The organism is Bacillus mycoides (assembly GCF_001757995.1).
Classification (GTDB): domain Bacteria; phylum Bacillota; class Bacilli; order Bacillales; family Bacillaceae_G; genus Bacillus_A; species Bacillus_A mycoides_B.
In genome coordinates this window covers 288357-345401 of record NZ_LXLV01000062.1, presented here as the reverse complement: position 1 = coordinate 345401, position 57045 = coordinate 288357, and the positions used below count along the sequence as shown (strand labels likewise).

The window sequence follows — 57045 nt, the reverse complement described above, 5'->3', positions numbered from 1 at the left end:
TAAGGAAGGCGGAAAAGGAGCTCATATTGAATATATAAGTCCAGCAGATAACCGCGGTGCAGGTTCTTGGGTAGGGAATAAGCTAGACAAATATCCAGATGGTACGCGTGTGAAATTTGAAGTGAAATAGTAAATAGCATACATTTCATAGTGGAGGAGAGGGATAGTTATGGAATTAACAATTTCATATTCGCAATTAATGATAATGAATTATGATGGTCAGCAGCCTTATGTAGATTGGACTCCTGAAGATTTTGAAAGAGGCTATGCTGAGGTGGATGGAGCTATTATTTTTGAAGCAATCTCTGACTATACTTGTGAAGTGGAAGTTACTTGCGGAAATCATATTGAGAAAGAAGAAGTGGTTAGAACGATATCAGTTCCTTTCACAGTGAAGAATGAAGAAGTATATATAACAAGTATTCTTTCTAATAAATTGCATATTCCTATTCCGAACGGGGAATATGTGATAGTCTTGCAGGCAACTCCTCTTGAAGAGCCAACAGACGATGAATTATATAAAGTACAATACGACTTCTATTTTGAGAGTGTAGAATAAAAAAACGTGTTATCCTTTTTGAAGGATAACACGTTTTTTTTATTATGCGTTTGTTTTTAGGAGAGAACGAGCGTCTTTTGCTGCCTGAACCATGTGCTCTAAAGCAGGGATAACTTCCTCAGTTCTTCGTGTTTTTAAACCACAGTCTGGATTAATCCAGAAATATTTAGGATCACATACTTGTAAAGATTGTTCCACGATTGTGAACATTTCATCTTTACTTGGGACACGTGGGCTATGAATATCATATACACCTAGACCAATTCCTTTTTCATATGTTGTATGTTTTAATGTATTAATAAATTCTCCATGACTTCTTGATGTTTCGATAGAAATAACATCTGCATCTAACGCACGAATTGCATCTACAATATCTTCGAAGTTACTGTAACACATATGAGTATGAATTTGTGTTTCATTTTCTACAGAAGATGTTGCTAAAAGGAATGATTGAACTGCCCATGTAATGTAAGCATCCCAATCTTTTTCTTTTAACGGCATACCTTCACGAAGTGCAGGTTCATCGACTTGGATTACTCTAATTCCGGAAGATTCAAGTAATTCAATTTCATGACGAAGTGCTAATGCAATTTGATATGAAACTTCTTTTCTTGAAATATCATTTCGAACGAATGACCAATTTAAAATAGTGACAGGTCCAGTTAGCATACCTTTTACTACTTTCTCTGTTAAGCTTTGTGCATATACAGTTTCTTTAATAGTCATTCCACTTATAAAGGCAACATCACCATAAATAACAGGTGGTTTTACGCAACGAGAACCGTATGATTGTACCCATCCGTTTTTAGTAAAGGAGAAACCAGCAAGTCTTTCTCCAAAATATTCCACCATGTCAGTTCTTTCGAATTCACCATGTACTAGTACATCAAGACCAATATCTTCTTGGTAACGAATCCACTTTGCAGTTTCTTTTTCAATGAACTGGTTATATTGTTCATTTGTAATATCGCCGTTACGCCACTGTTTACGTGTTTGACGAACTTCAGATGTTTGCGGGAAGCTACCGATAGTTGTTGTTGGTAACAACGGTAATTGTAAAGCTACTTGCTGTAGTTCATATCGTTTTTCAAATGGAAGAGGACGTGAGAAATCATCTTCTTTAAGTGATGTACGTGCCACTTTTACATCTTCACGATTACGTGCAGCTGATGAGCGGATTGCATGATGTGCATTACGATATGTTGTCAAATCGCTACTGATGCTTTCTACACCTTTAGTAAGAGCAGAATGGATAAGGACTAGTTCTTCTAATTTTTGATTAGCAAATGCAAGTGCATCAAATAATTCACTTGCTAAGTGCGTTTCTTCCGTTTTATCAATTGGAGTATGCAATAAGCTACAAGAAGGTTGAACAATTAAACCTTTTGCTGTGATTTGATTTTGTAATGTTGTAAATAAAGAAAGTACATCATCAAGATCAGCTCTCCAAATGTTACGGCCATCTATACAACCGATGGCTAAAATTTTATCAGCCGGGAATCCATATTTTGAAATAGCATTTACATTACCTTCTTTGCCATGAACAAAGTCTAATCCAATACCAGAAACAGGGAATGTAATAATTTCTTCATAGTTCTCTTCTACACTATCAAAATATGTTTGTAGAAGAAGATTAGCATTCGGAACTTCTTTATGAATAGCTTCGTAAAGTTCTTTCGCTTGATTAATTTCATCTTTTGTTAAAGATGCGAAGATTGGTTCGTCAACTTGAATAATTTGTGCTCCAGCTGCGTGTAATTCAGAGAATAATTGTACATAAGGTGCAACTAGCTCTTTTAAAATAGTGGCAAATTGCTCTTCGTTATAACCTTTTGCTAGTTTTAGGAATGTATAAGGTCCTAAAATAACTGGTTTTCCATCAACGCCTAACTCTTTTTTCGCTTCTTCATATAAACGAAGAGGACGATTGTCTTTTAAAGAGATTTGTAATCCTTCTTCATATTCAGGAACAATGTAATGATAGTTTGTGTTAAACCATTTTGTCATTTCAGAAGCAACGTGATCTTTAGAGCCGCGTGCCATTGCAAAATATACATCAAGGTAAGAGGTAAACTCTGAAAAACGTGACGGGATGAATCCTAACATGTAGGCCGTATCCAGAACGTGGTCATAATATGTAAAATCGCCAACTGGAATTAATTCAATGCCTTTTTCTTGCTGTACTTTGACGTGTTGAAGGCGAATTTCTTTCATTGTCGTTAAAAATTGTTCTTCATCAATTTTATTGGACCAAAAAGCTTCCAATGTTTTTTTCCACTCTCGTTGTAGTCCGATACGTGGATAACCTAAGTTACTTGTTTGAATTGCCATTTTAAATTCCTCCCTAATTGAAAGTAAGCATTTCCGTTTACTCGGAAATACCTATAACAAAAAGCATAAAGGCATAGAAAAATAAGCCTTCCTTTTTGTTCTTAACACCTCATCATCATCCGTGAGTCTATCAGTGTTGTTAAAATAGGCAGGTCTCCTGACTTATGCTTCATATAATTTCTTTCACCTTCCCGTTTTCACAGTGGCACCAAAAAGAAATCTCAGCATTTACAGTGGCGGGACCGTGTTGGAGTTTCACCAAACTTCCCTTTGAAACACGAAGTGAAATGTTCGTGTACCTATTTTCCTTTTGAAAGGAATTTAACAAGAGATATGATATTGAAACAAATTCTAACACAATTTTCGGAATTTTGTCCACTGTTTTAAAATAAGAAAATTCTAAAGTTTTTTATTTCTTTTTATTCAGAAAATTAAGAGTTTTTAATAGGTATTTATTATTAAAATGAGGGTGTTTTGAGTTGCGAGGAATAATTATAGTATTAAGTTTTTCTAAAAGAGGAGGCACCTCTTTTAGAAAAACTTAATCATTATCTACACCTATTTCTGAAAGACGACCTGCAGTTGCATCTTGTAAGAGTGTGTTTAGCCAACGTAACTCAACATTAATATGCTCAATGACGCTTTGTAGAATATACAGTTGAGCACGGGGAACTAGTTGTTTGTTATGATTGTATATCGTTTGCATTGTATGTAAGTATTGAACAGTATCATCTCTCTTTTTTTCCAAAATAGGAACTAGTGCTTGTTCGTCGCTAAAGTGAGCGAAAGAGAGCGCAGAATAAATAGGTTTATATATTTGGTTTTTCGCTTCAAATTGTTTTAATAATAAAGTGTGGAAAAGGGCTTTGCCTTCTTCAGTTATATGGAAGATTGTCTTATCTGGTCTATTTGTGTCTCGAACAATATTTGTAACACAAATCGCACCTTGTTTTTCTAATTGCTCGAAGGCATAGTATAGCGATCCCTTGGCATATTTAATATAACAATCCATTTGTCTTTCTTTCATTATGTGCTGCACTTCATATGGATGTTTATCTCCTTCAAGTAACAAGCCGAGAATGACTAATTTCATGCTCATGCTGTCTCAACTCCTGTATATAGAAACTTTATATATATTATAAACGGTATATCCTCTTTCATAAAGGGATATACCGTTTCGTTTTTCTATATTAGCTTACTTGTTTTTGTTTTTGCTTCGTTTTTGGTCCTGTTAAAAGACGTTCATTTCCCATAAGTAAAATACAAATTATACTTAGCGTAGCTGGGATAAGTGCCCAGAAAAATGTATTAGCAATAGATGTTGCAAGAGCCTCCTTAATTCCAATTAGTACTTCAGGAGGTAGCTTTTCAGTAGCATTTGGTGATAATAAAAAGCTTGTATCGCCACCTTTAGGAGCCATTTTTGCTAGTTCAGGAGGGAAGACTGCTTTTAATTTATCAGTGAAAACATGATTTTGAATCGTACCGAAAATCGTGACGCCAAGGGTCATTCCGAGTGAACGGAAGAATGAGTTCGTTGATGTAGCAGAACCGCGATCTCTCATTTCTAGTTTGTGAATAGATGCCATACTTAAAACTGAGAAGGAGAATCCAACTCCAAGTCCAGCAAGCACCATAAACATTGTTACGAGTGTACGAGGTGTTTCCATAGTTAAAGTACTTAGTAAATAAATACCAAGAACGAAGAAAACTCCAGATACTATCATGATGTTACGATAACTTGTTCGTGAAGCTAATTGTCCACCAGTTTGACTTCCAATTACAGATCCTACCATCATAGGTGTCAAAATTAATCCAGCATTTGAGGCTGAACCACCGAGAACACCTTGAACGAAGATTGGAATATAAACTGTACAGATGATAAAAGCTGCGCCATAGAAAAAGGCAACACCTTGGCTAGCTGCAAATAAAGGTTTTTTAAATAAATGGAAAGAAATAATAGGCTCGGTTGCGTTTCTTTCTACAAAGAAGAAAATAATAAGCAGAATAACAACAGTTGAAAATAAACCAATAATCACATTAGAGTCCCATGCATATTCTTTACCACCAAGTTCTAAAGCAAACATTAAGCAAACGATACTAATGACAAGCGTAATAGCACCAGCCCAGTCAATTTTTTGTTTTCGATATTCTAGAGACTCGTTGTAGTATTTAGTAATGAAGAAGAAGGAAATAAGTCCTAATGGAATATTAATATAGAAGACCCAGTGCCAACTTATATAATCTGTAATGTAAGCACCTAATAAAGGTCCGAAAACACTAGATGTTCCGAAAACAGCACCAAATAGTCCTGTCATTTTCCCACGCTTTTCAGGCGGGAATATATCATACATAATTGTAAATGCGATAGGCATAAGAGCGCCGCCACCAATTCCTTGAATGGCTCTATAAATGCTTAGTTGTTCAATACTTGATGCTGTCCCGCAAAGTGCAGAACCAAATAAGAAGAGAATTAATCCGCCAATATAAAAGCGTTTCCGTCCGTACATATCAGACAGCTTACCGAAAATAGGCATTCCGGCCATTGTTGCTACCATGTAGGCAGATGTGACCCAAACGAATTTGTCGAACCCTCCTAAGTCTCCGACAATCGTTGCCATCGCAGTTGCGACGATTGTGTTATCCATTGCTGCCATTAGAATACCAAGTAGTAAACCAGCAACAACAAATTTTGTTTTACTTGAATCGTTTTTTGATAGTTGTACTTCCAAAAGTAGCCCTCCTTTAATAAAAACTAAACTAACTTAAGTTTTTAGATGTAGTGAATAAAAACCTTTGTGTACAGTTTGTTTCGTTCCCTCTTTATTTATAAAAATTGATCTTACATGATATAAAGAATGGAAATCATAGATTATATTATAGTCAAATTTGACTAAAAGGTAAATGTTTTCTTAAGCCAAAGTATTTTATCCCGCTTTAACGGGCAGTAAGACTCCCACCCCAAAATTCGGCGAGTGCGAGGAAGTTAGGTGGGAGATCAACTGCCCGTAAAAGCCCGATTGGTGAAGGCTAATAATCAGTGGGGGATGGACAAAACCCACACTGATTAAAGTTTCACTTTATTATATTGACCAAAAGAGAGAGTAAGAATTTATTTTGTTATGTAGTCAAGGAAGGAAATTGTAAAAAAAAATTTAATAAAGAATAACCTGTGTCAACATATTAAAAATGGTTTTTTCTTTATATTGTCGAATAGGATAAAAGGAAAAGAAAAATTTAATATGGTTTGTAACAAGCTAAATATTTTTTCTAAGTGTAGTTTATTGCATCGAGAGGCAGAATACAGTTGTATAGATGATATATCTGGAATGAGGTGAATATATTGTGAAAATATGGAAACGAATTTCGGATCAAGGAAGGTATTCTATACCGTTACAGCCGGTTTTGTGGATTGATGGTTCTAAAAAGGACACGGAAGCATCCAATGTAGCAGTTACATTGCAAATCCGTAGTATGTATAAAGAAAAATTTTCATATGAGATGATCTATGATGTTAATGACATACTAATTATTCGACTTGAAGTTGAAAATAAAGGCGTTGAAATGATTTCGCGAGTAGTTGTAAGTCATATGATTCGTGATTATTTCACGTATATCCCAAACTCTTTAAAAGCAGATAAGGGAATCAGTGAGTTTTTATTTCAGCTTGTAAGGTGGCGAATCGATAATTTATCGCCGAGTGAAAAGGTAGAATTAATTTGTCAAATAAAAGCAAATAAAGATAAAGCTCCTCCCAATTCATTATTTCAGGCTACATATACATTTCAATATAAAGGAGTATCATATGGACCGCTACAAACAAATGAAGTGGTTGTCAGAAAATGATAAGAAGGAACCTGTGTGAAAGGTTCCTTCTTTAATGAAGATTGTGTTTCTTGAGTAATTTTTTTTGTTCCACTCCCTTTTTTCCAACATAGTTATTTTTGTATCCAAAATATAGAATGAATAGAAATGAAATAATATTTACTATAGCGTCAATTTGATCGTTTGTAATGAAGTTTATTCCGAAAGAGTTAAATAGTAATTTTAATGATAACAAAAAGCCAGCTAGTAAGCGCATAATATCTAATAGATTTTCTTTTTGAGGCATATAGGTCACTCCTTTCTAAAAACGATATATAGTATATATATGAAATAAAATAGAAAAGGTATACAAGCTTAAGTAGAAATGTACATTAAATATGTACATTTTTTATTTTGTAGAAAAACATTATTGTTATAGAAACATATATTAGTATAAAAAGGGGGGAGAGTATGAAACATAAAGGGAAAATTAGTGGATTATTACTTGGGAACACAGTTGCGGTTACAGAATGGATTGCACTTCAGGATGTAATTGCTAAGTTAGATTCGCGATCATTTTTTACCGTCTTTATTATTTATATATTGCAAATGATACTAAGCTATTATTTTGGACATTGGTACGATAAAAGAGCGAATACGCGTGTGAATATTGAATTAGGAGGAATGACGAATAACGATTTTGTCGTTGATTTTTTCGGGAAGGTAGCTGCTTTATCAGAAAGAGATTCTCGTAATATTACAGTGTATATTCTTTCCGTAAAAGAATGGGATGTATTAAAGGACACAGTGCAAGAAAAAAAGTTAGATGAGCTAGTCCAAAGAGTAGAACGTACAATTGTAAAGACAGTTCGAAAAGGCGATGTAGTTACGAGGTGGGATGAAAATAAATATGTTATCGTAGCTGTTGATAATGGCTATGAAAAGTCAACAATAACAAATCGATTAATCAAAAATATTCAAAATGAAATAGCGAATGATTTATTAAGTGTCACACTATTATTTGGGGCTGCAAGTTATCCGATAGAAGGGAAAACTTTTGAAGATTTGTTTAGAAAGGCACAAAATCAATTGTATAATTATAGAAACTTGCAACGTCATGAATGAAACTTTGATTTGAAGAAGTATGATATAAAGATTTTTTTGTAACATTTTTTTGTCTTTTGTTACAAGAAAACTTTTTTTTGTAACAAAAGTCTTTAAAAATATATGAAAACAGCATATAATTGTGTGTGGATGTGTCAATGCATTTTGCACAATGTTTTCAATTTAAAAGTGTAGAGGAAAACATGCTCTACACTTTTCCTTTTTAAGAAATTAAAAGAATCTTTGTAAGAGTTGCGAGGTCACCTTTGCACTATGTAAAATGGACAAAGAGGTTATTTGATAGAAAGTGAGAAAGGGAATGATAGATGTGAGAGGTCAACAATCATCTTTTATCAGGTGAAACATTATAGTGTTTCTTGCAGTAGGTAAGATTAAGGTAAATACCTTTATGTTTTAAGACAATACATAATTTCAAGTACGAAAATTGTACAAGCAGTATAAATAATTATTGATGATCTTCGTAAAAAAGATGCGAGCGTGAAATAGATAAAGAAGTTACATGTTTTCATGGGATTTTTGGCACGGTGGTCGTTTATTGATTAGGAGGAAAAGATGTTGAAATATAATAAATTAGCAATTGTAACTGCATTATCAATGACTTTACTAGCTGGTTGTTTCGGCCCAAAACCAGAAGAGGAGCTATATGTTGCATTTGAAAATGCTGCCAAGCAAGAAAAAACAATGTTTGAAGATGCGAAAAAATTAGAGTCATTAGAGAAAGAGGGTCAAGTATTATATAATCAAATTGTCCAAGAAGGAAAAGATAATAATCAGGCTGTTAAGGATAAGCTTGATCAAGCGGTGAAAAATACAGCTGAACGAGAAAAAGTTCTTATTAAAGAAAAAGAGGCGTTAAATAAAGCGCAAGAAGAAGTGAAGTCAGCTGATAAGCATGTGAAGAAAATTGAAGATAATAAATTAAAAGACCAGGCGGATAAAGTAAAGAGTACCTATGAGAAACGACATGATTCATTCCAAAAGATGTACGATAGCTATAATAAATCTTTAAAGCAAGAAAAAGAATTATATACAATGCTACAAGATAAAGGTACAAAATTAAAAGATATTAGCGAGAAAGTAAAGGTAGTAAACCAAGCATATAAAGATATTGAGATAGAAAAAGATAAGTTTAATGAATATACGAAATCATATAATACAGAAAAAGTTGCATTCTATAAACAAGCGAATATTAAAATTAAGGAAGATAAAAAATAAAACAGTTTGGCCTAATATGGGCCAAACTGTTTTATTTTTTTGTATAGGTACGGCTATACCATGGAACTGGTTCGCTTAATTTTTTTTCTTGTTTTAATGCTTCAGGACCAATATAATCTTGAAGTGTTTTTTTTGCTATTGTTAAAGATAAGGTTGTTTTCGGATTTCGATAGGAGGATTCAAGGTGACCAAGATGCGGTAGGGTGCGAAAATCATCTTTCGTAGGAGGGATATGGAAAAAATAATCACCTAAACGTATAAGAACATCGGATTGTTGTTGACTAAAACGTGGATTTCTAGAAAAATGTAATCCTTCTTTGATAGCCTTTTTTTCAGTAATTAAGCGTTCTAAAGCAGTCTTTTTTAACCAATATAAGTACTTAGGGTTAGTTGCAGCTTTAGCATGACGATTCACAACGAAAATAGATTGAGCTAGTCTATTAATAGAATGTTGATTATGCAATTGAGATTGTGGTTGTGAAGGTTTCATATTGAATCTCCTTTCAATTTTTCCTTATTATAGCATAAATAAAATGGGTTTTTATTATATGCAAAAAGTAATTGTATATATTTTCAATATTAAAGCAATATTGTTACAAAAAACAACTATTTTGTATAATAGTGATAGAATATGTTTCAGAAATTTGATAATGAAAGAGTGAGAAGTTTGAAAGAAATATTAAAACTACAATATGCCATTATAGACATTGGTTCTAATACAATGCGCTTAGTTATTTATGAAAAACAAAGCGGGGGTTTTTATAAAGAGATTGAAAATACGAAAGTGGTCGCTAGGTTAAGAAATTATTTAGTAAATGGTGTATTAAGTGAAGAAGGAATAGAAGTATTATTACAAACATTATTTCAATTTCAAGAAAGTACACGATTCCATAAGCTGCATCATGTACTTTGTGTTGCAACGGCAACAATTAGACAGGCTGAGAATCAAGTTGAAATTAAAAAACTTGTTGAAGGGCAAACAGATTTTACTCTTAGAGTTTTATCAGAATATGAAGAAGCACGTTACGGTTATTTAGCAGTTATGAATTCCACTTCATTTTCAGAAGGAATTACAGTTGATATTGGTGGGGGGAGTACAGAAGTTACATACTTTCGAAATAGAGAAATTTTAGAATATCATAGCTTTCCTTTTGGAGCACTTTCTTTAAAGCAACAATTTATTCAAGGTGATATTCCTACTACAGAAGAGTTAGAGGAAATAAAAAATTATTTATGGTATCAATTTCGAACGCTACCATGGTTAATCGATAAAAAATTACCCCTTATCGCAATTGGGGGGAGTGCGAGGAATATGGTAAAAATCCATCAAAATTTAATTTGTTATCCTATAGCTGGATTACATTTATACAAAATGAAAGAAGAAGATATTAAACATGTAAAAGAGGGATTAAAAGAATTGTCGTTCATAGAGCTTCAAAAGATGGAGGGGTTAGCAAAAGATCGAGCAGATACAATTATTCCAGCGGTCGAAGTCTTTCATATGCTTGTTAATGTTATAGAGGCACCGGCATTTGTATTGAGTAAAAAAGGATTAAGAGAAGGTGTTTTTTATGAAGAATTAGCGAAAAATTTGGGGATTTCGTACTATCCGAACGTAGTAGAAGAAAGTTTATATTTATTATCATATGAATACGAAATGGATATGGAATTTGTAATTCAACTTATTAAACAAGGAACATTGATTTGTAAACAACTTGAAGGATCAGGACTTATTTCTATGTCGGAAAAAGACTGGGAAATATTCCATCAAGCGGCGAAAGTATTTAATATAGGGAAGTACATTGATGAAGAAGCGAGCCGCTTACATACGTTTTATTTACTAGCGAATAAAACAATTGATGGCATGATGCATAAAGATCGAGTTAGATTAGCGCTTATTGCTTCGTACAAATCAAAAATGTTATTTAAACAACATTTTGCCCCATTTGAAGGATGGTTTGATAAAAGTGAACAAAAAAAAATCCGGTTATTAGGAGCTGTTTTGCAATTTTCAGCTGCTTTAAATGTGAGACAAAGAGCGCTTGTTGAAACGATATCTATAACAGAAAGTAAAGAAGGATTAACATTTAGAATTGTATGTGAGCAATCGGCATTAGCGGAAAAAGTGCAAGCTGAAAAACAAAAAAAGCAGCTAGAAAGAGTATTGAAAACAAATATTTACTTATCATTCGAATCAAAACGTTAAGTTGTACGGATGTCTTTACAAAAAATTAACACTTTGGAATATTGTAATTTGATAAAATAAAAGCAACTAAATTATAGTGAAAAAGTTTCAAAGGGAAGTGTGAAGAGAATGGAATTGCTAAAGGGGAATTTAGTAAATTTAAATGACACAGCGTATTATAATAACCGCGAGTTGAGCTGGCTAGCTTTTAATGAACGTGTACTACAAGAAGCGCAAGATGAAAATAATCCACTTTTAGAAAGATTAAAGTTTATTAGTATTTTCAGTTCAAATTTAGATGAGTTTTTTATGGTGCGCGTAGCAGGTTTGAAAGATCAAGTAAGTGCCGGATTTAATCAGCCAGAAAATAAAGCAGGTTTAACACCGAAGAAACAGTTAAATAAGATTGCGATAAAAGCGCATGACTTAATGACTGTACAGTACGATACGTTTAAAGGTTACATATTGCCAGCGCTTGAACTAGAGGGGATTGAGCGTCTAACATTCCATGATTTGACGAAAGAGCAGAGGGAATTTATCGAAGAGTATTTTGATGAACAAATCTTTCCAGTGTTAACTCCTGTAGCTATTGATGCGTATCGTCCATTTCCTATGTTATTAAATAAAAGCTTGAATTTAGCTACTATTTTATACGATGAGAAGCAGGCAGAGGAAGAAAATCGCACGAAGTTAGGAATTGTCCAAGTGCCTTCTTTACTGGAGCGTTTCATATTTTTACCGAGTGAAGGGCAAAAACATAAATTTATTTTATTAGAAGATGTAATTAGTGGTTTTACTCATAAATTATTCACAGGATATAACGTATCACCTGTTACTCGTTTCCGTATTACACGTAATGCGGATTTAACAATCCATGAAGAAGGTGCACGCGATTTATTAAAAGTAATTGAAAAAGAATTGAAAAAGCGTAAGTGGGGAGCTGCCGTTCGTTTAGAAGTGGGTAAAGAACACATTGATGAAAGAGTGTTAGCGTTATTGTATGAGGTGTTGGAAGTAAAAGATGAAGATGTGTACATGATGGATGGACCGTTAGATTTAACATGTTTATTCTCCTTATATAAAAAATTAGCGCCTTTATATGAACATCTTGTATATCCAGCTCTTATTCCTCAACCTCCTCAAGATTTAGGTGATGAGGAAGATGTATTTGAAAAAGCGATAGAACATGATATTTTATTACACCATCCCTTTGAGTCGTTTCAGCCAGTCGTTGATTTTGTCCGTGATGCGGCAGATGATTCGAATGTACTTGCAATCAAACAAACATTATATCGTGTAAGTGGAGATTCTCCAATAATTCAGGCGCTAAAGGTAGCAGCTGAAAAAGGAAAACAAGTGACGGTATTGGTTGAGTTAAAGGCGAGGTTTGATGAAGAGAATAATGTTAATTGGGCTAAAGAATTGGAACAGGCCGGATGTCACGTTATTTACGGAGTAAGTCACTTGAAAACGCATAGTAAAATTACGTTAGTTGTAAGAAGAAGAAACGGAAAAATTGAAAGGTTTGTACATCTTGGAACCGGAAATTATAATGATGCAACAGCGAAGTTGTATACCGATTTTGGATATATTACATCGCGAAAAGACTTTGGTGTAGATGCAACAAATTTCTTTAATTATTTGAGTGGTTATACAAAAAAACCGCATTTTCATCATTTATCTGTTGCCCCGTTTGATATAAGAGAGCAGTTTATGGAGTTAATAGATGAGGAAATTCGTTACCATAGACAATATGGAAATGGATATATTATCGCTAAAATGAATTCGTTAACAGATAAACCGTTAATAAAAAAAATGTATGAAGCATCACAAGCTGGGGTGAAGGTAGAGCTCATTGTTAGAGGGACATGTTGTTTAAGGCCAGGAATTCCGAATGTAAGTGAAAATATTCGTGTAGTTAGTGTTGTTGGAAGATATTTAGAACATAGCCGTATTTATTATTTCCATCATAATGGAGATGAAAAAATATATTTATCTTCAGCTGATTTGATGACGCGAAATATGGAAAAACGAGTAGAAATATCCTTCCCAATTTTAGATATTGAAATGAAAGCGAGAATAAAGGCAATTTTACAGCTGATTTTAGCTGATAATGTGAAAACACGTGAACAAAATAAAGATGGTGACTATTATTATATAATTAATAGTAGTATAGAAGAAATTGATAGCCAAGTGAATTTATTTAAGATGGCGTATCAAAATACAGACGCTGAATAATAGAGAAAAAGTAAAAACCTCTTAATCGAAATTAAGAGGTTTTTATTTTTTCTCTACTCATATGTTCCGTAAATGGAAGAATGAGTAGAGAGAATAGTTTTTATTATAAGCGTATGATGCGTCGGTTCATTGAGAGAATAATATTTGGAAGAATCGTTGTTTTAAATTAGTAATAGTATGGTTGTTGACAAGGCCCGCCGTAACAAGGATAAGGTGCTGGTGGTGGATATGGCGGATAAAATGGTCTAGGACCGAAAGCTAATGCTCCACCGAGTAACCCTCCAGCAATTCCAGCTAGAAATGGAACACCGAAAAATGGAAAGAAGCGTGAGTCGCCTGCTGGGCCAATAGGTGCTGAACGAACTGGGATCTGTTGATAATATGGATACATGAATAAACCTCCTTTACTGGACTCATTTTTATCATATGGTGGACCAAGCGTGGATGAGCGCGTACAAGAAAGGATATGTAAGAAAATAGGCGAATTGTTACGAATGTTGTAGGATGAAGAGTGTAATTTCAGGTTTTGACATAAAGCGGAATGGGACACGTGTTCTTCCAATACCTCGATTGACATAGAGAGTCAAACCTTGAATGTTATAGAAACCTTCAGTATATTCTTTTGCAAGCGACGGGGTAATAATAGCACCTAAAAAAGGAATTTGTACTTGTCCGCCATGGCTATGACCAGAAAGTTGAAGATTGATTGGATATGTAGCGATTTGTGGCGCGATATCTGGTTCGTGAACGAGAACAATGGTATAAATATTTTGTTTTGCATGTTGTAAAGTTTCCGCTATTTTTGGTTTACCTAGTAGCATATCATCGAGCCCGAAAATAGAAATTTCACTATTATCCAGTAAACGAATTCGCTTTTCGCTATTGTGCAAAAGTTCAAATCCAGATTCGCGCATGATGTGATCATAGTATTCAGTTCCATATCCGCCATGGTCGTGGTTACCATAAATAGAAAATTTACCGAAGGGTGCCTGTATATTCTTTAAAATGGATGCAACAAAAGGAGCCTCGGTATATGTTTGGTAGTCATCAATGAGATCACCAGTAAAAAGGACAATATCTGGATTTTCAGCATTAATCTTGGAAACGATTTGAGATAAATGTTGGAGAGAGAAATAGTATCCTAGATGTAAATCGCTAAATTGAAGGATCTTCATACCATGAAACCCTTTTGGTATGAGCTGTGATTTAAGTGTGTGTTGCGTAAAAGAAAGCAAATAGGGCTCTATATATTTAGCATAATAATAGCCGATACTAGCGCTTATAAATGAATATAGACAAGTGCGTATTCCAGATTTCAAAAAATTTCTTCTTGTAATTTTCTTCATATATAGGTTACTTGAATCCCCCTTCAGTTTTTTAAAATATATTTTAAACACTAAAAAAGTAGTATAGATTACGAAAAAAATGAACGAAAAGAAACCTCTTTACGTTAAAATATCAGAAAAATTGAAAAATATAAAGATTTCTATCAAATAAAGTGATAAAATGAATGTGTATTCATTTTTTGGAGGGGATGTATGTGAAAGAGAAGGTAGTTATTATAACAGGTGGATCAAGTGGAATGGGAAAAGGGATGGCGACTCGTTTTGCAAAAGAAGGGGCACGAGTTGTTATTACAGGGCGTACAAAAGAAAAGCTAGAAGAAGCAAAGTTAGAAATTGAACAGTTTCCAGGGCAAGTATTACCTGTACAAATGGATGTACGAAATACTGATGATATTCAAAAAATGATTGAACATATTGATGAGAAGTTTGGACGAATTGATATTTTAATAAATAATGCAGCCGGAAACTTTATTTGTCCAGCAGAGGAATTGTCTGTGAATGGCTGGAATTCGGTCATTAATATTGTATTAAATGGGACGTTCTATTGCAGCCAAGCTGTCGGGAAATATTGGATTGAGAAAGGTATAAAAGGAAATATCATTAACATGGTAGCAACATATGCATGGGATGCAGGTCCAGGGGTCATTCATTCAGCTGCAGCAAAGGCTGGAGTATTAGCAATGACAAAAACGCTTGCTGTTGAGTGGGGGCGTAAATATGGGATACGAGTTAACGCTATCGCACCAGGACCAATTGAACGCACAGGTGGTGCCGATAAATTATGGATTTCAGAAGAAATGGCTAAGCGTACATTGCAAAGTGTTCCACTTGGTAGAATGGGTACACCAGAAGAAATTGCGGGTCTAGCTTATTATTTATGTTCAGATGAAGCTGCATACATAAATGGAACTTGTATGACAATGGATGGTGGTCAACATTTGCATCAATATCCATTTTAAAAGGGATGAACAAACGAATGATTTATTCACTTCTTTGTGGTAAAATATGACGAAATTGTGACACTTAAAAGAAATGTGTTTACAAGAGGGGATATATACGTTATATTTAAGACCTCTTTTTTCTTCATAGTAGAATTGCTAATTCCCCTTAGCATTTTACCCCTCTAATCCCTTCAGGAAAACTGAAGGGATTTTTTATTATTTTTCCGTAAATATCGTGTTATAATTTTTGAAAAGTAAAGGGAGGGAAGCACGTTGATAGATGCATTAGATGTAATGAGTAACTTGGATAAAGTCCTTCCTTATTATCAAGCTATTTTTAGTGCTGATGAGCATACAGTAATTGGATATGAAGTTGTAGGACGTATTCAAACAGAAGAGGGTATACAAAGTTTAGCATCTTTCTTCCATGATGATTCTATTCCGAGTGAGTTTCAACTTGAAGCGGATAACATCATTGTAGAAAAAGCGTTAAATAGGTATTTAGAAACGGATCAAAAATTATTATTATTTATACATCGGAATGCTAATGTTTTAATGAATGATGAAGATGAAAGTTTACTTCAACTTTTACTGATGTATGAAGAACAAGGTTTGAACTTACAACGCATTGTTCTGGAAATAACAGAACATGAATGTAAAGAAGATATAGAACAATTTAATCATTTACTCATGTATTATCGTACATATGGTATTCAAATTTCGATTAATAAAGTCGGAACGGGTACAAGTAATTTAGAGCGTATTAGCGTGTTAGCACCGGATATTTTAAAAGTAGATTTAACAAATTTAAGGCAAACTGCACTTTTACAATCTTATCAAGATATTTTATATTCCTTATCTTTACTTGCTAGAAGAATTGGTGCGACATTGTTATATGAAGAAATTGATGCTTTTTATCAACTACAATATGCTTGGAAAAACGGTGGTAGATATTATCAAGGTAATTATTTGAAAGAATGTTTACCTGATTTTATTGAAACGAATGTTTTAAAAGAGAGACTTGGTAATGAATGTCATCAATTTATTCTGCATGAGAAGAAGAAGTTGCAAAAAATTTATAATTTAACAGAGATGTTACGTGATCGAATTGGTGATGTTCTGTCAAAACAAAAAAAGAATGAAGATATAAATGATTGGTTATTACAATTTAGCCAAAGTATATCACAATATAGTTTTCGGATATTTATTTGTAATGAAGATGGTTTCCAACAATCTGGTAATATTATGAAAAAAGATGGTGAATGGATCATTATGCCAGAGTATTATATGAAGAACTGGAGCTGGCGCCCGTATTTTCTAGAAAATATAATGAAAATGCGTTTTGAGAATAAGGCAAGACTTTCAGATTTATATGCTGATATTGAAACTGGTGAAATGGTACGAACATTTTCATTCCCGATTGATGATGAAAACTTTTTATTTATAGATTTATCGTACGAATATTTATATGAAGAAGATGTTTTATTTTAATGCACGAAGAGATTCGTGCATTTTGTTTGTTTTTATCATAAATTGGTAATAGTGAAAATGATGATGAAAATGCTGTCTATCATTGTAAAGATTTTACGAACGAAATCATCCCTTTCTTTGCATAATCATTGTTACAATGAATACTACAAAGACAAGCTCTTTTAAAAGGAAGGTGAAAAAATGAAGAAATATGGAATATGGTTTGTTCTATTTATATGTGTTGCCTTTCTAGTTGGCTATAGTGTCACAACTGTTTTAGGAAAAGAAGAAGTGAAAGTGGATCGGAAAGAAGTGTTTACAACGATACAAAAAGGTTATGAGACGCAATTTTCAATTCGCGGGAAGCAAATACCTATGAATAAGATGATAGAGACGTTATCACCATATTTTACAAATAATTTCCTTCAAGTTTTTACAGATGAAAATAGTAGAAATGAAAAACAAAGTGGTGAATATTTACTTCCAGCAAAAGAAGCTCCGTTTTCCTTTAATTCAGAAACAAAAATGTCTTATGATGAAGAACATAAAAATTTATATGTCTACGAGCAAGCAAAGAGTGGACAATATCAAATTGTGACATTGCAAAAGGATAATGGAAAATGGAAATTAGCAGGGTATCATGAAAGTCAGGAACTGTTGACTGAAATAAAAAGGTTACAACAATTATGAAAATAGGAATAGGTGTCGCCTATTCCTATTCTATACCGAGTAGCTGTTGTAATTTTTCAATTTGAAAACCTGCGACAACTTCTCCGTCAATTACAACTGTTGGAGTTGAATAGGATTCATAGTCAGATAAAAGACGATTGCGTGCAGCAGCGTCTTTTTTTACGTCAAATTCTTCGTATACAACGTTATTATGTTTTAAAAATTCTTTTACAATGGTACAAGGCGGACAATCAGGTTGTGTATAAACCTCAATTTTTTTCATTGTAATTCCTCCCTTTTTCTGTGTTTTATTATATTCTGCCAGTATAAAAAGCGCAATAAAGAAGTAAAAAGATGCTCTTTCATCTTTTTACTTCTTATTTCGACAAATTTTAGTTGAGTTTCTGGCCAAGAACCTTTATCCTAGATTGTGGAACGTTTTTTCTGTTATGACGGATAGAATGAGTATAGCTGTAAAACCTATTGGTAGGAAGATCAGAGAAAGGAGAGATTTCATGTCTCTACTCCAAGGAATTTTAACTCGACTTGTTAGTCTACAAGAACAAGCTGAAAGCGGTGAAGTAGCACAACGCTATTTTGAAGTGAACGGTGAGCGCAAATGTAGCGTGAAATTTTTCGATAAAAGTGAAATGTATGAGTTAGAAGTGTATCAACCAGGTGAAAAACCTCAAGTGTATCAATTCGATAACATCGATATGGTTGCAATTGAGATTTACGATATCATTTCTTGATACATATAAAAAAGGTACCGCCAAATGGTGGTACCTTTTTTAGTTATATTAATTAATGGGCTATACAGGTAGTAGAAGTTTCAATTTAAGTCGCGATTAAATAAAAGGGTTTTTATAAATGTATATGTATAGGAATTTTTCATTTTTCCTACAATGATAGTAAATATTAATAGGAGGTGCAAAGGATGGAACGCTTACCGATTGTTATTTGTCCTAATTGTCACAGTCATGCTGAAATTAATCATGTATTAACTGCCCAGTCTAATCAAAATGTAATTTATACATGTAAGTTTTGTAATTATGTAATTCGAAATATTGAAACGAATAAAGGGTAGTAAGTTATAATTTTTGTTTTTGTCCCATACAATGAGAATACGAAAAGTCTGTCTAATTGAAAGGACGTGACTATGTGGACGGTGAGCATACATTTTATAATGTTTCAGAGAGACATTTGAATTTTGATATGGTATTTAACCGCATTTGTAATTTCATTGAAAAGGATCCACGAAATTTATATCGATTATCCATTGGGACAGACTCACAAGCGCATCAAAAGGATACGAGGTTTATTACAGCGATACATATTCATCGGGTTGGCAAAGGAGCATGGGGATGTTTGCATCATAAATCAGTGAAAAATAAGCCAGCAACGTTGCGAGAGAAAATATATTTAGAAACACAGTTTAGTCAAGAAATCGCCTATCTATTTACTCCCAATCATATACAAACAATATGGGATTTATTGCACCCATACGCTCAAGAGGGAGCAGGATTCATAATGGAAATTCATTTAGATATCGGGAATGATGGTTTAACAAAAGAATTTATTTTAGATATGACGATGAAAATTCAAGCAATGGGATTAACAGCAAAAATTAAACCAGATGCTTATGCGGCATTTAGTTATGCGAACAGATATACGAAATAATGTGAAATGATGTCTATATATTTGCAGTCGTTAAGTGTTTTTAACAAAAACTGAATATTACATCTATTAAATAAGTTGAAAATTTTATATAATGAGAGTGATGATACGAGTGCAAGGAGAGGAGCATATGGAAAAGGAATTTGTTTTAACAAGAGAAGAAGAAAATTTATTGTTGGATATTCTGTTTCAGCAAAATTACGCGAGCGAAATTTTAGCGGTGGAGCTTACAGACATTGAGAATGGTTTAAAACAGACAGATGTGACGCAATATAAAAAAATCACAAGATTATTTTACCGATTAAAAAATAAAGGGTATTAAGTGCTACCGGAATGGTAGTCTTTTTTTTATGTTATATGCTAAAATAGCTGTGTATCTTTATTTTTATTAGAAGAATGTTAGGACAAAATAATAATATGAAAACGCTATCATAAAATGTGAATAGGATTGGAGAATATAAGCAGGGGAAATGGGGGATGTAACATGATTAGTATTCCGAAAGATGAGTTTCAACAAATTCTTGTGAAGGATTTAATGATTTCATCAGAAAAAGTAGCACATGTCCAAATAGGGAATGGTTTAGAACATGCTTTACTCGTTCTTGTGAAATCTGGATATTCGGCGATTCCTGTTTTAGACCCTATGTATAAATTACATGGGTTAATTAGTACTGCTATGATTTTAGATGGTATTTTAGGATTAGAGCGCATTGAGTTTGAAAGACTTGATAATATGAAAGTGGAACAAGTGATGAAGGAAGAGATTCCAGTTCTTATGTTAGAAGATTCTTTTGCAAAAGCTTTAGAAATGACAATTGATCATCCTTTTATTTGCGCTGTCAATGAAGAAGGTTACTTCGAGGGTATTTTAACACGTCGGGCTATTTTAAAATTGTTGAATAAAAAAGTGAGACAGCATAATCGATAACGTAGGGGAAGTGACTTCACAGAAAAGGCGAAGTCACTTTTTTTCGTGCATATCAGTTGTGTATGTATTATATTTAAAAAGATATAAAACATAAGAAAAGTTTGAACTAACAAACCGCTCTAATGTATAAAAGTATTCAATTAAATTAAGGATGAAATGCTTATTAAAATTAGGTGTATGGAAGCTAAGGAAAGAGGGAGAAAGTTGCAAATTGATGATTTTCAAATGATGGTTGTGTTAGCTCAGGAATCAAATATGAGAAAAGCGGCGGAACGTTTATTTGTTTCCCAACCTGCGCTTAGTCAACGATTACAATCTATGGAGAAACAATGGGGAATGAAATTTTTTATTCGTTCACAAAAAGGATTGACAATTACACCTGAAGGGGAAAAAGTTGCAAATTATGCAAAAGAAATGTTACAACGGGAAGAGAATATTAAAAGTGAACTGGCTCTTTTTAGAACGGAAACATACGGTACGTTAAAAATAGCTGTTGCATCAGTCATTGGCCAATATTGGCTTCCACCTGTTTTGAAAAAATTTGTGCATAAGTATCCTTCTGTGAAGATATCTCTGTTTACTGGCTGGAGTAGTGAAGTGCAAAAGCAATTTTATGAAGGAGACGTTCATGTCGCCATATTAAGAGGAACACAAGAATATAAAGGTCAGAAGCAACAATTATTTGAAGATGAATTATACTTAGTTGATAAAGAAATAAAAGATATTTCGATGTTAAAAGAGACAAATAGACCATTTATTCAATTTAAAAGTGATTCGACTTACTATGGACAAATACAAAATTGGTGGTATGGGTTATTTTCAAATCCACCTAAGCGAACGATTGTAGTTGACCAAATTGAAACGTGCAAACAGCTTGTTTTAAATGGAATAGGTTATGCTCTTTTACCTTCGACTGTTTTAAAAGAAGTGCAGGAAAACATGTATAAAACACCTGTTCAATTAACGAGAGAAACATGGTTATTGACGAGTGACTCGGCAAGACAGTTGAAACAAGTGCAAGCATTTTTAGAAATTATAGAAGAAATTCAAATGGAAAAATAAGATTATTGTCTTGCTACTCGCTCTATCGTTTGGTAGAGTAACATTATAAATGGATTTAGGAGGCAACAAGAATGAAAATGATGGACGCTAACGAAATTATTTCGTTTATTCAAAACAGTGAAAAGAAAACTCCTGTAAAGGTATACATAAAAGGGGATTTAAAAGAAGTAACATTCCCTGAAACAGTACAAGCATTTGTAAATAAAAAATCTGGTGTATTATTCGGAGAATGGTCTGAAATTAAGACAATTCTTGATGAAAATAATAAGCACATTGTTGACTATGTAGTTGAGAATGACCGTCGTAATTCTGCAATTCCAATGCTTGATTTAAAAGGTATTAAAGCTCGTATTGAGCCAGGCGCGATTATTCGTGACCATGTAGAAATTGGTGACAACGCTGTTATCATGATGAATGCAACAATTAACATCGGTGCTGTAATTGGTGAAGGTACTATGATCGACATGAACGCAGTGCTTGGTGGACGTGCAACGGTTGGTAAAAACTGTCACGTAGGTGCAGGTGCTGTACTTGCAGGTGTTATTGAGCCACCTTCTGCAAAACCAGTTATCGTTGAAGATGATGTTGTAATTGGTGCAAATGTAGTTGTTCTAGAAGGCGTTACAGTAGGTAAAGGTGCAGTTGTAGCAGCAGGAGCTGTTGTAACAGAAGATGTGCCTCCATATACAGTTGTTGCGGGAACTCCGGCACGTGTAATTAAAGAAATTGATGAGAAGACAAAAGCAAAAACTGAAATTAAACAAGAGCTTCGTCAATTAAACCCAGAGAAATAAAAAACAAAAAGCGTAAGAGCATGAATATGCTCTTACGCTTTTTATAGATAGAGGTGCAAAAATGACAGTAAGCAAATTTGTCCAAGTTCGTAGAGATTTACATAAAATTCCGGAAATCGGATTTAAAGAGTGGAAAACACAACAGTATATTTTAGATTATATAAGAACGCTTCCTAACGAATATTTGGAAGTGAGAACATGGAAAACAGGTGTAATTGTTAAAGTAAATGGAAAAAATCCAGAAAAAATAATAGGTTATCGTGCAGATATAGACGGTCTACCTATTACAGAGGAAACTGGATATGAATTCTCTTCTGTCCATGAAGGAATGATGCATGCATGTGGACATGATTTGCATGCAACAATCGGTTTGGGCCTTCTAACAGCGGCTGTAAGCGAAAGAATAGATGATGATCTTGTGTTTATATTCCAACCAGCTGAAGAAGGTCCAGGTGGTGCACTTCCTATGTTAGAAAGCGATGAGTTAAAAGAATGGAAGCCTAATATGATTCTTGGACTTCATATTGCGCCTGAATACTCTGTGGGAACAATTGCTACAAAAGAAGGTTTATTATTTGCGAATACATCAGAGTTATACGTTGATTTAAAAGGAAAAGGTGGACATGCTGCATATCCGCATACAGCAAATGATATGATTGTTGCAGCGAGTCATCTCGTTACACAACTTCAATCAGTTATTAGTCGTAATGTGAATCCTCTTGACAGTGCGGTAATTACAATTGGGAAAATTACAGGTGGTACAGTTCAAAACATTATCGCAGAAAAGTCTCGTTTAGAAGGAACAATTCGAACGCTATCAGTGGAATCAATGAAACGTGTTAAAAGTCGAATTGAGGCAATTGTTGCGGGAATAGAAGCTTCCTTTCAATGTGAAGCTGTTATTGACTACGGAGCGATGTATCATCAAGTGTATAACCATGAAGAGTTAACGAGAGAGTTTATGCAATTTACACGTGAACAAACGAATATGGGCGTAATTACATGTACGGAGGCAATGACAGGTGAAGACTTCGGGTATATGCTTCGAGAGATACCTGGATTTATGTTTTGGCTTGGAGTAAATTCAGAATATGGTTTACATCATGCGAAATTAAAACCAGACGAAGAGGTTATTGAGAAAGCGATTGTATTTTTAAATCAATATGTGAAGTGGAAGGGAAATAGAAAGTGAACTTACTCGCTAATTGTGCAACAGTTTAGAGTGGGGATTTTTTAGTTCCGAGACGAAAAAATCTTTTGTATTTGTTAGTGTTAGACATCTTCATACAAATGAGCAGGGGTTTTTAGCCACTGCTCATTATTAATTAGTACTAATAGGTACGATAATTATTTAACTACCTTATACATGTTTACTTTTAGTATGAAGAGTGTGTAAAATCAATGTGATACATAGAAAAAAGGGTGGGGAATTACGTGCAAATTAGCAGTGCGATTTTATGTTTCGTCTTATATGCATATGTTATTATTGCGGCGGTTTATTTTGGGATAAGTTTTTACGCCTATCGTTTAGCGAATAATAGTGAATATGAAGAAACATACAAATGGGTGAAAAGATATTTGTCACCTGTACTAGAAATTATGAATGGATTTGTTCTTTTTTTATTTATTGGATTAATTGCTTTCTCAACGAGTCTAGTAGGGAATAAGACTACATTATTTGTACTAGGTATCATTATTTTTATGCTATTAGGAATTCGGATTGGTAATACGGTGTTTTGGAACGAAAGAAAAATAGATGGTTGGACAGGGATGTTTATTCCATGTATGTTAGCTGCAATTGTGACGAATATAGAACATGAATATTATCAATTACATTTTTGGCTTATCATTGTGTTAACAATCCTCTCCGTTTTGTATATAAGTACTGTCGTGCTAACATACATCGCAAATGAAAAAGGAGATGCAAAAGGTGCGCGCTTCTTTAGAGGGCGTGCATTATTATGGAGTGTGCCGACGATGGCAGTTATAGGAATTATTGCGATATTAGTAAATGGATATCAATTTACTAATTGGCAATTGTTTTTAGAAACTTGGTGGATCTTCATTGTTTCGCTTATAGCTTTTTTAGGCGCAACACATTATTTATTCCATCAACATCATTACATATTGGCACTGTTATTCGCATTTACACAACTTTTATTTGCTTTTTTCGGACAAGAAACGCTATTGTTCGTTTTTGAAACATTTAGTTCATTTGGAAATATATTTGTATTTGGTATGTTAATTTTCGGTATCGCGTTTTATTTACAACAGTATTTTTATATGCAAAAACAAAAATAAGAAGTATATACAGGTTTTTGTAGCGAAGTTAAAGTATGTTACAATAAAAGTACATAGTACTTGATGTTATTGGAGGAATTCCTGTGGGCGAAAAAGAGAAAGAATTTGCTGTTATTGGGCTTGGCCGTTTTGGTGGAAGTATTTGCCGTGAATTAGCTCAATTAGGTATGGAAGTAATGGCAATTGACTCAGATGAGGATAAAATTAATGAGTTTGCAAATATAGCTTCGCATGCTGTAATTGCAGATTCAACAGATGAGATGGTATTAAAAAGTCTTGGTATTCGTAATTTTGATCATGTAGTCGTTGCTATTGGAGATAATTTGAATTCAAGTATTTTAACAACGTTAATTTTGAAAGAATTAGGTGTGAAAAATATTACTGTAAAAGCTCAAAATGACTATCATGAAAAAGTGTTAAGTAAAATAGGGGCAGATCATATTGTGCATCCAGAACGAGATATGGGAAAAAGGATTGCTAATAATATCGCATCAAGTAATGTGTTAGATTACCTAGAGCTTTCAGATGAGCATAGTATTGTAGAGATTATCGCAAATAAAAAAATTGATGGGCACTCTTTAATTGAATTAGATATTCGTGCGAAGTTTGGTTTGAACATTGTAGCAATTAAACGTGGGAAAGAAGTTATCGTATCTCCTCGAGCTACAGAAAACATTCAGGCGGGAGATATATTAATTGTAATTGGTCATGACGATGAAGTAGATCGTTTTAAGCATTTTTTAAGATAAGAGAAAAGGACAATGCCGAGGAGGCATTGTCCTTTTTCTTATATTTCCATAATGATTGGTAAAATCATTGGACGACGTTTCGTTTTTTCGTATAGGAATGGTGCTAATGTGTCTGTAATCTCATTTTTAATTTCAGACCATTGTGTTGTTTTTCGCTCCATTACTTTTTCTAAATGTGTTGTAATTAATGTTTGAGCATCGTTGATTAAATCGCTGCTTTCACGCATATAAACGAAACCACGCGAGATGATATCAGGTCCTGCTGCAACTTTAAATTCTTTCATATCAATGCTTACAACTACAATAACGAGTCCTTCTTCAGAAAGAATGCGACGATCACGTAATACGATATTACCGATATCTCCAATACCATTTCCATCGATATAGACAGAGCCAGATGGGATTTTCCCAGCTACGCTTGCTTCATCAGAACGTAAAGCGAGAACATCCCCGTTATCCATAATGAAACAATTTTCTTCTGGAATACCACAATCATTCGCTAATTTCATATGCATACGTTGCATACGATATTCACCATGAATTGGCATGAAATATTTCGGCTTAATAAGACGTAGCATTAACTTTTGTTCTTCTTGTCCACCGTGTCCACTCGTATGAATATTTGAGAGTTTACCATGGATTACATCAGCGCCAGCGCGGTACAACATGTTAATTGTACGACTTACACTAATTGTATTGCCTGGGATTGGTGAGGAAGAGAAAACAACTGTATCGCCAGGGATAATTTGAATTTGACGATGTGTACCATTGGCAATACGTGAAAGTGCTGCCATCGGCTCCCCTTGACTACCTGTACATAACATAACAACTTTATTAGCTGGTAGGCGGTTTAGCTGAGATGTGTCTATGAATGTATCCTTTGGACACCGGATATAACCAAGGTTTTGTCCGATTTCAATAGCTGCTTCCATACTTCGACCGAATACAGCTACTTTACGATTGTTTTCAACAGCAGCCTCAACAACTTGTTGTAAGCGATGGATATTCGATGCAAAGGTTGCGAATATGATACGACCGTCTACTTTGCGGAATATATCTTGAATACTATCACCAACGCGGCGCTCAGACATCGTAAAGTTTGGCACTTCACTGTTTGTACTATCAGATAAGAGACAAAGTACACCGTCTTTTCCGATTTCGGCCATTTTTGTTAAATCTGCTGGCTCGCCGACTGGTGTGAAATCAAATTTAAAATCACCTGTATGAACGACTTGTCCTTGAGGTGTTTTCACAACAACTCCGTATGAATCCGGAATACTGTGAGTTGTACGGAAGAAGGAAACAGATGTCTTTTTAAATTTAATAACATCATCTTCTTGAATTTCATAAAGTTTTGCTTTACGAAGTAATCCGTGCTCTTCTAATTTGTTTTTTATTAGGGCAAGTGCTAATTTTCCGCCGTAAATTGGAATGTTTACTTGACGTAATAGATAAGGAATTCCACCGATATGATCTTCGTGACCATGTGTAATGAATAACCCTTTAATTTTATCTTCGTTTCGCACAAAATAAGTGTAATCTGGTATTACATAATCGATCCCGAGGAGTTCGTCTTCTGGAAATTTAATTCCAGCGTCAATTATAATAATTTCATCTTGAAATTGAACAGCATATGTATTTTTACCGATTTCACCAAGACCACCGAGGGCAAAAACGGCAGCTTGATCATTTTTTAGGAATTTCATATGACTATACGATCTCCGCTAATATTAAATCAGCGTTTTGTTTTTCATATTCAAGATGAGCACCAGTAACAGACTGAACGAACTCGATATTATATGCGAACTTTTGTAATTTTTTACGAACATCCTTTTGAGACGTAGCCTCTAAATATAAAACTTTTGTATTTTCACGTACTGGGACCTCAGTTAATTTTTCTTGATAAAATACTTTAAAAATCATTGGGAAAACCTCTCCTTGTCTATGTTTTGCATTATCTGTTACTTATTATAAAGCAAACAGTCACGATTTTCATGTTTTTTCGAATGAGAATGAAGAAAAAGCCCGAAATGGGCACAATTTAAGCGATTGTCTTCTTACGGACTAAATCGTTTAAATAACGCTTGAGCTTTTTCTTCAGCTTCTTCAGCATGATTACTCCTTCCTTTCCTTATTTTAAACATGCATATTACTAATGATAACTCCGTCCCCGTATAAGAAAGAAGGTTTAGAAGTTGATTGTGAATCTTGTCCTTTCCAGTACAGTACTAGTTATCCTGTAGTAACGATTAGTAGCCGTTAGTTATAGGTATAGTATGAGAAAGAATAGAAAAGAAAATTCATCCGAACAAGTAGCCACAATTTTTACTAATATATATATGCACATTTCATAAATAAGGTCAGAAAGTGAACGCTTTCTTCACAGATGTTTAATATGTTATACTTTTTTTTGAAATTTGAAAAGTGATAATCAAAATAGGAATATAGAGTGCCAGAAAGGATTTTGACAAATGAATGATAAAATTGTCTTTTTTGATATTGATGGAACATTATTAGATCATGATAAAAAAATTCCGCAATCTACACGTGATGCAGTAAGAGACTTACAAGAAAAAGGTGTGCATGTAGCGATTGCGACAGGGCGTGCGCCATTTATGTTTGAAGATATTCGTGAGGAACTCAATATACATAATTATGTTAGTTTTAACGGACAGTATGTTGTATTTGAGGATGAGGTATTATTTAATAATCCATTACATCCTGATGCTCTACATAAGTTTACTCAGTTTGCAAAACAAGAAGGATATCCACTTGTATATCTTGACCATCAAGAAATGAGAGCGTCAGTGGAATATCATGATTATGTAAAAGAAGGTTTTGGAAGCTTACAATTTGAGCATCCGGCATATGAACCTGATTTTTATGAGAAACGCGATATTTATCAAACGCTTCTTTTTTGTGAAGTAAACGAAGAAGAAAAGTTTATTCATCATTATTCAGATTTTCATTTTATACGCTGGCATGCATATTCAATGGATATTATTCCTAATGGTGGTTCTAAGGCAAAAGGGATTGAGAAGTTCATTGAAAAATTAGGATTTAACCGTGAACAGGTGTATGCATTTGGGGATGGCTTAAACGATTTAGAAATGATTGAAGCAGTCGGCACAGGTATTGTGATGGGAAATGGTCATGAAGACTTGAAAAAACTTGCAAATCATGTGACAAACGATGTAAGTGAAGACGGTATATATCATGGATTAAAATGGGCTGGATTGTTATAAGTGAATATGGAACCCATTTCATATAATAAAAAGGCGGAAGGTTAACTTCCGCCTTTTTATCCCGCATTAACGGGCAGTAAGACTCCCACCTCAAAATTCGGCACATGCGAGGAAGTTAGGCGGGAAATTAACTGCCCGTAAAAGCCCGATTGGTGTGGGCTAATAATCAGAGGGGATGGACAAAACCCCCTCTGATTAAAGTTTCACTTTATTATTATCGCTCTAGAGGTTTTGAATCATCGGGAGCCACAAATGGATTGTCTTTATTAATATGGTCATAGAACATAACACCGTTTAAATGGTCGATTTCATGTTGGAATACAATTGCGGGTAAACCTTTTAATCGCAGTTTTACGTCTTCACCGTTAATCGTTGTTGCCTTTACTGTAATTCTTGTGTAACGAGGGACGTAACCAGGTACTTCACGGTCTACAGATAGACAGCCTTCACCATTTTGTAAATATGTACGTTCAACAGAATGACTAATGATTTTCGGGTTAAATAATGCGTAGCTATATAACGTACCGTTCGTATCAGTTACATGAACCGCAATCATTTTCTTTGAAATGCCGATTTGCGGAGCCGCTAATCCGATTCCGGGGCGTAAATTATATTTTTCAGCCATTTCAGGGTCCTGGCTATTTATTACAAATTCAATCATTTCTTTAAGGGTACTTGTATCTTCCTCGCTAGCGGGTAAGGAGACCTCTTCTGCGACGTCGCGCAAAATAGGATTTCCTTCACGAATTACCTTATTCATTGTAAGCATATGTAATCTCTCCTTTCTTCTTTAGTCTACCAAAGGAGATAAAAAAAGTCATCGGCAAGTAAGGAAGAGCTACTTGGAAACAAATTTTCTATAGATAAGTTATGTAATAAAAAGAAAAGACGGCAAGCCGTCTGTTTCTTTCCATAGTTGTTTCATTTTACATTAATTAGCGAATGCAAGCAGCACCAACGATAATTAAAAGGATAAACAACACAACGATTAAGGCGAAGCCGCGTCCAGATCCGCCACAAGAACCGCCATAACCGTAGGAAGGATATGAACAAGTTGTTGGATAGCAATATGAGTATCCGTACATGAGATGACCTCCTTTATCATTTCCCGCTAATACTGCGGTTACTATAATGTATGGAGGAATGATTAGAAATGTATAGGTAATTACCTATAAAAGGAAGAAGTGTTTGTATAATTTTATTGAGAAGAGAGAAAAACTAAAGAGAATTAAATCGTTTACATATTATTCTAAGAGAAAAAACAAGTTAAAAAGGGAATAATATAACAGTAGGTTATTGCTTACTAATACAGATGTGAAAAATAAAAACACGTTTGTGTAGAGGAAACCTGCATATTATTTATAAAAAAACGTATTCAAAGTAATTGACATCGTAATTAGAATAGTTGTAAACTAAAAAACGTGATCAAGATTGTATTAATATGTTTTTGAAAAAACATTAGTACAGATTGTTAGGTACACAAAATTATTCTCAACCGACAGACAAATTTGTTGGTTTACATTGTTGCGCTTTCAGTCTAGTTAATAGGTAGTGAAAGCGTTTCAGAATATGGTTCAAGAGAGGAAGAGGTGAACGGAATGGGTACTAAAACAAAAAAGACCCTATTTAATGTTGATGAGCAAATGAAAGCTATCGCAGCTCAATTTGAAACATTACAAATTTTAAATGAAAAAGGCGAAGTTGTGAATGAAGCAGCTATGCCTGAATTATCTGATGATCAATTAAAAGAATTAATGCGCCGTATGGTGTATACTCGCGTACTAGATCAACGTTCTATTTCTTTAAACCGTCAAGGACGTTTAGGTTTCTACGCACCAACTGCTGGACAAGAGGCTTCTCAATTAGCAAGTCATTTCGCACTTGAAGCAGAAGATTTCATCTTACCAGGATATCGTGATGTTCCACAATTAGTGTGGCACGGTCTACCATTATATCAAGCATTCTTATTCTCTCGTGGACATTTCATGGGTAACCAAATGCCTGAGAATGTAAATGCACTTGCTCCACAAATCATTATCGGTGCGCAAATTATCCAAACTGCTGGTGTTGCGTTAGGTATGAAACTTCGTGGTAAAAAATCTGTTGCAATTACTTACACTGGTGACGGTGGTGCTTCACAAGGTGACTTCTACGAAGGTATGAACTTTGCGGGTGCATTCAAAGCTCCAGCAATCTTCGTTGTACAAAACAACCGTTATGCAATCTCTACTCCAGTAGAAAAGCAATCTGCAGCTAAAACTGTAGCGCAAAAAGCAGTAGCAGCAGGTATTTACGGAATTCAAGTAGACGGTATGGATCCATTAGCTGTATACGCAGCAACTGCATTCGCTCGTGAGCGCGCAGTAAACGGCGAAGGTCCTACTTTAATCGAGACTTTAACATTCCGTTATGGTCCACATACAATGGCTGGCGATGACCCAACTCGTTACCGTACAAAAGATATCGAAAACGAATGGGAACAAAAAGATCCAATCGTACGCTTCCGTGCATTCTTAGAAAACAAAGGCCTATGGTCTCAAGAAGTTGAAGAGAAAGTAATCGAAGAAGCAAAAGAAGATATCAAACAAGCAATTGCTAAGGCTGACCAAGCTCCAAAACAAAAAGTTACTGATTTAATGGAAATCATGTACGAAAAAATGCCTTACAACTTAGCTGAACAATATGAAATTTACAAAGAAAAGGAGTCGAAGTAAGCCATGGCTCAAATGACAATGATTCAAGCAATCACTGATGCTTTACGCGTTGAAATGAAAAATGATCCTAACGTACTTGTGTTTGGTGAAGACGTTGGTGTAAACGGCGGAGTATTCCGTGCTACTGAAGGTTTACAAGCTGAATTCGGTGAAGATCGTGTAATGGATACTCCACTTGCAGAGTCTGGTATTGGTGGACTTGCAGTTGGACTTGCACTTGAAGGTTTCCGTCCAGTTCCAGAAATTCAATTCTTCGGTTTCATTTATGAAGTAATGGATTCAGTTTCTGGTCAATTAGCTCGTATGCGTTACCGTTCTGGTGGACGTTGGACTGCTCCAGTAACAATTCGTTCTCCATTCGGTGGTGGCGTTCATACTCCAGAACTACATGCTGATAGCTTAGAAGGATTAGTGGCTCAACAACCTGGTCTAAAAGTTGTTATTCCATCTACTCCATACGATGCAAAAGGTCTTTTAATCTCTGCGATTCGTGACAACGATCCAGTTATCTACTTAGAGCATATGAAATTGTACCGTTCATTCCGTCAAGATGTACCAGAAGGCGATTACACAATTGATTTAGGTAAAGCTGATATCAAACGTGAAGGTACAGATGTATCTGTTATCGCTTACGGTGCTATGGTTCACGCTGCATTAAAAGCTGCTGAAGAACTTGAAAAAGAAGGTATCTCTTTAGAGGTTGTTGACTTACGTACAGTTCAACCATTAGATATCGAAACAATCATCGCTTCTGTTGAAAAAACAGGTCGCGTAGTTGTAGTTCAAGAAGCTCAAAAACAAGCTGGTATTGCAGCTAACGTTGTAGCGGAAATTAACGACCGTGCAATCTTAAACTTAGAAGCTCCAGTTGTACGTGTTGCAGCTGCTGATACAGTATTCCCATTCTCTCAAGCTGAGAGCGTATGGTTACCAAACCATAAAGATATTGTTGAAGCTGTTAACAAAGTAATGAACTTCTAATTTTTAGTTTTTCATGTGCAGAAGAAATCAGCACATGCTGGTTTCTTTTGTACATATTCCATAATAATGAAATGAATCAGGGGGCTGAATTCCGTGGCATTTGAATTTAAACTACCAGATATCGGTGAAGGTATCCACGAAGGTGAAATCGTAAAATGGTTTATTAAACCAGGCGATGAAGTAAATGAAGACGATGTACTTCTTGAAGTACAAAATGATAAAGCAGTAGTAGAAATCCCTTCTCCTGTTAAAGGTAAAGTACTTGAAGTACTTGTAGAAGAAGGAACAGTTGCAATTGTAGGAGATACATTAATTAAATTTGATGCTCCTGGATACGAAAACCTTAAATTTAAAGGTGACGATCATGATGAAGCTCCAAAAGCTGAAGAAGCAGCAGTAGAAGCTCCAGCAGCGGAAGCTACTCCAGCAGCAACTGCAGAAGTAGTAAATGAGCGCGTTATCGCTATGCCATCTGTTCGTAAATATGCTCGTGAAAAAGGTGTAGATATTCATAAAGTAGCTGGTTCTGGTAAGAACGGCCGTGTTGTGAAAACTGACATCGATGCATTTGCAAATGGTGGACAAACTGTAGCAGCAACTGAGGCTCCAGCAGCAGTAGAAGCTACTCCAGCAGCAGCAGCGAAAGAAGAAGCACCAAAAGCACAACCAATCCCAGCTGGTGAATATCCAGAAACTCGTGAGAAAATGAGTGGTATCCGTAAAGCGATTGCGAAAGCAATGGTTAACTCTAAGCATACAGCTCCTCACGTAACATTAATGGATGAAATTGATGTAACTGAGCTTGTTGCTCACCGTAAGAAGTTCAAAGCTGTTGCAGCGGACAAAGGTATTAAATTAACTTACCTTCCATACGTTGTTAAAGCTTTAACATCTGCATTACGTGAATACCCAATGTTAAACACTTCTTTAGACGATGCATCTCAAGAAGTAGTTCATAAACATTACTTCAACATCGGTATCGCAGCTGATACAGACAAAGGTCTATTAGTACCAGTTGTTAAAGATACAGATCGTAAATCTATCTTTACTATCTCTAATGAGATCAATGAACTTGCTGGTAAAGCACGTGACGGTCGTTTAGCTCCAACTGAAATGAAAGGTGCTTCTTGCACAATTACAAACATTGGTTCTGCAGGTGGACAATGGTTCACTCCAGTTATCAATCACCCAGAAGTAGCAATCCTTGGTATCGGCCGTATCGCTGAGAAACCAGTTGTGAAAAACGGTGAAATCGTTGCAGCTCCAGTATTAGCATTATCTCTAAGCTTTGACCATCGTTTAATTGACGGCGCAACTGCTCAAAAAGCATTAAACCAAATTAAACGTCTATTGAATGACCCACAATTATTAGTAATGGAGGCGTAATAACAATGGTAGTAGGAGATTTCCCAATTGAATTAGATACAGTCGTTGTTGGTGCAGGTCCTGGTGGATACGTTGCGGCAATTCGTGCAGCACAATTAGGTCAAAAGGTAGCAATTATTGAAAAAGCTAACCTTGGTGGCGTATGCTTAAACGTTGGATGTATTCCTTCAAAAGCGTTAATCAATGCAGGTCATCGTTATGAGAATGCAATGCATTCTGATGACATGGGTATCACTGCAGAGAACGTAAAAGTTGACTTTACAAAAGTTCAAGAATGGAAAAACGGCGTAGTTAAGAAATTAACTGGCGGTGTTGAAGGCCTTCTTAAAGGTAACAAAGTTGAAATCATTCGCGGTGAAGCTTACTTCGTAGATGCTAACACATTACGCGTAATGACTGAAGATGCAGCACAAACTTATACGTTTAAAAATGCTGTTCTTGCAACTGGTTCTACACCAATCGAAATTCCTGGATTCAAATACTCTAAACGTGTTATCAACTCTACAGGTGCTTTAAGCTTACCTGAAATTCCTAAAAAACTTGTTGTAATCGGCGGCGGTTACATCGGTATGGAATTAGGTACTGCATATGCTAACTTCGGTACAGAAGTTACTGTAGTAGAAGCTGGCGACGAAATCTTAGCTGGTTTCGAAAAAGCTATGAGCTCTGTTGTTAAACGTGCTCTTCAAAAGAAAGGTAACGTAAATATCCATACAAAAGCTATGGCTAAAGGCGTTGAAGAAACAGAAACTGGCGTAAAAGTTAGCTTTGAAGTTAAAGGTGAAATCCAAACTGTAGAAGCAGATTACGTATTAGTAACTGTAGGTCGTCGTCCAAACACTCAAGAAATCGGTCTTGAGCAAGTTGGAGTTAAAATGACTGACCGCGGCATCATCGAAATCGATGAGCAATGTCGTACAAACGTACCAAACATCTATGCAATCGGTGATATCGTTCCTGGACCACCATTAGCTCACAAAGCTTCTTACGAAGGTAAAGTAGCTGTTGAAGTAATTAGTGGCCATGCATCAGCAATCGATTACATCGGAATTCCTGCAGTATGCTTCACTGATCCAGAATTAGCATCTGTTGGTTACACTAAGAAACAAGCTGAAGAAGCAGGAATGACAGTAGCTGTATCTAAGTTCCCATTCGCTGCAAACGGTCGTGCGTTATCATTAAACAGCACTGACGGTTTCTTACAACTTGTAACACGTAAAGAAGATGGTCTTCTTGTAGGTGCACAAGTTGCAGGTGCAGGTGCTTCTGATATTATCTCTGAGATTGGTTTAGCTATCGAAGCTGGAATGACAGCTGAAGATATCGCTCAAACAATCCATGCTCACCCAACATTAGGTGAAATCACAATGGAAGCAGCTGAAGTTGCTCTTGGAATGCCAATTCACATTGTAAAATAATTTAAGTAATGTAAATAGCCCATCTCTTATTTAAAGAGATGGGTTATTTTTATTTTCATAAAATGACTTGCAAGGTCTTTATATGTACTTGTCGAATGAATATATAATACTTTAAATGAATCGTTAGAATATATGCCGTTGTATAATATGTAATTGATTCAAACTTAATCCCATATATTAATAAAATAGAGCATGTCAAAGGAGAAGGTTCCATGAAAATATTACATGTTATATTTTATCATTTTTTATTATGGAGTGGTTTTTCCGTTGTATTAACATTATCGAATGGTGATAAGTTTCATTATAAAGTAATTCTCTTTTTCGTATTTCTTTATTTAGCATATGTAATTGCATGTTTTCTATTACACGTAAGGAAGCAGGCTTTATTACTTACATGTTCGAATTGTATACTCTTTTTAATTCTATTCTCTATTTTTTAAATTAACGTTTATAGAAATACATTGTTCTTCCATTAAATAGTTGTAACTCTCCTTCTAATTTCTTCGCTAGAAAACGGCTAAATTCATTTGCTTTTCCCTTATCACCAAATGTTGCTGTAGTAGGTAAAGAAACTTGAATGAAAGATTGTTCCTTTTCTATTCCAATCCCTACATAAATAGAATCATATCGATCGTGACTTGATTGGAGCTTTAATGTTGTTGCTGATGTATCTAATATTTCATAAGGAAAAGCTGTATTTGTATAAGAATAATTAATTTGATCACCAGTCTTGGAAGTAACGGTTTTATAATTATGAAAAAGGTGTTTTACATCCTCTATTGAAACAGATTGTTGATTGGATTTAGGTACAAGTGTGATAAAGGCGTGTTGCATACAAATTCCCCCTAGCTTAGTAGAATAATATCATTCTACATCCTACTGAATTTTTTGACAATTAAAAGGAGTATTACTTTTTTTGTTTAATATATTATTGAGTAGGAAGTGTTGTTTAGAAAGGTGGAAACTGATGTTTGAAAAATTGTATGATGAGCATGAAAGTGTGAAGGTACGATTTTTAGGATTTATGACGCATGATACACGTTATGATTTTGGAGTTATTTATACAAATATGTTTTTTGGAAAGCCGCTTATTGTTTGTATGCAAACAGGGAGATCTACTTTGCTTGGGCGAGATGATGTAGAAAATGTTCCATATATACAAGAAACTTTTAAGTTAGGATCGGAAGAGGAAGCGGAGGAGTTAGCTCAGTTTTTTAAATTTCTTGTTCCATCTACTTCTTTGCATGCGGAGTATGAAGAATAATTAACAAGAAACAGTCGTACGTATGAGATATGGCTGTTTTTTTGTGTTAATATCTCATACTAATTTAATTTTAAAATATTCAATGTGTTATACTAAAAACCTATTGACGTAAAAAGTATAACATATTACAATAAAGACAGAAAGTTAAGCGGTTACAAAAGTTTTTGGGATTATAAACTTAGGGGGAAATGAAAAATGGGAACAATCGTATGTCAAGATTGTGAAGGTACAATTGCACACTTCGAAGATGAGAAAGTAACGGTACTTTACGGGAAATGTGGATCTTGCGGATGTGAGCACACAGAACATACAAAAGCCCAATAATTGATAGGAAATGGACAGCTAAAAGTTTTTAGGACCATAAACTTAGGGGGAAATGAAAAATGGGAACAATCGTATGCCAAGTATGTGAAGGAACAATCGGACATTTTGAAGATGAGAAAACGACAGTACTTTACGGAAAATGTGGTTCAAATTGTGACTGTGCTAGTAGAGACAATGCGAAAGCTTAATCATATATAAGTAGATTATTCTTAAAACTCAGGGGGAAATGAAAATGGGAACAATCGTATGCCAAGTATGTGAAGGAACAATCGGACATTTTGAAGATGAGAAAACGACAGTACTTTACGGGAAATGTGGATCTCATTGCGAATGTGACCATAAAGAACATACAAAAGCTTAATAATTAAGAAAAAACGCCTACACATGTAGGCGTTTTTTTAATAGATTGTAGTTGTATGTCCGACTGTTGCAACGATTGCATCATCTCTAATAGGAATAAAGCCTATTGATGTTTGTGGTGTGTTAGGCGAACTGTAGTGGCTCATCATACGACTATCGATACGGGTAATAGTATCAGTCAAGAAAGCCGAAATAAATGCATAAGGGACTCGTCGTTCATTTAATGAGTAGATAATTTCTTCTTTTGTTTTTACACCTACGCCATGTCCGTAAAAAAAGAAATTTCCTAAATAGATTGTGTTTTCTCCTTGCCACTCGATCGTAGCTGGATTCACTTGTGGATTTTTAAAGTAAACAAGATCGCCTGGAACAAGATCGCCACCCGTTTTTGTTATGAGCTTTAAATCATGATCGTAGTCCCAGGTATAAAGTAAAAGGTTTGCAAATAGACGGTTGAAAGTTTTTTCCTCATACAATGATAGTAATGCTTTGTAAAAAATAATTATCATAGCGGTTGCGCATTCAGTTCCATATAGTTTTCCGTTTTTGAAAATATCTTGGATGGCAATGGAAGGGGGTATGTTTGGAAGTAGTTGAAATCCGCCAAGGGATGTTCTTTCCCAAAACTGAGGGTTGCAAAAAGATTGTTGAAATGTACGAAACTGAAATCCACTTTGAAAAAGTTCTAGCGCGGAAGTAATAATATTAACTCGTAAATTAAGATCAAAGCTGAGTTCATCAGCTGTTCGGAAGGAATAAACTTCTTGATTTCCTGCCATTATGGATAAAATTTGTTGTTTCTCAGCTGCAAATGGCTCATATTCATTTGTGATATAAGGATGTACAATAGAACGGCCTATTACAATCATAATAGTATCCCCACCTATACGTTACATTCTTAAATATCGTATGAGAAAAGGAAAAAAAGGTGAAAGAAAAGCCTATCAACTGATAGGCTTGTACTCTTTAATAACACGTAATGTTTGTAATGTCATATCTTCGGGACCTTGTACAGGTAACCCAGCTTCTAAATTTTTAAGAATATACTCTAAGTTATCTTGTGTAATAATTTCCCCCGGAGTAAAGATTGGAATCCCTGGTGGATAAACCATAACAAAATCAGCTATAATACGACCTGCTGCGTTTTCAAATGGAATGACTTCTGTTTCTGAATAAAAAGCATCTCTAGGAGAAAGTGCTAGCACAGGTATTTCAGGTATTTCTACTTGTACTTGAACACCTTTATCTGCTCTATTTCTGTATGTTGCTGCTAAATCTTGTAATGCTGTAATAAGTGTATCTGTTTCACTTTCTGTATCTCCAAATGTGATAAGACAAAGTATGTTATATAAATCAGAGAGTTCTACTTCAATGTTGTAATGTTCTCTAAGCCATACTTCAGCCTGATGGCCTGTAATACCTAAATCTTTTACAGATACAATTATCTTTGTAGGATCATAGTTAAAAGTAGCATCTGTTCCTAGCATTTCTTTTCCAGGACAATAAAGATGCTCAATAGCATTAATAGCATCACGAACATGTTCAGCTAATTGTATTGTTTGTCCTATGAGAGCTTTTCCTTCTGTGGCAAGACGTTTTCTAGCAACATCAAGGGATGCTAACAAAATGTAAGAAGTTGATGTAGTCGTAAGCATGCTAATAATGGATTGAACATGTTTTACGTTCACAAGACCCTCTTTTACATTAAGAATAGAGCTTTGGGTTAAAGACCCTCCTAATTTGTGAACACTTGTTGCTGCCATATCTGCACCCGCTTGCATGGCTGATATCGGCAGTTCATCATGAAAATGGATATGAACACCGTGAGCTTCATCAACAAGTACAGGAATATCGTAAGAATGAGCTAATTCTACAATCTTCTCTAAATCTGCAGCAAACCCAAAATATGTTGGATTTATAACAAGTAAGCCTTTCGCATCTGAGTGCTCTTCAAGAGCCTTTTTGACAGATTGAATCGTGATCCCATGTGAAATACCGAGCTTCGGATCAATCTCAGGATGCATGAAAATTGGTTTTGCACCTGAGAAAATAATAGCTGACATTACTGATTTATGCACATTCCGTGGCACGAGGATTTTATCCCCAGGACCGCACACGCTCATCACCATTGTCATAATTGCACCACTTGTACCTTGAATAGAAAAGAAAGTATGATCTGCACCGAAAGCAGCGGCTGCTAAATCCTGTGCTTCTTTAATCATACCTTTTGGATGATGTAAATCATCGAGCGGCGCAATATTAATTAAATCAATTGCTAATGCATTATGCCCAATAAATTCGCGAAATGTAGGATCCATGCCCTGTCCTTTTTTATGACCAGGAATATGGAATTGAACTGGATTTCGCTTACTGTGCTCAACTAAAGCGGTAAACAATGGTGTTTCGTATTGGGACAATCTATACACCCCTTCTTCTTCGTAATATTTATTAGAGTTTGTTTTATATGATTTCATCTCATTCTAAAAGGAAATTAAGATGACAAACTTTTAGAACTTGACTTGTTTTTCTGCCATTCGCAAAAGCCTTTTTGGGGATGGTAGTCTCACTTTATTCTCTATAAAACAAAAGCATTATATCACCAATAATTATAGATGTATAGAAAAATCTCATTTTCAAGGTGAGTATGTTTAATAGTTATATTTTAAATACCACGAAGAGGAAGACAATTCCATTGAAATGGATAAATGGTGTATAATGCAGAGTGGCTATAGTGAAGAATAAAAGGTTCTTTTAAAGGTAGCATAATGGAAAAAGAAAGAATACTGAATGAGGTGCAAAAATGGAATATCAATATCCACTTGATTACGATTGGTCAAATGAAGAAATGGTAGCAGTTGTAAAGTTTTATGAAGCGATTGAAAAGGTATACGAAAAAGGAGTTTTGAGAGAAGATTTGATGGAATTATATCGTCGTTTTAAAGAGATTGTGCCATCGAAGGCAGCGGAGAAAAAAATTGATAAAGAATTTCAAGAAGTAAGTGGATATTCTATATATCGTACGATTCAAAAAGCAAAGGAAGTAGCAGAAAAAAAGATTGTAAAAATGTAAAAATATTTTGAAAAATAAAATACGAAGTGCTATAATGTGATAACAACTAAAAACGGACAATATAAATTGTCCGTTTTCTACTATCGATTACAAAGTGCATATAAAGGAAGGAGTGGTTGCATCGTAGATTCAATCTTAGCAAGGAATTGTTCGTTGGTCATTGCTGAAAACTCCTCTGGTGATATATGAATACCGACTAATAACTCTGCTTTTTTCACAGTAGCTAAACGTTCAATCATCTTTTGTAAGTCTTCCGTTTCAAGCGTCTCATGTAATTTTACACCTGGTTTAGTATGGTCAATGGACCAAACGAAGTTATTTGGAATATTTGTTTTTAAATCATTTAAATGTTCTAAGAAGGCGTGAGCCGTCTCCACTTTTTGTGGACACTCATAGATTAAACCAAAGTATATGAAGGCATGAGTACCCCATAAACCAATTTGGAAGTGTGGTAACATTTTATATCCACGTTTATTTGTTGAAAAAGCAACCCAAGTATCGTTTGGTGGATTGACTTTGCGGCGTGCATGTTTTGCTACATGGTAGAAAAAGTTTTCATCAGTTTGTTGTGATAAATATGCTGCAAACTGTTCCCCTAAAGCGTCTAGCTTAGGATGAATATTCGTTTTAATTGCGCTCATTCGTTCTTCAAGACCATCAACAGTAAAGACTTCAAAATCAGTTGATGTGAATGTTTGTAGTGTCATGATTGTTCCTCCAACTCCTATTTTGTTTTAATTTTAGCATAGCTTGTACTATTCATAAAAAAAACAGCACAAAAAAATTTAAATAAAAAAATATAATTTTGTTGCATAGATGATTTATCCAACATAGTATAGTATAAAACAAAAAATCAGAAAATTTAATTAATTCTAGTCCGAGGGCAGACGAATATTGGGAGGAGGCAAAAAAATGAGACAGGTGATTAATGCGTTAAAGAGAACAGATGCTGAAAAGAGAATTCCGGTGCTACGTTTGGAGCTAGATTATGAATTAGCAACTTTATATGATGCGATGATGGATAACGACAAACAGAAAAAAGAAGAGTGCGTACAAAAATTAGAAGTGTTAAGACTTGAAATGATCCGTTTAGAAGCGTAATAATAGTATATGTATAAATAATTAGTTGGTGCGAACCTTATAAAGGGTTCGTTTTTTCTGTGAACAGTATAGATCGGAGTGTTTAAACATGCAAGAAGTATGGAAAGACATCGATACACACGCGAAACAGTGGATTCGAGAAGCGGGAGAACATTTAATGGCGTCACTGAAAAAAACACTTATTATAGAAACAAAGTCAAATGCAGCTGATCTAGTAACAAACATGGACCGAGAAACGGAGCAGTTTTTAATTGGGAAAATTAAAGAAACATTCCCGGCTCATAATATTTTAGGAGAAGAAGGATACGGAGATGAGGTTACCTCTTCTAATGGGGTTGTTTGGTTAATTGATCCAATTGACGGCACGATGAACTTTGTTCACCAAAAAAGGAATTTCGCAATCTCAATCGGGATTTATGAGAACGGTATCGGAAAGATTGGTCTTATTTATGATCCAGTTCATGACGAACTATATCATGCGGTAAAGGGAGAAGGGGCTTTTTGCAATGATTTAGCCATTCCCATGTTGGAAAAAGGAACGGTAGAGCATGGAATTATAGCTTTGAATGCGATATGGCTTACTGATAATCCATTGCTTAATATGGAAAAAATGATGATGCTCGTTAAGAAGGCGAGAGGTACGAGGTCATATGGTTGTGCAGCGTTAGAAATGGTATATGTTGCAACGGGAAGGTTAGATGCATATGTAACACCGCGCTTATCGCCATGGGACTTTGGCGGGGGACAGATTATTGTAGAAGAAGTTGGCGGTAAAGTGACAACGTTCTTGGGAACGCCTCTTTCTATTGTAGAGAAAAGCAGTGTGTTAGTTGCAAAACCAGGAGTATACGAAGAATTATTACCATTTGTATCACAATAATGAAAAAAAAGTAAGAGGCATAAAGAAGCTTCTTACTTTTTAATGTTATTGCGATTTACGCATTTTTCTTTTTGTTACAAAACCGTATCCAACTGTAACAAATGTGCCGATAATGCAAATAATAATGCCAATGGGACTATTTTCAGCAATCATAATTCCGATACCAATTAAGAAGATAACACCGATAATTGCTGTTAATAAAAAGCGATATTGAATGTGTTCCATTTCTTCACCCTCCAATTTCATTTTACTTTCACAAAAGTAAGAATACAACTATATTTTCATTCTTGATTTTATTTTGATTGCCATTGTATCCCCTTCGCTCTTATAATAGAGAAGGATTAAAAAGACATTAGGAGTTGGACATGTTGAAAAAACGACAAGATTTACGAAATATAGCAATTATTGCCCACGTTGACCATGGTAAAACAACACTTGTTGACCAGTTATTACGTCAAGCGGGGACGTTCCGTGCGAATGAACATATTGAAGAACGCGCAATGGACTCAAATGATCTAGAAAGAGAACGTGGTATTACAATTTTAGCGAAGAATACTGCGATTCACTATGAAGATAAAAGAATTAACATTTTAGATACACCTGGTCACGCTGACTTCGGTGGAGAAGTAGAACGTATCATGAAAATGGTTGATGGTGTTCTACTTGTTGTTGATGCATATGAAGGTTGTATGCCACAAACACGATTTGTTTTAAAGAAAGCTCTTGAGCAAAACTTAACTCCAATCGTTGTTGTAAACAAAATTGACCGTGACTTCGCTCGCCCTGATGAAGTAGTTGATGAAGTAGTTGACTTATTCATCGAACTTGGTGCAAACGAAGATCAATTAGAGTTCCCAGTTGTATTTGCATCAGCAATGAACGGAACAGCAAGCTTAGATTCAAATCCAGCAAATCAAGAAGAGAATATGAAATCATTGTTTGACACAATTATTGAACATATTCCAGCACCAGTTGATAACAGCGAAGAGCCACTTCAATTCCAAGTAGCACTTCTTGATTACAATGACTATGTTGGTCGTATTGGGGTTGGACGCGTATTCCGCGGTACAATGAAAGTAGGACAACAAGTTGCATTAATGAAAGTTGACGGAAGTGTAAAACAATTCCGTGTAACTAAATTATTTGGTTACATTGGATTAAAACGTCAAGAAATTGAAGAAGCAAAAGCTGGAGATTTAGTAGCTGTTTCAGGTATGGAAGACATTAACGTAGGTGAAACGGTATGTCCGGTCGAGCATGAAGAGGCTTTACCATTATTACGTATTGATGAGCCAACACTACAAATGACATTCCTTGTAAATAACAGCCCATTTGCAGGTCGTGAAGGTAAATTCATTACATCTCGTAAAATTGAAGAGCGTCTTCGTTCACAATTAGAAACTGATGTAAGTTTACGTGTAGATAATACAGATTCTCCTGATGCATGGATCGTATCTGGACGCGGGGAATTACATTTATCTATCTTAATTGAAAACATGCGTCGTGAAGGTTATGAACTACAAGTATCTAAGCCTGAAGTAATTATTAAAGATGTTGATGGCGTAAGAAGTGAGCCTGTAGAGCGCGTACAAATCGATGTGCCTGAAGAATACACTGGTTCTATTATGGAATCAATGGGTGCACGTAAAGGTGAAATGTTAGATATGGTGAATAACGGAAACGGTCAAGTTCGCCTTACTTTCATGGTTCCGGCACGTGGTTTAATTGGTTACACAACAGAATTCCTAACATTAACTCGTGGTTACGGTATTTTAAACCACACATTTGATTGCTACCAACCAGTACATGCTGGACAAGTGGGTGGACGTCGTCAAGGTGTTCTAGTTTCACTTGAAGCAGGAAAAGCATCACAATACGGTATTATGCAAGTTGAAGATCGCGGTGTAATCTTCGTTGAACCAGGTACAGAAGTATATGCTGGTATGATCGTTGGAGAACATACACGTGAGAATGATTTAACAGTTAACGTTGTAAAAATGAAACAACAAACTAACATTCGTTCTGCGACGAAAGATCAAACTTCAACAATGAAAAAACCACGCTTAATGACTTTAGAAGAGTCATTAGAGTACTTAAACGATGACGAGTTCTGTGAAGTAACTCCAGAATCAATTCGTCTACGTAAAAAGATTCTTGATAAGAGTGAGCGCGAAAGAGCTGCTAAGAAAAAGAAATCTGTTGAAGCATAAAATAATAGAACAGCTACCTTTATAAAAGGTAGCTGTTTTTTTGTTTTATGTTTATTTTTTTAGAATATTTACTCTTTTTTTGTAGACAGTATTTTTTTTGCGAGTTACTCTTGTATTAAGTACATAAAGAGAATTTGTTTCATGAGAAGAGGTGAAAGATAGTGTTAGAAAGAATGTCATTTTTCGCGAAGCTTTGTAAAGTTGATGAAAATCCAGAGTTAGGGATGTGGTTGCTTTATGGAACGATAATTTTATTAAGTGCACTTGTATATAATTTAGGATTTGCAAGGAAGCTATCGGTACTAAAAAATATAGTGATATATACATCTTTAGCAATTGGATGCACGGTATTAACTTTTTTTGCAGTTTTTTTACCCGTTGGAGAGGGGCTCGTTGTAGCGGCAATTGTACTTGGAATTTATAGACTGCGTTTACGTCAAGCTAAACAACAAAAAACAGGGTGAAAAAAGGAGGATCTTTCATGCGCTCAGTACAAGATGCACTATATAATTGGTTAACAATTAAAACGGTTGCGGAAGCACGTCCAGATGATAGCGCTGCACAAGAAACGTATGTATTATTTCAAAATATGATATATGAAGAGCATAAATTACGAAATGTAGAAGTTGAAAAGAACGAAGAAATGTATTTGATTACATATGAAATTGATGGAGAAATAAGGTGTGCAAGATTTCCGGTAGAAGCCATTGATTGTTTTTTGGATCAGATGAATCGTGAACCAGAAAAATACAAATAAGTCCTTATCTATATGATTAAGGACTTATTTCCGGTTTACCAATCGTCTTCTACTTTTTTATCACGATATAATCGGAAATTACCACTCGCATGGCGTTCCATAGTACGCTCTGCAATTCGTTCCGTACATTCCATGCACATATATGTATGAATAGGGCGATTACGCAGTTTTTTTGCCATAGGATTTTCGTCATCTAACATATCTTTTTTATCACAAATCATACATTTGACTCTCATTTCGTCACCTCAATACGAATTCTATCAGTATAAGTATATCATGGAAGTATAATGTTTTTGAATAATAGCGGGAAAAAATAATATTTTCGCAATTCGAAAAATAGGTTATGATAAGGATATATAAAGAATATTTGGAGGTGGAAATATGGCGAATGTAGTTGAGCCTACATTGACAGATGATTTAGTACAATCTTTGCGTAAAGAGTGTATCGTTATGATAGCAACAACAGATTTCGAAAAACAAACCCCTAACGTAAGTGCTATTTCTTGGGTATATGCAGTGAGTGAAACTAGTATTCGATTTGCGGTAGATCAACGCTCACGTATTGTGGATAATATACGGCATAGTGCAGGGGTTGTATTGACTATAATGGCGAATGAATCCGTATTTTCCATAAGTGGTGAAAGTGAAATTTTAACAGATAGAATGGAAGGGATTCCTCTAAAATTAACGGTAGTAGAAGTGAATGTGCAAGAAGTTCGTGATGTTATGTTTTATGGTGCGAAACTTGCTACTGAACCAACATATGAAAAAACATATGATCTTCGAGCTGCTAAAAAGCTTGATAATCAAGTATTAGTAGGAATGAAAGAATTATAAAGAAGATGAATAGGAACGTCGTTCATAAACTTTTATAAGTGAGTATAGTGATTTAATGTGAAAAATTATAATAAAAAGTAATATATTGAATAGAAATGAATAAAAAATAAAGAAAAGGTTTAATTTCTATGAATTTCGATTCTACCTCGTTTTTACGGTACATATAATTATAACAATGGTTCGTCCATATTTTATGGATGAAACCCTTGTTCTACAAATTTAAAAGTGGAGTCAGGGGGTAACGGGTTGGATAAAATTTATGTGTTAGATACGAATGTACTTTTGCAGGATCCTTTATCTATTTTTTCATTTGGAACAAATGAAGTAGTGATTCCAGCAGTTGTATTAGAAGAGGTTGATTCGAAAAAACGTTATATGGATGAAGTAGGACGAAATGCTCGTTATGTATCTAAGTTAATAGATAAATTTCGCGAAATAGGAAAGCTGCATGAAAGTATTCCGTTAGAAAACGGCGGTACATTTCGTATTGAATTAAATCATCGCTCATTTGTTCAACTGCAAGATATTTTTGTAGAAAAAACAAATGATAATCGAATTTTAGCGGTAGCGAAAAACCTATCTTTAGAAGAACAAGAAAAAGAGGACGGGAAGTCTGTTATTTTAGTAAGTAAAGACGTGCTCGTAAGGGTAAAAGCTGATGCAATTGGTTTGAAGGCTGAAGATTATTTAAGTGACCGAGTAATCGAAGTGGAAAATATATATTCAGGATTTTTAGAAGGATATATATCAAAAGAACAATTAGATTATTTTTATGAAAAAGGTGAACTGCCTTTATCTGAAATCGCAAATCATCCTTTTTATCCAAATCAGTTTGTTGTAATGAAAGATGCACTAGGGGGCTCTAGTTCTGCACTTGGAATTGTGGATCACTTAGGTAAGAAGGTAAAGAAACTTATTTTTCACAATGAGCAAGTGTGGGGGATACGACCGCGAAACGTGCAACAAATTATGGGATTAGAATTGTTGCTTCGCGAAGATATTCCGCTTGTAACGTTAACAGGGAAAGCTGGTACAGGAAAAACGCTACTTGCGTTAGCTTCGGGACTTATGCAAACGGAAGATTTAGGGTTATATAAAAAACTACTTGTTGCAAGACCAATTGTTCCAGTCGGAAAAGATATCGGCTATTTACCAGGAGAAAAAGAAGAAAAGTTAAGACCGTGGATGCAACCGATTTTTGATAATCTAGAGTATTTATTTAATACGAAAAAGCCAGGGGAGTTAGATGCTATTTTAGCTGGAATGGGTTCGATTGAAGTAGAAGCGCTTACCTATATACGTGGGAGAAGTATTCCAGACCAGTTTATTATTATTGACGAAGCACAAAATTTAACAAAGCATGAAGTGAAAACGATACTAACTAGGGTAGGGGAAAAGAGTAAGATTGTATTAATGGGAGATCCTCAGCAAATTGATCACCCGTATTTAGATGAATATAATAATGGCTTAACATATGTTGTAGAGAAATTTAAAGAGCAACGTATTAGTGGTCATGTAAAGTTTGTTAAAGGAGAGCGTTCTAATTTAGCACAACTAGCAGCAGATTTATTATAAAAAGGAGTGAGCCTAAGCTCACTCCTTTTTTGCCTTTTAATTATACAATTTAAATGATTGTAAATTTACGGATGTTACGAATCGGATTTTGTCTATTAGATCCATCATGGAAATATAGATGAACAGGCCCGTCTTCTCGTAATGGTTTACCTTCTTTTGAAAAACCGAGAATTGCTTTGTGGGCTGTTTCTAACGGAAGTGTAATTGAATTGTCTGTGGTTTCAATTTCGACTTGAGTAGCATCTTCTAAAATTTCAGCATTTTTAAGAAATGGATGAAGTGGTATGCCAAATGTCCCGTTAATAAGCTGTTCTTTTTTATATTTCTTTACACTTTGTTGTATTGGCGGGAAGGCAGCACCATCACGGATTTCGCGATCCCAATGCTCTGAAGTATGTTTTAAGTATGTTTCTAATTCGGATAATTCTTCTCTAGTTTCATCAAAGTAAGTTGTCAAATCTACTTTTCGATCATCAAAAATCCAAACAGTTGGATCAATAGTGATTGGAAAACGTACTTTTCCATTAATAAATAAAATTTCGCTCATTGTTGTTCCCCCATTTGTGTTATACTCCCACTTTTCAGTATAATAGTATTAGACACTGTTGTCACAAAAAATGTTTCTATTGCAATTTATTAAAACTATCGCTAATATTAATAGATAGGTGAGAGTAGGACGGAAACGGAGGGAATCAATTTGGCGTCTGAGACAGTATCAAATCATCAGGAAAAGGCACTAGCCCTTCTACAAGCGGATGCGGAGAAAATCTTAAGACTTATTAAGGTGCAAATGGACAATCTTACAATGCCGCAATGTCCATTATATGAAGAAGTGTTAGACACACAAATGTTTGGACTATCCCGCGAGGTCGATTTTGCAGTTCGCCTTGGTCTTATTGCAGAAGAACAAGGGAAAGCAATGTTAGGAGAGCTTGAACGTGAGTTATCTGCACTTCATGAAGCATTTACAAACAAACAACAATAACGGGTTCAAATAGGGGGGCTCAAACTGAAATAGTTTGGGCTTTTTATTTGTATAATAAAGCAGGAAGAACCTATATACATATGGAATACAACAATAATTAAATTGAAACAGAAAGAGGAAATGAAATGAAAAAAGTATGGAAATCGATGGATTATTCATTATTACTTCCTCTTGTTATCTTATGTGTGTTGGGAGTTATAATGGTATATAGTTCTAGTTCCATTGTTGCGATTTCGAGGCATAACTGGCCAGCAAATTACTTTTTTAAAAAACAATTAATTGCTTTAGCTATTGGAACGATAATGTTAGCGATTATCGTTGCCATTCCTTATAAGTTGTGGAGAAAGAGAATAGTTTTAATCGCAATGGGAATAGGAAGTATTGGTCTACTATCAGCAGCCTTTCTTTTCGGTAAGGACGTAAATGGTGCAAAAGGATGGATATTAGGTATACAACCAGCTGAGTTTGTGAAAATAACGGTTATTATTACGTTAGCAAACTTTTTTGCTAAGAAACAAGAGATACAAACAGCTTTTGTACAAGGGATACTTCCACCTCTAGCCGTTGTCGGTGGAGCGATGGGATTAATTTTACTTCAAAATGACTTAGGGACCGATATACTAATAGGTGGAACTGTACTGATTATGTTCTTTTGTTCAGGAGTTAATGTTAATTTAAGTATAAAGCGATTCCTCTTAACGTCTATAATATGGATTCCAGCGTTATATTTTATTGGGAACTATAAGTTAAGTCAGTACCAAAAAGCTCGCTTTTCAGTTTTTCTTGATCCATTTAACGATCCTCAGAATGATGGGTTCCAATTAATAAATTCTTTTATTGGAATTGCTTCAGGAGGGCTAAATGGTCGAGGATTAGGAAACAGTGTACAAAAATATGGCTACTTACCAGAACCGCAAACAGATTTTATTATGGCAATTATATCTGAAGAGCTTGGTTTTATAGGTATAGCTGTCATTTTGATCTGTTTACTACTCATTATTATTCGTTCATTTAGAATTGCACAAAAGTGTAAAGATCCGTTTGGAAGTTTAATAGCAATTGGAATTGCAAGTTTGTTTGGAGTTCAAACTTTTATAAATGTCGGTGGTATGTCTGGGTTAATACCGCTTACAGGGGTACCATTACCGTTTGTAAGTTATGGTGGTAGTTCTTTATTGGCTAATTTACTTGCAATGGGTATACTGTTAAATATTGCTAGTTATGTAAAACGACAAGAGAAACAACAAAACGAAATGACTAACGAAATAAAACAAGGTGGACCGCATCTTGTTGTTGTAAAATAAAAAACACATTGAGCTCTAGAGTTCAATGTGTTTTTTATTTTGTTAGGTTTTAAATGTGATATAATATTGATTCTTTTAAAATAAAAAGTATATTACATTTAAATAAATGTGATATACAATAGTCTTGTTAGAAAAGGAAGAGGTATGCTATACTATTTTTGTGAAACAAATTGATCAGAAAACTTATCATTTGTTGAAAAATAAGGTATGATGGATAAAAATAAAGTGAAGCTTTCTAAGTATAATATAATGTAGAAAGTGAAGAACTTCACGCTCTTTAGAGTGTGTATGTATTTTATCTCTAGAGTGGTAGGAAAATAGAGGGGGAAAATCATGACAAAGCTGCAACGTATTCAAAAAGTATTGGTAGCTAACCGTGGAGAGATAGCAATTCGTGTGTTCCGAGCATGTTCAGAACTTGGATTAAACACAGTTGCGATCTATTCTAAAGAGGATAGCGGTTCTTATCATCGCTATAAAGCCGATGAGTCCTATTTAGTTGGGGAAGGGAAAAAGCCAATTGATGCTTATCTAGATATTGAAGGCATTATTGAGATTGCGAAAAGTAATCATGTAGATGCAATCCACCCTGGATATGGTTTCTTGTCAGAAAATATTCAATTTGCAAAACGTTGTGAAGAAGAAGGGATTATCTTTATCGGTCCAAAAAGTAAGCATTTAGACATGTTTGGAGATAAAGTTAAAGCAAGAACACAAGCGCAGCTAGCACAAATTCCAATTATTCCTGGTAGTGATGGTCCAGTAGATTCAATAGAAGAAGTTAAAGAATTTGCTGAAAAGTATGATTACCCGATTATTATTAAAGCATCCCTTGGTGGCGGCGGTCGCGGTATGCGTATTGTACGTGCTAGTGAAGAATTAAGAGAATCGTATAATCGCGCGAAATCAGAAGCAAAAGCAGCCTTTGGTAATGATGAAGTGTACGTTGAAAAATTCGTTGAAAAACCTAAACATATAGAAGTGCAAATTTTAGCAGATGAAGAAGGTAATGTTGTGCATTTGTATGAGCGAGATTGCTCTGTACAACGACGCCATCAAAAAGTAGTTGAAATTGCACCGAGCGTGTCGCTTTCAGATGATTTGCGCCAGCGTATTTGTGATGCTGCAGTAAAGTTAACGAAAAATGTAAATTATTTAAATGCTGGAACAGTTGAATTCCTAGTGAAAGATGATGAATTTTACTTTATTGAAGTAAACCCACGTGTTCAAGTAGAACATACAATTACAGAAATGATTACAGGAGTGGATATTGTTCAATCGCAAATTTTAATAGCTGATGGACATGCATTACATAGTAAAATGGTAGGTGTTCCGAAGCAAGAGGAAGTGGTTGTGCACGGATTTGCAATCCAATCTCGTGTAACGACTGAAGACCCACTAAATAATTTCATGCCGGATACAGGAAAAATTATGGCGTACCGATCAGGCGGTGGCTTTGGTGTTCGTCTTGATACAGGTAATAGTTTCCAAGGTGCAGTTATTACACCGTACTACGATTCTTTACTTGTAAAAGTTACAACTTGGGCTCTTACTTTTGAACAAGCTGCTGCAAAAATGGAACGTAACTTAAAAGAATTCCGTATTCGTGGCATTAAAACAAATATTCCATTTCTAGAGAATGTAGTAAAACATAAAAACTTCTTATCAGGAGAATATGATACGTCGTTTATTGACGCGTCACCTGAACTGTTCTTGTTCCCGAAACGTAAAGACCGCGGAACGAAAATGTTAAATTACATTGGTACAGTAACAGTAAATGGTTTCCCGGGAGTAGGGAAAAAAGAGAAACCAATTTTCCCGGATGCTCGTATACCGAATGTACTACACTCAGAGCCAATCCAAAATGGAACGAAACAAATTTTGGATGAGCGTGGAGCGGATGGATTAGTAAAGTGGGTACAAGATCAAAAACGTGTACTTTTAACGGATACAACATTCCGTGATGGGCATCAGTCTTTACTTGCAACTCGTGTTCGTACAAAAGATTTACATCACATTGCAGAGCCGACAGCGAGAATGTTACCAAACTTATTCTCAGCGGAAATGTGGGGCGGTGCAACGTTTGATGTTGCATATCGTTTCTTGAAAGAAGACCCATGGGAACGATTACTAGATCTTCGTGAAAAAATGCCGAACGTTTTATTCCAAATGTTACTTCGTTCTTCAAACGCAGTAGGTTACAAAAACTATCCAGATAATTTAATTCAAAAATTTGTGGAATGTTCCGCGCAAGCCGGAATTGATGTGTTCCGTATTTTTGATAGCTTAAACTGGGTAGAAGGTATGAGAGTTGCGATTGATGCTGTACGAGATACTGGCAAAATTGCAGAAGCGACAATGTGTTATACAGGAGATATTCATGATCCGTTACGTAGTAAATATGATTTGAATTATTATAAAAACTTGGCGAAAGAATTAGAAGCATCAGGTGCTCATATATTAGGTATTAAAGATATGGCAGGATTATTAAAACCTAATGCGGCATACGATTTAATTTCTGCATTAAAAGAGACAGTATCGATTCCGATTCACCTGCACACACACGATACGAGCGGAAACGGTATATTAACGTATACGAAGGCAATTGAAGCGGGTGTTGATATTGTCGATGTAGCGATGAGTTCTATGGCAGGTCAAACGTCACAGCCAAGTGCGAACACACTATACTATGCGTTAGGCGGAAACGAAAGACAGCCAGATGTTAATATAGATTCATTAGAAAAACTATCTCATTATTGGGAAGATGTACGAAAATACTATGCTCCATTTGAAAGTGGTATGAACGCTCCTCATACAGAGGTATATATGCACGAAATGCCAGGCGGACAGTATAGTAATCTTCAACAACAAGCGAAAGCGGTTGGCTTAGGAGATCGCTTTGATGAAGTTAAAGTGATGTATCGCCGTGTTAATGATATGTTTGGCGATATTGTAAAAGTAACACCATCATCTAAAGTTGTGGGTGATATGGCATTATTTATGGTTCAAAATCATCTGACAGAGCAAGATATTTTAGAACGTGGACATGCTCTGGACTTCCCGGGATCTGTTGTTGAAATGTTCTCTGGAGATTTAGGACAACCATATGGTGGTTTCCCGAAAGAATTACAAAAAATTATTTTAAAAGGGAAAGAGCCATTAACAGTAAGACCGGGTGAATTGTTAGAACCAGTAGATTTCGATGCTTTAAAAGAAGAGTTATTCCACAAACTTGGACGCGAAGTAACAATTTTTGATGTAGTCGCATATGCATTGTATCCAAAAGTATTTATGGACTACGAAAAAGTTGCTGGGATTTATGGAAATGTATCTGTGCTTGATACACCGACATTCTTCTATGGTATGAGACTTGGTGAAGAAATTGATGTGGAAATCGAGCAAGGTAAAACATTGATGGTTAAACTAGTTTCCATTGGGGAGCCACAGCCAGATGGAAATCGTGTACTTTACCTGGAATTTAATGGACAACCGCGTGAAATCGTAGTGAAAGATGAAAGTGTGAAAGCAACTGTTGCACAGCGTGTGAAGGGGAATCGTGAAAATCCAAATCATATTAGCGCAACGATGCCGGGAACTGTTATTAAAGTAGTTGTAAAAGAAGGCGATGAAGTGAAAAAAGGTGATTCCATGGCAATTACAGAAGCTATGAAAATGGAAACGACGGTTCAAGCGCCATTTAATGGTAAAGTGAAAAAAGTATATGTAAATGATGGGGATGCAATTCAAACGGGAGATTTACTCATTGAATTAGATCATTAAAATAAAAAAAGAGCTGTGCGAAAGCAGCTCTTTTTTTGTGTAAATAATACCTTGCCGAATTGGCAAGGTATTAAAGTTTTACTTTATTTTGTTTGCTTAGAAGTTGATTCAGTCTCTTTTGCATTGACTGTACTTCTTGTACCTATCATAACTAAATAGCATAGTACAGCAAACAGGCAAGAAATGAAGAGTGAATGTAATAATGCCATTGCTAAACTAGCATTTGTAAGTACGACTAAAATCCCTACTATAGCTTGAAGTGTAACAAGGATAAATGAAATAATCCATCCCCAGTATACTACACGCTGCTGCTTGTAATGACGAATAGCTATAAACATTGCGTATAGTATCCAAACGAATATTAACATAGCTGCAACTCTATGCCCCATTTGGACCCACTCATGTAGTTGAGTTGGCATAGGTCTATTTTTACTGCATAAAGGGAAGTCCGGACAGGCTAAGGTAGCTCGTTCGTGACGTACTAAAGCTCCTGTGTAGACAACGATATAACTGTAAATTGTTACACCATAAATATGAAATTTCATTTTTTTGTCCATAATAAGTGAACGTGCATCAAATTTCTGATCAATTTCAAAAATAAGACACGTTAACAAGATGACAGAAGCAAATGAAATTAAGGAAATACCGAAATGAATAGCTAAAACAGCAGGCATTTGACCCCAAACAACCGCGGCTGCCCCCATTAATGCTTGTGCAACTAAAAATACGAAGGATAAAATTGCTAACGTTTTTGTTTCGCGCACATGTTTATAATATTTCCAGGACAAAATACAAAGAAGGGTAACAAGGATTCCTGCTGATCCAGATGTTAAGCGGTGACTTAGCTCAATAATAGTTTCCATTGATAAATTAGATGGAACAAATTCACCGTTACAAAGAGGCCATGATTTGCCGCATCCTTGGCCTGAACCCGTTTTTGTAACTAAAGCGCCTCCTAGTAAAACTACTAATAAATCGAGACTTGTAATGACTGCTAACCATTTAATAAAGCTTTGCAATCTCTTTCACCATCTTTCTGCTATGAAGTTATTGCGAAATATTTTCATTCCATTATGTATAGAATAAAACGTGCTACAGTCCTATGATATATAAAAAATAATAAAATAGCAAAGAAATGGAGGGCGAGGACAACGCACGTAGTATAAGGGGAAAAACGGGATTTTAAATACATATTTTAGGAGGGATTTAAGCTATTTTGAAAAGAAATGGGGAGAATACATGCTAAATATGACAAAATAGTTTATTATAGAAGATAACATCATGTTATGATAAGGATAAATTAGAATAAAGTTTTTTAATGTTCGACACAAAAAGTTCATGTTTTCTTCACAAAATGTTCGGGAAATGTGATTTAATATATTGGAGTATGGGCGTAGATTAGTAGTAGAATGGGTTAACAATATTTCTACTGTAATAATATTGCTATATAGAAGCGAAATATTTCACATGAAATATGTGCTTAGAAAGATGATAGGTTTAAGAGGGGGTTAAAGTGATGAACCATGCAACAAGTGAGCTGCATGATGAGTCAGCTGTTTCAATTGTACCGGAAACAACTCGGTTACAAGATTTATCAGCGCTCGTTAAAATGGGGATTGTAAACTCAAATACACTTACTGTATTTACAGGATTTTGGTTGGCTTTACATTTTAATGGATTGAGTGTTATGGACAATCTAGATAAGCTATTTTTCACAATCGTTGGTTCTGCATTAATTATGGCTGGGGTATGTTGTTTAAATAACTACATTGACCGAGATATCGATCCATTAATGGAAAGAACAAAAAACCGTCCAACGGTAACAGGTAAATATAAACCTGGCTTTGCACTTGCATTTGGACTTGTAATTTTACTTCTTGGCTTTGCATTTTTATTACTTACTACACCGATGGCAGTGTTAATCTCATTTATTGGTGCCTTCACATATGTTGTTTTATATACGTTATGGACGAAGAGAAAATATACGTTGAATACTGTTGTAGGTAGTATATCAGGAGCAGTTCCACCTTTAATTGGATGGGCGGCAATTGATCCGTCTTTAAATCATCCAATTGCTTGGATGTTATTTTTAATTATGTTTATTTGGCAAATCCCACATTTCCTCGCATTAGCGATGAAGCGTGTTGATGAATATCGAAATGCAGGAATCCCAATGCTTCCTGTTGTACAGGGATTTGATATTACGAAACGTCAGATTATGATTTGGACAGTATGTTTATTACCACTACCATTTTATATGAGTGGGCTTGGAATAACATTCATGGTAATTGCAACATTGCTTAACATCGGATGGATCGCATTAGGGTTTTATGGCTTCCGTAAGCAAGATGACATCAAATGGTCCGTAAAAATGTTTGTTTATTCCCTGAATTACTTAACAATCTTATTTGTGTCAATGATTGTAGTTACATTCTTCTAAGACAACGACATGATTGGATTTCTTTACGTTGAGATTTACTTTACTTAACTATAAAGTACAATCTAATTCACAAAGAAAGTGGGGGTTGTTTGTATGAAGAAACAGTGGCGACTGCTTTCGTTCGTTTCACTGCTGGCTTTACTGTTAGGGGGATGCGGTAAAGCTTTTCAGTCTACTTTAATTCCGCAAGGGGAAGTAGCAAAAATGCAATATGATTTGCTCTTACTAGCGAGTGCAATCATGGTAGGAGTAGTACTTGTAGTTACTATTATTTTCTTATATGTAATTGTGCGTTTCCGACAAAAAAAGGGTGAGGAAGATTATATTCCAGAGCAAGTTGAAGGAAATCACAAACTAGAAATTATATGGACAGTTATTCCGATTATTCTTTTGTTAATCTTGGCTGTTCCGACTGTTACATATACATTCAAGCTTGCTGATGTAAGTGCGATGGAGAAAAAGAATATTGATAAAGATACTATCGTTGTTGATGTAACAGCGAATCTTTATTGGTGGGAATTTTCTTATAAATCAGAAAAAATAGTAACTTCTCAAGATTTAGTTATCCCCACAGGTAAGAAAGTGTATTTGAATTTGAAGGGTGCCGATATTAAACATTCGTTTTGGGTTCCATCTTTAGCTGGGAAAATGGATACAAATACAGATAATGTAAACAAAATGTGGTTAAAGGCAGATAAATCGGGCACTTATAATGGTTTTTGTACAGAATTTTGTGGCCCATCACATTCTTTAATGCAGTTCAAAGTGAAAGCTCTGGATGAAAGCGAGTACAAAAAGTGGCTTGCTGACATGAAGAAGATTGATGGAAAAAAAGAAGTAGCTTCTACAAAGGCGCAAGAGGGTCAAGAAATATTTAATAAAAGCTGTATTGGTTGTCATGCAGTGGGATCAAATGATAGTAGACCACCTTCTGCTCGTATCGCACCGAACTTAGCAAACTTTGCAGATCGCGATATGGTTGCTGGTATTGCCGAAAATAATGAAGAGAACTTAACAAAA

63 protein-coding genes and 1 riboswitch (2 of these 64 running past the window's edge) are annotated in these 57045 nt (G+C 35.1%); of the genes, 43 read left to right on the top strand and 20 right to left on the bottom strand.

The annotated features are described in order from the left end of the window. A protein-coding gene (nucA, locus tag BWGOE10_RS20070; protein WP_002014817.1) for a DNA-entry nuclease crosses the window boundary here: on the top strand, window positions 1–130 show its end. 305 nt of this gene lie to the left of the window's left edge; 130 of the gene's 435 nt are visible here — the last part of the coding sequence; its start codon lies beyond the left edge, outside the window; its stop codon occupies window positions 128–130. A 39-nt stretch (window positions 131–169) separates the two neighbouring features. Then, window positions 170–559 carry a competence protein ComJ gene (gene comJ, locus BWGOE10_RS20065; protein WP_070144695.1) on the top strand — a complete coding sequence of 130 codons (390 nt, stop codon included), beginning with the start codon at window positions 170–172 and terminating at the stop codon, window positions 557–559. Window positions 560–601: 42 nt separating this feature from the next. Here the strand turns inward: comJ and metE are convergent, their stop codons facing one another. From metE to BWGOE10_RS20050, 3 genes are all read right to left on the bottom strand, one after another. Continuing rightward, window positions 602–2890 carry a 5-methyltetrahydropteroyltriglutamate--homocysteine S-methyltransferase gene (gene metE, locus BWGOE10_RS20060; protein WP_070144694.1) on the bottom strand — a complete coding sequence of 763 codons (2289 nt, stop codon included), beginning with the start codon at window positions 2888–2890 and terminating at the stop codon, window positions 602–604. Between the two features lie 129 nt (window positions 2891–3019). Next, window positions 3020–3208: riboswitch (cobalamin riboswitch) on the bottom strand. A 223-nt stretch (window positions 3209–3431) separates the two neighbouring features. After that, a complete protein-coding gene (locus BWGOE10_RS20055) occupies window positions 3432–3989 on the bottom strand; it encodes a PadR family transcriptional regulator (RefSeq protein ID WP_070144693.1) in 558 nt (185 codons plus the stop codon). Between the two features lie 91 nt (window positions 3990–4080). Next, window positions 4081–5622, bottom strand: a complete 1542-nt coding sequence (locus BWGOE10_RS20050; protein ID WP_070144692.1) for an MDR family MFS transporter — start codon at window positions 5620–5622, stop codon at window positions 4081–4083. A 613-nt stretch (window positions 5623–6235) separates the two neighbouring features. Here BWGOE10_RS20050 and BWGOE10_RS20045 point away from each other — a divergent pair. Then, a complete protein-coding gene (locus BWGOE10_RS20045; protein ID WP_070144691.1) occupies window positions 6236–6736 on the top strand; it encodes a hypothetical protein in 501 nt (166 codons plus the stop codon). Between the two features lie 31 nt (window positions 6737–6767). Here BWGOE10_RS20045 and BWGOE10_RS20040 read toward each other — a convergent pair whose 3' ends face one another. After that, on the bottom strand, window positions 6768–7001 hold the full coding sequence (locus BWGOE10_RS20040) for a phage holin (protein WP_070144690.1): 234 nt from the start codon (window positions 6999–7001) through the stop codon (window positions 6768–6770). Between the two features lie 164 nt (window positions 7002–7165). Between BWGOE10_RS20040 and BWGOE10_RS20035 the strand changes: the two genes are divergently transcribed. Continuing rightward, complete coding sequence (locus BWGOE10_RS20035) at window positions 7166–7819, top strand: diguanylate cyclase domain-containing protein (protein WP_070144689.1); 654 nt, start codon at window positions 7166–7168, stop codon at window positions 7817–7819. A gap of 552 nt (window positions 7820–8371) precedes the next feature. Next, complete coding sequence (locus tag BWGOE10_RS20030) at window positions 8372–9034, top strand: YkyA family protein (protein ID WP_070144688.1); 663 nt, start codon at window positions 8372–8374, stop codon at window positions 9032–9034. A gap of 31 nt (window positions 9035–9065) precedes the next feature. Here BWGOE10_RS20030 and BWGOE10_RS20025 read toward each other — a convergent pair whose 3' ends face one another. Further along, entirely contained in the window at window positions 9066–9524 is a 459-nt protein-coding gene (locus BWGOE10_RS20025; protein WP_000804854.1) for a YkyB family protein, read from the bottom strand. A gap of 141 nt (window positions 9525–9665) precedes the next feature. On the opposite strand from BWGOE10_RS20025, the gene BWGOE10_RS20020 reads away from it, so the two are divergent. After that, window positions 9666–11240 carry a Ppx/GppA family phosphatase gene (locus BWGOE10_RS20020; RefSeq protein ID WP_081338187.1) on the top strand — a complete coding sequence of 525 codons (1575 nt, stop codon included), beginning with the start codon at window positions 9666–9668 and terminating at the stop codon, window positions 11238–11240. A gap of 108 nt (window positions 11241–11348) precedes the next feature. After that, window positions 11349–13457, top strand: coding sequence for a polyphosphate kinase (locus BWGOE10_RS20015; protein ID WP_070144686.1), 2109 nt, complete (start codon window positions 11349–11351; stop codon window positions 13455–13457). Window positions 13458–13623: 166 nt separating this feature from the next. Here BWGOE10_RS20015 and BWGOE10_RS20010 read toward each other — a convergent pair whose 3' ends face one another. Beyond that, on the bottom strand, window positions 13624–13848 hold the full coding sequence (locus BWGOE10_RS20010) for a hypothetical protein (RefSeq protein WP_070144685.1): 225 nt from the start codon (window positions 13846–13848) through the stop codon (window positions 13624–13626). 97 nt (window positions 13849–13945) lie between these two features. Continuing rightward, complete coding sequence (locus BWGOE10_RS20005) at window positions 13946–14803, bottom strand: metallophosphoesterase (protein WP_070144684.1); 858 nt, start codon at window positions 14801–14803, stop codon at window positions 13946–13948. A gap of 194 nt (window positions 14804–14997) precedes the next feature. Here BWGOE10_RS20005 and fadH point away from each other — a divergent pair, with 194 nt between their 5' ends. The 3 genes from fadH to BWGOE10_RS19990 all read left to right on the top strand — a co-directional run bounded on the left by fadH (window position 14998) and on the right by BWGOE10_RS19990 (window position 17904). Beyond that, the gene (gene fadH / locus BWGOE10_RS20000) at window positions 14998–15762 is read left to right on the top strand and encodes a 2,4-dienoyl-CoA reductase (RefSeq protein WP_070144683.1); all 765 of its coding nucleotides are present in this window, start codon (window positions 14998–15000) and stop codon (window positions 15760–15762) included. 255 nt (window positions 15763–16017) lie between these two features. Further along, window positions 16018–17235 carry an EAL-associated domain-containing protein gene (locus tag BWGOE10_RS19995; RefSeq protein WP_002111513.1) on the top strand — a complete coding sequence of 406 codons (1218 nt, stop codon included), beginning with the start codon at window positions 16018–16020 and terminating at the stop codon, window positions 17233–17235. 180 nt (window positions 17236–17415) lie between these two features. Continuing rightward, window positions 17416–17904 carry a DUF3993 domain-containing protein gene (locus tag BWGOE10_RS19990; protein ID WP_070144682.1) on the top strand — a complete coding sequence of 163 codons (489 nt, stop codon included), beginning with the start codon at window positions 17416–17418 and terminating at the stop codon, window positions 17902–17904. A 25-nt stretch (window positions 17905–17929) separates the two neighbouring features. Here BWGOE10_RS19990 and BWGOE10_RS19985 read toward each other — a convergent pair whose 3' ends face one another. Further along, entirely contained in the window at window positions 17930–18166 is a 237-nt protein-coding gene (locus BWGOE10_RS19985; RefSeq protein ID WP_070144681.1) for a glutaredoxin family protein, read from the bottom strand. A gap of 232 nt (window positions 18167–18398) precedes the next feature. Between BWGOE10_RS19985 and BWGOE10_RS19980 the strand changes: the two genes are divergently transcribed. The 10 genes from BWGOE10_RS19980 (at window position 18399) to BWGOE10_RS19940 (ending at window position 25394) form a co-directional block, all read left to right on the top strand. Continuing rightward, window positions 18399–18635, top strand: a complete 237-nt coding sequence (locus BWGOE10_RS19980) for a YkuJ family protein (RefSeq protein ID WP_070144680.1) — start codon at window positions 18399–18401, stop codon at window positions 18633–18635. Between the two features lie 185 nt (window positions 18636–18820). Next, window positions 18821–18970, top strand: a complete 150-nt coding sequence (locus BWGOE10_RS32950; RefSeq protein WP_002160670.1) for a hypothetical protein — start codon at window positions 18821–18823, stop codon at window positions 18968–18970. Between the two features lie 74 nt (window positions 18971–19044). Further along, a complete protein-coding gene (locus tag BWGOE10_RS19975; protein ID WP_070144679.1) occupies window positions 19045–19563 on the top strand; it encodes a ribonuclease H-like YkuK family protein in 519 nt (172 codons plus the stop codon). Between the two features lie 127 nt (window positions 19564–19690). Next, window positions 19691–19882 (top strand): antirepressor AbbA, encoded by a 192-nt coding sequence (gene abbA / locus BWGOE10_RS19970; RefSeq protein ID WP_002145987.1) that lies wholly within the window; start codon window positions 19691–19693, stop codon window positions 19880–19882. A 162-nt stretch (window positions 19883–20044) separates the two neighbouring features. Beyond that, a complete protein-coding gene (gene cbpB / locus BWGOE10_RS19965) occupies window positions 20045–20488 on the top strand; it encodes a cyclic-di-AMP-binding protein CbpB (RefSeq protein ID WP_070144678.1) in 444 nt (147 codons plus the stop codon). Window positions 20489–20665: 177 nt separating this feature from the next. Continuing rightward, complete coding sequence (locus BWGOE10_RS19960; protein ID WP_070144677.1) at window positions 20666–21550, top strand: LysR family transcriptional regulator; 885 nt, start codon at window positions 20666–20668, stop codon at window positions 21548–21550. Between the two features lie 71 nt (window positions 21551–21621). Further along, on the top strand, window positions 21622–22344 hold the full coding sequence (dapD, locus tag BWGOE10_RS19955; RefSeq protein ID WP_002014841.1) for a 2,3,4,5-tetrahydropyridine-2,6-dicarboxylate N-acetyltransferase: 723 nt from the start codon (window positions 21622–21624) through the stop codon (window positions 22342–22344). Window positions 22345–22405: 61 nt separating this feature from the next. Next, window positions 22406–23536: an N-acetyldiaminopimelate deacetylase gene (locus tag BWGOE10_RS19950; protein ID WP_070144676.1), complete on the top strand. Its 1131-nt coding sequence runs from the start codon at window positions 22406–22408 to the stop codon at window positions 23534–23536. Between the two features lie 242 nt (window positions 23537–23778). Further along, on the top strand, window positions 23779–24645 hold the full coding sequence (locus BWGOE10_RS19945) for a cytochrome C oxidase assembly protein (RefSeq protein ID WP_070144675.1): 867 nt from the start codon (window positions 23779–23781) through the stop codon (window positions 24643–24645). Window positions 24646–24728: 83 nt separating this feature from the next. Next, window positions 24729–25394 (top strand): potassium channel family protein, encoded by a 666-nt coding sequence (locus BWGOE10_RS19940; protein ID WP_000504032.1) that lies wholly within the window; start codon window positions 24729–24731, stop codon window positions 25392–25394. A 38-nt stretch (window positions 25395–25432) separates the two neighbouring features. On the opposite strand, the gene rnjA is transcribed toward BWGOE10_RS19940, so the two are convergent. Continuing rightward, window positions 25433–27100: a ribonuclease J1 gene (rnjA, locus tag BWGOE10_RS19935; protein WP_016106048.1), complete on the bottom strand. Its 1668-nt coding sequence runs from the start codon at window positions 27098–27100 to the stop codon at window positions 25433–25435. 4 nt (window positions 27101–27104) lie between these two features. Then, a complete protein-coding gene (locus BWGOE10_RS19930) occupies window positions 27105–27317 on the bottom strand; it encodes a DNA-dependent RNA polymerase subunit epsilon (RefSeq protein ID WP_000576437.1) in 213 nt (70 codons plus the stop codon). A gap of 548 nt (window positions 27318–27865) precedes the next feature. Between BWGOE10_RS19930 and BWGOE10_RS19925 the strand changes: the two genes are divergently transcribed. Further along, window positions 27866–28639, top strand: coding sequence for a Cof-type HAD-IIB family hydrolase (locus tag BWGOE10_RS19925; RefSeq protein ID WP_070144674.1), 774 nt, complete (start codon window positions 27866–27868; stop codon window positions 28637–28639). A 214-nt stretch (window positions 28640–28853) separates the two neighbouring features. On the opposite strand, the gene def is transcribed toward BWGOE10_RS19925, so the two are convergent. Continuing rightward, entirely contained in the window at window positions 28854–29408 is a 555-nt protein-coding gene (gene def / locus BWGOE10_RS19920) for a peptide deformylase (RefSeq protein ID WP_070144673.1), read from the bottom strand. Between the two features lie 166 nt (window positions 29409–29574). After that, window positions 29575–29724 (bottom strand): YjcZ family sporulation protein, encoded by a 150-nt coding sequence (locus tag BWGOE10_RS19915; RefSeq protein ID WP_000274565.1) that lies wholly within the window; start codon window positions 29722–29724, stop codon window positions 29575–29577. Window positions 29725–30237: 513 nt separating this feature from the next. Here BWGOE10_RS19915 and pdhA point away from each other — a divergent pair. From pdhA to BWGOE10_RS19890, 5 genes are all read left to right on the top strand, one after another. Beyond that, window positions 30238–31353, top strand: a complete 1116-nt coding sequence (gene pdhA / locus BWGOE10_RS19910) for a pyruvate dehydrogenase E1 component subunit alpha (RefSeq protein ID WP_000536893.1) — start codon at window positions 30238–30240, stop codon at window positions 31351–31353. 3 nt (window positions 31354–31356) lie between these two features. Further along, entirely contained in the window at window positions 31357–32334 is a 978-nt protein-coding gene (pdhB, locus tag BWGOE10_RS19905) for a pyruvate dehydrogenase complex E1 component subunit beta (RefSeq protein ID WP_000068162.1), read from the top strand. Between the two features lie 93 nt (window positions 32335–32427). Continuing rightward, complete coding sequence (gene pdhC, locus BWGOE10_RS19900; protein WP_070144672.1) at window positions 32428–33720, top strand: pyruvate dehydrogenase complex dihydrolipoyllysine-residue acetyltransferase; 1293 nt, start codon at window positions 32428–32430, stop codon at window positions 33718–33720. A 5-nt stretch (window positions 33721–33725) separates the two neighbouring features. Continuing rightward, a complete protein-coding gene (lpdA, locus tag BWGOE10_RS19895; RefSeq protein ID WP_000260105.1) occupies window positions 33726–35138 on the top strand; it encodes a dihydrolipoyl dehydrogenase in 1413 nt (470 codons plus the stop codon). A 212-nt stretch (window positions 35139–35350) separates the two neighbouring features. Continuing rightward, window positions 35351–35578, top strand: coding sequence for a hypothetical protein (locus BWGOE10_RS19890; RefSeq protein ID WP_070144671.1), 228 nt, complete (start codon window positions 35351–35353; stop codon window positions 35576–35578). A gap of 1 nt (window position 35579) precedes the next feature. Here BWGOE10_RS19890 and BWGOE10_RS19885 read toward each other — a convergent pair whose 3' ends face one another. Beyond that, the gene (locus BWGOE10_RS19885; protein WP_070144670.1) at window positions 35580–35972 is read right to left on the bottom strand and encodes a DUF1885 family protein; all 393 of its coding nucleotides are present in this window, start codon (window positions 35970–35972) and stop codon (window positions 35580–35582) included. 133 nt (window positions 35973–36105) lie between these two features. Between BWGOE10_RS19885 and BWGOE10_RS19880 the strand changes: the two genes are divergently transcribed. From BWGOE10_RS19880 to BWGOE10_RS19865, 4 genes are all read left to right on the top strand, one after another. After that, the gene (locus BWGOE10_RS19880; protein ID WP_000462037.1) at window positions 36106–36402 is read left to right on the top strand and encodes a DUF3055 domain-containing protein; all 297 of its coding nucleotides are present in this window, start codon (window positions 36106–36108) and stop codon (window positions 36400–36402) included. Window positions 36403–36597: 195 nt separating this feature from the next. Next, entirely contained in the window at window positions 36598–36726 is a 129-nt protein-coding gene (locus BWGOE10_RS19875) for a GapA-binding peptide SR1P (protein ID WP_002111499.1), read from the top strand. 59 nt (window positions 36727–36785) lie between these two features. Continuing rightward, window positions 36786–36914, top strand: a complete 129-nt coding sequence (locus tag BWGOE10_RS19870; RefSeq protein WP_002033839.1) for a GapA-binding peptide SR1P — start codon at window positions 36786–36788, stop codon at window positions 36912–36914. 44 nt (window positions 36915–36958) lie between these two features. Beyond that, entirely contained in the window at window positions 36959–37087 is a 129-nt protein-coding gene (locus BWGOE10_RS19865) for a GapA-binding peptide SR1P (RefSeq protein WP_070144669.1), read from the top strand. 37 nt (window positions 37088–37124) lie between these two features. On the opposite strand, the gene BWGOE10_RS19860 is transcribed toward BWGOE10_RS19865, so the two are convergent. Further along, window positions 37125–37955 (bottom strand): protein-glutamine gamma-glutamyltransferase, encoded by an 831-nt coding sequence (locus BWGOE10_RS19860; RefSeq protein WP_070144668.1) that lies wholly within the window; start codon window positions 37953–37955, stop codon window positions 37125–37127. Between the two features lie 75 nt (window positions 37956–38030). Continuing rightward, window positions 38031–39503: an arginine decarboxylase gene (gene speA, locus BWGOE10_RS19855; protein ID WP_070144667.1), complete on the bottom strand. Its 1473-nt coding sequence runs from the start codon at window positions 39501–39503 to the stop codon at window positions 38031–38033. 383 nt (window positions 39504–39886) lie between these two features. Here speA and BWGOE10_RS19850 point away from each other — a divergent pair, with 383 nt between their 5' ends. Further along, window positions 39887–40156 (top strand): UPF0223 family protein, encoded by a 270-nt coding sequence (locus tag BWGOE10_RS19850; protein WP_002111491.1) that lies wholly within the window; start codon window positions 39887–39889, stop codon window positions 40154–40156. An 80-nt stretch (window positions 40157–40236) separates the two neighbouring features. Here BWGOE10_RS19850 and BWGOE10_RS19845 read toward each other — a convergent pair whose 3' ends face one another. After that, complete coding sequence (locus tag BWGOE10_RS19845; protein ID WP_070144666.1) at window positions 40237–40863, bottom strand: YktB family protein; 627 nt, start codon at window positions 40861–40863, stop codon at window positions 40237–40239. 205 nt (window positions 40864–41068) lie between these two features. Between BWGOE10_RS19845 and BWGOE10_RS19840 the strand changes: the two genes are divergently transcribed. Together BWGOE10_RS19840 and BWGOE10_RS19835 are read left to right on the top strand one after the other, a co-directional pair. Further along, window positions 41069–41257, top strand: a complete 189-nt coding sequence (locus BWGOE10_RS19840; protein WP_002121995.1) for a hypothetical protein — start codon at window positions 41069–41071, stop codon at window positions 41255–41257. Window positions 41258–41345: 88 nt separating this feature from the next. Continuing rightward, window positions 41346–42137, top strand: coding sequence for an inositol monophosphatase family protein (locus BWGOE10_RS19835; RefSeq protein ID WP_002199494.1), 792 nt, complete (start codon window positions 41346–41348; stop codon window positions 42135–42137). Between the two features lie 45 nt (window positions 42138–42182). On the opposite strand, the gene BWGOE10_RS19830 is transcribed toward BWGOE10_RS19835, so the two are convergent. Next, window positions 42183–42362, bottom strand: a complete 180-nt coding sequence (locus tag BWGOE10_RS19830; protein WP_000400127.1) for a DUF5325 family protein — start codon at window positions 42360–42362, stop codon at window positions 42183–42185. Between the two features lie 140 nt (window positions 42363–42502). Between BWGOE10_RS19830 and typA the strand changes: the two genes are divergently transcribed. The 3 genes from typA (at window position 42503) to BWGOE10_RS19815 (ending at window position 45104) form a co-directional block, all read left to right on the top strand. Continuing rightward, entirely contained in the window at window positions 42503–44347 is a 1845-nt protein-coding gene (typA, locus tag BWGOE10_RS19825; RefSeq protein ID WP_002111487.1) for a translational GTPase TypA, read from the top strand. 161 nt (window positions 44348–44508) lie between these two features. Next, window positions 44509–44811, top strand: a complete 303-nt coding sequence (locus BWGOE10_RS19820; protein WP_002066917.1) for a YlaH-like family protein — start codon at window positions 44509–44511, stop codon at window positions 44809–44811. Between the two features lie 17 nt (window positions 44812–44828). Then, complete coding sequence (locus BWGOE10_RS19815; RefSeq protein WP_002146008.1) at window positions 44829–45104, top strand: hypothetical protein; 276 nt, start codon at window positions 44829–44831, stop codon at window positions 45102–45104. A gap of 35 nt (window positions 45105–45139) precedes the next feature. On the opposite strand, the gene BWGOE10_RS19810 is transcribed toward BWGOE10_RS19815, so the two are convergent. Further along, window positions 45140–45340 (bottom strand): YlaI family protein, encoded by a 201-nt coding sequence (locus BWGOE10_RS19810; protein WP_002111485.1) that lies wholly within the window; start codon window positions 45338–45340, stop codon window positions 45140–45142. A 145-nt stretch (window positions 45341–45485) separates the two neighbouring features. Here BWGOE10_RS19810 and BWGOE10_RS19805 point away from each other — a divergent pair, with 145 nt between their 5' ends. Together BWGOE10_RS19805 and BWGOE10_RS19800 are read left to right on the top strand one after the other, a co-directional pair. Then, window positions 45486–45941, top strand: coding sequence for a pyridoxamine 5'-phosphate oxidase family protein (locus BWGOE10_RS19805; RefSeq protein ID WP_070144665.1), 456 nt, complete (start codon window positions 45486–45488; stop codon window positions 45939–45941). A gap of 246 nt (window positions 45942–46187) precedes the next feature. Next, on the top strand, window positions 46188–47516 hold the full coding sequence (locus BWGOE10_RS19800) for a PhoH family protein (protein WP_070144664.1): 1329 nt from the start codon (window positions 46188–46190) through the stop codon (window positions 47514–47516). Window positions 47517–47565: 49 nt separating this feature from the next. On the opposite strand, the gene BWGOE10_RS19795 is transcribed toward BWGOE10_RS19800, so the two are convergent. Beyond that, complete coding sequence (locus BWGOE10_RS19795) at window positions 47566–48063, bottom strand: hypothetical protein (RefSeq protein ID WP_070144663.1); 498 nt, start codon at window positions 48061–48063, stop codon at window positions 47566–47568. Window positions 48064–48213: 150 nt separating this feature from the next. Here BWGOE10_RS19795 and BWGOE10_RS19790 point away from each other — a divergent pair, with 150 nt between their 5' ends. The 3 genes from BWGOE10_RS19790 (at window position 48214) to pyc (ending at window position 53585) form a co-directional block, all read left to right on the top strand. Continuing rightward, the gene (locus BWGOE10_RS19790) at window positions 48214–48501 is read left to right on the top strand and encodes a YlaN family protein (RefSeq protein WP_000135698.1); all 288 of its coding nucleotides are present in this window, start codon (window positions 48214–48216) and stop codon (window positions 48499–48501) included. A gap of 125 nt (window positions 48502–48626) precedes the next feature. After that, a complete protein-coding gene (gene ftsW, locus BWGOE10_RS19785) occupies window positions 48627–49805 on the top strand; it encodes a putative lipid II flippase FtsW (RefSeq protein ID WP_070144662.1) in 1179 nt (392 codons plus the stop codon). 333 nt (window positions 49806–50138) lie between these two features. After that, complete coding sequence (gene pyc, locus BWGOE10_RS19780; protein ID WP_070144661.1) at window positions 50139–53585, top strand: pyruvate carboxylase; 3447 nt, start codon at window positions 50139–50141, stop codon at window positions 53583–53585. Window positions 53586–53668: 83 nt separating this feature from the next. Here the strand turns inward: pyc and ctaA are convergent, their stop codons facing one another. Further along, on the bottom strand, window positions 53669–54604 hold the full coding sequence (gene ctaA / locus BWGOE10_RS19775; RefSeq protein WP_070144660.1) for a heme A synthase: 936 nt from the start codon (window positions 54602–54604) through the stop codon (window positions 53669–53671). Window positions 54605–55101: 497 nt separating this feature from the next. Between ctaA and ctaB the strand changes: the two genes are divergently transcribed. Together ctaB and coxB are read left to right on the top strand one after the other, a co-directional pair. Further along, window positions 55102–56025 (top strand): protoheme IX farnesyltransferase, encoded by a 924-nt coding sequence (gene ctaB / locus BWGOE10_RS19770; protein ID WP_070144659.1) that lies wholly within the window; start codon window positions 55102–55104, stop codon window positions 56023–56025. 93 nt (window positions 56026–56118) lie between these two features. Beyond that, window positions 56119–57045, top strand: partial view of a cytochrome c oxidase subunit II gene (gene coxB / locus BWGOE10_RS19765; protein WP_070144658.1) — the 5' portion only. The gene runs 123 nt beyond the window's last position; 927 of the gene's 1050 nt are visible here — the first part of the coding sequence; the start codon lies at window positions 56119–56121; its stop codon lies beyond the right edge, outside the window.

What these genes read in the sequence shown, in the direction of transcription:
- BWGOE10_RS19915 (WP_000274565.1), bottom strand. Translation starts at nt 29,724, where the DNA reads ATGTACGGATACTCATATTGCTATCCAACAACTTGTTCATATCCTTCC.
- BWGOE10_RS20040 (WP_070144690.1), bottom strand. Translation starts at nt 7,001, where the DNA reads ATGCCTCAAAAAGAAAATCTATTAGATATTATGCGCTTACTAGCTGGC.
- BWGOE10_RS19860 (WP_070144668.1), bottom strand. Translation starts at nt 37,955, where the DNA reads ATGATTGTAATAGGCCGTTCTATTGTACATCCTTATATCACAAATGAA.
- ctaB (WP_070144659.1), top strand. Translation starts at nt 55,102, where the DNA reads ATGAACCATGCAACAAGTGAGCTGCATGATGAGTCAGCTGTTTCAATT.
- BWGOE10_RS19925 (WP_070144674.1), top strand. Translation starts at nt 27,866, where the DNA reads ATGAATGATAAAATTGTCTTTTTTGATATTGATGGAACATTATTAGAT.
- BWGOE10_RS19980 (WP_070144680.1), top strand. Translation starts at nt 18,399, where the DNA reads ATGTCTCTACTCCAAGGAATTTTAACTCGACTTGTTAGTCTACAAGAA.
- lpdA (WP_000260105.1), top strand. Translation starts at nt 33,726, where the DNA reads ATGGTAGTAGGAGATTTCCCAATTGAATTAGATACAGTCGTTGTTGGT.
- BWGOE10_RS20030 (WP_070144688.1), top strand. Translation starts at nt 8,372, where the DNA reads ATGTTGAAATATAATAAATTAGCAATTGTAACTGCATTATCAATGACT.
- BWGOE10_RS19850 (WP_002111491.1), top strand. Translation starts at nt 39,887, where the DNA reads ATGGAATATCAATATCCACTTGATTACGATTGGTCAAATGAAGAAATG.
- BWGOE10_RS20015 (WP_070144686.1), top strand. Translation starts at nt 11,349, where the DNA reads ATGGAATTGCTAAAGGGGAATTTAGTAAATTTAAATGACACAGCGTAT.
- BWGOE10_RS20020 (WP_081338187.1), top strand. Translation starts at nt 9,666, where the DNA reads ATGTTTCAGAAATTTGATAATGAAAGAGTGAGAAGTTTGAAAGAAATA.
- metE (WP_070144694.1), bottom strand. Translation starts at nt 2,890, where the DNA reads ATGGCAATTCAAACAAGTAACTTAGGTTATCCACGTATCGGACTACAA.
- BWGOE10_RS19870 (WP_002033839.1), top strand. Translation starts at nt 36,786, where the DNA reads ATGGGAACAATCGTATGCCAAGTATGTGAAGGAACAATCGGACATTTT.
- comJ (WP_070144695.1), top strand. Translation starts at nt 170, where the DNA reads ATGGAATTAACAATTTCATATTCGCAATTAATGATAATGAATTATGAT.
- BWGOE10_RS20010 (WP_070144685.1), bottom strand. Translation starts at nt 13,848, where the DNA reads ATGTATCCATATTATCAACAGATCCCAGTTCGTTCAGCACCTATTGGC.
- BWGOE10_RS19830 (WP_000400127.1), bottom strand. Translation starts at nt 42,362, where the DNA reads ATGGAACACATTCAATATCGCTTTTTATTAACAGCAATTATCGGTGTT.
- pyc (WP_070144661.1), top strand. Translation starts at nt 50,139, where the DNA reads ATGACAAAGCTGCAACGTATTCAAAAAGTATTGGTAGCTAACCGTGGA.
- ftsW (WP_070144662.1), top strand. Translation starts at nt 48,627, where the DNA reads ATGAAAAAAGTATGGAAATCGATGGATTATTCATTATTACTTCCTCTT.
- BWGOE10_RS19865 (WP_070144669.1), top strand. Translation starts at nt 36,959, where the DNA reads ATGGGAACAATCGTATGCCAAGTATGTGAAGGAACAATCGGACATTTT.
- BWGOE10_RS19950 (WP_070144676.1), top strand. Translation starts at nt 22,406, where the DNA reads ATGACAGTAAGCAAATTTGTCCAAGTTCGTAGAGATTTACATAAAATT.
- BWGOE10_RS19805 (WP_070144665.1), top strand. Translation starts at nt 45,486, where the DNA reads ATGGCGAATGTAGTTGAGCCTACATTGACAGATGATTTAGTACAATCT.
- BWGOE10_RS19815 (WP_002146008.1), top strand. Translation starts at nt 44,829, where the DNA reads ATGCGCTCAGTACAAGATGCACTATATAATTGGTTAACAATTAAAACG.
- BWGOE10_RS19890 (WP_070144671.1), top strand. Translation starts at nt 35,351, where the DNA reads ATGAAAATATTACATGTTATATTTTATCATTTTTTATTATGGAGTGGT.
- BWGOE10_RS19795 (WP_070144663.1), bottom strand. Translation starts at nt 48,063, where the DNA reads ATGAGCGAAATTTTATTTATTAATGGAAAAGTACGTTTTCCAATCACT.
- dapD (WP_002014841.1), top strand. Translation starts at nt 21,622, where the DNA reads ATGAAAATGATGGACGCTAACGAAATTATTTCGTTTATTCAAAACAGT.
- BWGOE10_RS19840 (WP_002121995.1), top strand. Translation starts at nt 41,069, where the DNA reads ATGAGACAGGTGATTAATGCGTTAAAGAGAACAGATGCTGAAAAGAGA.
- pdhA (WP_000536893.1), top strand. Translation starts at nt 30,238, where the DNA reads ATGGGTACTAAAACAAAAAAGACCCTATTTAATGTTGATGAGCAAATG.
- BWGOE10_RS20005 (WP_070144684.1), bottom strand. Translation starts at nt 14,803, where the DNA reads ATGAAGAAAATTACAAGAAGAAATTTTTTGAAATCTGGAATACGCACT.
- pdhB (WP_000068162.1), top strand. Translation starts at nt 31,357, where the DNA reads ATGGCTCAAATGACAATGATTCAAGCAATCACTGATGCTTTACGCGTT.
- BWGOE10_RS20025 (WP_000804854.1), bottom strand. Translation starts at nt 9,524, where the DNA reads ATGAAACCTTCACAACCACAATCTCAATTGCATAATCAACATTCTATT.
- BWGOE10_RS19875 (WP_002111499.1), top strand. Translation starts at nt 36,598, where the DNA reads ATGGGAACAATCGTATGTCAAGATTGTGAAGGTACAATTGCACACTTC.
- BWGOE10_RS32950 (WP_002160670.1), top strand. Translation starts at nt 18,821, where the DNA reads ATGGAACGCTTACCGATTGTTATTTGTCCTAATTGTCACAGTCATGCT.
- BWGOE10_RS19985 (WP_070144681.1), bottom strand. Translation starts at nt 18,166, where the DNA reads ATGAAAAAAATTGAGGTTTATACACAACCTGATTGTCCGCCTTGTACC.
- BWGOE10_RS20055 (WP_070144693.1), bottom strand. Translation starts at nt 3,989, where the DNA reads ATGAGCATGAAATTAGTCATTCTCGGCTTGTTACTTGAAGGAGATAAA.
- BWGOE10_RS19960 (WP_070144677.1), top strand. Translation starts at nt 20,666, where the DNA reads ATGGAAGCTAAGGAAAGAGGGAGAAAGTTGCAAATTGATGATTTTCAA.
- BWGOE10_RS19835 (WP_002199494.1), top strand. Translation starts at nt 41,346, where the DNA reads ATGCAAGAAGTATGGAAAGACATCGATACACACGCGAAACAGTGGATT.
- typA (WP_002111487.1), top strand. Translation starts at nt 42,503, where the DNA reads ATGTTGAAAAAACGACAAGATTTACGAAATATAGCAATTATTGCCCAC.
- rnjA (WP_016106048.1), bottom strand. Translation starts at nt 27,100, where the DNA reads ATGAAATTCCTAAAAAATGATCAAGCTGCCGTTTTTGCCCTCGGTGGT.
- def (WP_070144673.1), bottom strand. Translation starts at nt 29,408, where the DNA reads ATGCTTACAATGAATAAGGTAATTCGTGAAGGAAATCCTATTTTGCGC.
- BWGOE10_RS19885 (WP_070144670.1), bottom strand. Translation starts at nt 35,972, where the DNA reads ATGCAACACGCCTTTATCACACTTGTACCTAAATCCAATCAACAATCT.
- BWGOE10_RS20035 (WP_070144689.1), top strand. Translation starts at nt 7,166, where the DNA reads ATGAAACATAAAGGGAAAATTAGTGGATTATTACTTGGGAACACAGTT.
- BWGOE10_RS19810 (WP_002111485.1), bottom strand. Translation starts at nt 45,340, where the DNA reads ATGAGAGTCAAATGTATGATTTGTGATAAAAAAGATATGTTAGATGAC.
- cbpB (WP_070144678.1), top strand. Translation starts at nt 20,045, where the DNA reads ATGATTAGTATTCCGAAAGATGAGTTTCAACAAATTCTTGTGAAGGAT.
- BWGOE10_RS19880 (WP_000462037.1), top strand. Translation starts at nt 36,106, where the DNA reads ATGTTTGAAAAATTGTATGATGAGCATGAAAGTGTGAAGGTACGATTT.
- BWGOE10_RS19845 (WP_070144666.1), bottom strand. Translation starts at nt 40,863, where the DNA reads ATGACACTACAAACATTCACATCAACTGATTTTGAAGTCTTTACTGTT.
- BWGOE10_RS19990 (WP_070144682.1), top strand. Translation starts at nt 17,416, where the DNA reads ATGAAGAAATATGGAATATGGTTTGTTCTATTTATATGTGTTGCCTTT.
- abbA (WP_002145987.1), top strand. Translation starts at nt 19,691, where the DNA reads ATGGAAAAGGAATTTGTTTTAACAAGAGAAGAAGAAAATTTATTGTTG.
- BWGOE10_RS19930 (WP_000576437.1), bottom strand. Translation starts at nt 27,317, where the DNA reads ATGATTTTTAAAGTATTTTATCAAGAAAAATTAACTGAGGTCCCAGTA.